General features: G+C 71.3%; 43 protein-coding genes, 3 pseudogenes and 1 riboswitch (1 of these 47 cut by a window edge). Of the genes and pseudogenes, 24 read left to right on the top strand and 22 right to left on the bottom strand.

Annotation, left to right across the window (positions count from 1 at the left end):
* From ABZ622_RS11220 to ABZ622_RS11230, 3 genes are all read right to left on the bottom strand, one after another.
* Positions 1–537: the 5' portion of an ABC transporter ATP-binding protein gene (locus ABZ622_RS11220; RefSeq protein WP_360542094.1), read on the bottom strand. 252 nt of this gene lie to the left of the window's left edge; the window shows 537 of its 789 coding nt (coding positions 1–537); the start codon lies at positions 535–537; its stop codon lies off the left edge, out of view.
* Complete coding sequence (locus tag ABZ622_RS11225; RefSeq protein ID WP_360542146.1) at positions 534–1,502, bottom strand: iron ABC transporter permease; 969 nt, start codon at positions 1,500–1,502, stop codon at positions 534–536. The genes ABZ622_RS11220 and ABZ622_RS11225 overlap by 4 nt, the downstream gene beginning before the upstream one ends.
* 83 nt (positions 1,503–1,585) lie before the next feature.
* Complete coding sequence (locus ABZ622_RS11230) at positions 1,586–2,572, bottom strand: ABC transporter substrate-binding protein (RefSeq protein ID WP_360542095.1); 987 nt, start codon at positions 2,570–2,572, stop codon at positions 1,586–1,588.
* A gap of 38 nt (positions 2,573–2,610) precedes the next feature.
* Positions 2,611–2,736: riboswitch (cobalamin riboswitch) on the bottom strand.
* A 404-nt stretch (positions 2,737–3,140) separates the two neighbouring features.
* Between ABZ622_RS11230 and ABZ622_RS11235 the strand changes: the two genes are divergently transcribed.
* Both ABZ622_RS11235 and ABZ622_RS11240 read left to right on the top strand, forming a co-directional pair.
* Positions 3,141–4,661 (top strand): FUSC family protein, encoded by a 1,521-nt coding sequence (locus tag ABZ622_RS11235; RefSeq protein ID WP_360542096.1) that lies wholly within the window; start codon positions 3,141–3,143, stop codon positions 4,659–4,661.
* A gap of 219 nt (positions 4,662–4,880) precedes the next feature.
* Positions 4,881–5,966, top strand: a complete 1,086-nt coding sequence (locus ABZ622_RS11240) for a lactonase family protein (RefSeq protein WP_360542097.1) — start codon at positions 4,881–4,883, stop codon at positions 5,964–5,966.
* Between the two features lie 72 nt (positions 5,967–6,038).
* Here the strand turns inward: ABZ622_RS11240 and ABZ622_RS11245 are convergent, their stop codons facing one another.
* Positions 6,039–6,962: a hypothetical protein gene (locus ABZ622_RS11245; RefSeq protein ID WP_360542098.1), complete on the bottom strand. Its 924-nt coding sequence runs from the start codon at positions 6,960–6,962 to the stop codon at positions 6,039–6,041.
* A 119-nt stretch (positions 6,963–7,081) separates the two neighbouring features.
* A complete protein-coding gene (locus ABZ622_RS11250) occupies positions 7,082–8,158 on the bottom strand; it encodes a BadF/BadG/BcrA/BcrD ATPase family protein (RefSeq protein ID WP_360542099.1) in 1,077 nt (358 codons plus the stop codon).
* A 143-nt stretch (positions 8,159–8,301) separates the two neighbouring features.
* Between ABZ622_RS11250 and ABZ622_RS11255 the strand changes: the two genes are divergently transcribed.
* Positions 8,302–8,979: a uracil-DNA glycosylase gene (locus ABZ622_RS11255; RefSeq protein WP_360542100.1), complete on the top strand. Its 678-nt coding sequence runs from the start codon at positions 8,302–8,304 to the stop codon at positions 8,977–8,979.
* A gap of 142 nt (positions 8,980–9,121) precedes the next feature.
* Here the strand turns inward: ABZ622_RS11255 and ABZ622_RS11260 are convergent, their stop codons facing one another.
* Entirely contained in the window at positions 9,122–11,929 is a 2,808-nt protein-coding gene (locus tag ABZ622_RS11260; protein WP_360542101.1) for a hypothetical protein, read from the bottom strand.
* 262 nt (positions 11,930–12,191) lie between these two features.
* Positions 12,192–13,280, bottom strand: coding sequence for an exo-alpha-sialidase (locus ABZ622_RS11265; RefSeq protein WP_360542102.1), 1,089 nt, complete (start codon positions 13,278–13,280; stop codon positions 12,192–12,194).
* A 217-nt stretch (positions 13,281–13,497) separates the two neighbouring features.
* On the opposite strand from ABZ622_RS11265, the gene ABZ622_RS11270 reads away from it, so the two are divergent.
* The gene (locus tag ABZ622_RS11270) at positions 13,498–14,214 is read left to right on the top strand and encodes a cupin (protein WP_360542103.1); all 717 of its coding nucleotides are present in this window, start codon (positions 13,498–13,500) and stop codon (positions 14,212–14,214) included.
* Here the strand turns inward: ABZ622_RS11270 and ABZ622_RS11275 are convergent.
* Positions 14,202–14,735 (bottom strand): GNAT family N-acetyltransferase, encoded by a 534-nt coding sequence (locus tag ABZ622_RS11275; protein ID WP_360542104.1) that lies wholly within the window; start codon positions 14,733–14,735, stop codon positions 14,202–14,204. The two genes, ABZ622_RS11270 and ABZ622_RS11275, sit on opposite strands and share 13 nt — an antisense overlap.
* Before the next feature lie 140 nt (positions 14,736–14,875).
* On the opposite strand from ABZ622_RS11275, the gene ABZ622_RS11280 reads away from it, so the two are divergent.
* From ABZ622_RS11280 to ABZ622_RS11290, 3 genes are all read left to right on the top strand, one after another.
* Positions 14,876–15,661 carry a methyltransferase domain-containing protein gene (locus tag ABZ622_RS11280; RefSeq protein ID WP_360542105.1) on the top strand — a complete coding sequence of 262 codons (786 nt, stop codon included), beginning with the start codon at positions 14,876–14,878 and terminating at the stop codon, positions 15,659–15,661.
* 131 nt (positions 15,662–15,792) lie between these two features.
* Entirely contained in the window at positions 15,793–16,182 is a 390-nt protein-coding gene (locus tag ABZ622_RS11285; protein WP_360542106.1) for a hypothetical protein, read from the top strand.
* Positions 16,183–16,253: 71 nt separating this feature from the next.
* Complete coding sequence (locus ABZ622_RS11290; RefSeq protein WP_360542107.1) at positions 16,254–17,351, top strand: NADH:flavin oxidoreductase/NADH oxidase; 1,098 nt, start codon at positions 16,254–16,256, stop codon at positions 17,349–17,351.
* Between the two features lie 47 nt (positions 17,352–17,398).
* On the opposite strand, the gene ABZ622_RS11295 is transcribed toward ABZ622_RS11290, so the two are convergent.
* The gene (locus tag ABZ622_RS11295; RefSeq protein ID WP_360542108.1) at positions 17,399–17,887 is read right to left on the bottom strand and encodes a hypothetical protein; all 489 of its coding nucleotides are present in this window, start codon (positions 17,885–17,887) and stop codon (positions 17,399–17,401) included.
* A gap of 267 nt (positions 17,888–18,154) precedes the next feature.
* Here ABZ622_RS11295 and ABZ622_RS11300 point away from each other — a divergent pair, with 267 nt between their 5' ends.
* Genes ABZ622_RS11300 through ABZ622_RS11320 form a run of 5 tightly spaced genes read left to right on the top strand, consistent with a single transcriptional unit; the run spans position 18,155 to position 24,153 of the window.
* Positions 18,155–19,240 carry an ABC transporter substrate-binding protein gene (locus tag ABZ622_RS11300; RefSeq protein WP_360542109.1) on the top strand — a complete coding sequence of 362 codons (1,086 nt, stop codon included), beginning with the start codon at positions 18,155–18,157 and terminating at the stop codon, positions 19,238–19,240.
* Between the two features lie 47 nt (positions 19,241–19,287).
* Positions 19,288–21,039 carry a sugar ABC transporter ATP-binding protein gene (locus ABZ622_RS11305; protein WP_360542110.1) on the top strand — a complete coding sequence of 584 codons (1,752 nt, stop codon included), beginning with the start codon at positions 19,288–19,290 and terminating at the stop codon, positions 21,037–21,039.
* The gene (locus tag ABZ622_RS11310; RefSeq protein WP_360542111.1) at positions 21,036–22,010 is read left to right on the top strand and encodes an ABC transporter permease; all 975 of its coding nucleotides are present in this window, start codon (positions 21,036–21,038) and stop codon (positions 22,008–22,010) included. The genes ABZ622_RS11305 and ABZ622_RS11310 overlap by 4 nt, the downstream gene beginning before the upstream one ends.
* Positions 22,007–23,068, top strand: coding sequence for an ABC transporter permease (locus ABZ622_RS11315; protein WP_360542112.1), 1,062 nt, complete (start codon positions 22,007–22,009; stop codon positions 23,066–23,068). The genes ABZ622_RS11310 and ABZ622_RS11315 overlap by 4 nt, the downstream gene beginning before the upstream one ends.
* A 53-nt stretch (positions 23,069–23,121) precedes the next feature.
* On the top strand, positions 23,122–24,153 hold the full coding sequence (locus ABZ622_RS11320; RefSeq protein ID WP_360542113.1) for a LacI family DNA-binding transcriptional regulator: 1,032 nt from the start codon (positions 23,122–23,124) through the stop codon (positions 24,151–24,153).
* Here ABZ622_RS11320 and ABZ622_RS11325 read toward each other — a convergent pair.
* A complete protein-coding gene (locus ABZ622_RS11325; RefSeq protein WP_360542114.1) occupies positions 24,146–27,163 on the bottom strand; it encodes a carbohydrate binding domain-containing protein in 3,018 nt (1,005 codons plus the stop codon). The two genes, ABZ622_RS11320 and ABZ622_RS11325, sit on opposite strands and share 8 nt — an antisense overlap.
* A gap of 301 nt (positions 27,164–27,464) precedes the next feature.
* Here ABZ622_RS11325 and ABZ622_RS11330 point away from each other — a divergent pair, with 301 nt between their 5' ends.
* A complete protein-coding gene (locus ABZ622_RS11330; RefSeq protein WP_360542115.1) occupies positions 27,465–27,881 on the top strand; it encodes an acyl-CoA thioesterase in 417 nt (138 codons plus the stop codon).
* Positions 27,882–28,023: 142 nt separating this feature from the next.
* Complete coding sequence (locus ABZ622_RS11335) at positions 28,024–28,404, top strand: helix-turn-helix domain-containing protein (protein WP_360542116.1); 381 nt, start codon at positions 28,024–28,026, stop codon at positions 28,402–28,404.
* Here ABZ622_RS11335 and ABZ622_RS11340 read toward each other — a convergent pair.
* Positions 28,405–28,602 (bottom strand): annotated as a pseudogene (locus tag ABZ622_RS11340) (NADP oxidoreductase); the annotation flags it as partial. It abuts the gene before it with no gap.
* Positions 28,603–28,754: 152 nt separating this feature from the next.
* A complete protein-coding gene (locus ABZ622_RS11345) occupies positions 28,755–29,441 on the bottom strand; it encodes a DUF305 domain-containing protein (protein ID WP_360542117.1) in 687 nt (228 codons plus the stop codon).
* 159 nt (positions 29,442–29,600) lie between these two features.
* On the opposite strand from ABZ622_RS11345, the gene ABZ622_RS11350 reads away from it, so the two are divergent.
* Complete coding sequence (locus ABZ622_RS11350; RefSeq protein ID WP_360542118.1) at positions 29,601–31,091, top strand: hypothetical protein; 1,491 nt, start codon at positions 29,601–29,603, stop codon at positions 31,089–31,091.
* Positions 31,092–31,217: 126 nt separating this feature from the next.
* Here ABZ622_RS11350 and ABZ622_RS11355 read toward each other — a convergent pair whose 3' ends face one another.
* From ABZ622_RS11355 to ABZ622_RS11385, 7 genes are all read right to left on the bottom strand, one after another.
* Positions 31,218–31,397, bottom strand: coding sequence for a hypothetical protein (locus ABZ622_RS11355; protein ID WP_124719283.1), 180 nt, complete (start codon positions 31,395–31,397; stop codon positions 31,218–31,220).
* A gap of 69 nt (positions 31,398–31,466) precedes the next feature.
* Positions 31,467–32,168, bottom strand: coding sequence for an HAD-IA family hydrolase (locus ABZ622_RS11360; protein WP_360542119.1), 702 nt, complete (start codon positions 32,166–32,168; stop codon positions 31,467–31,469).
* Positions 32,169–32,277: 109 nt separating this feature from the next.
* Positions 32,278–32,976: a phosphatase PAP2 family protein gene (locus ABZ622_RS11365; protein WP_360542120.1), complete on the bottom strand. Its 699-nt coding sequence runs from the start codon at positions 32,974–32,976 to the stop codon at positions 32,278–32,280.
* 33 nt (positions 32,977–33,009) lie between these two features.
* Complete coding sequence (locus ABZ622_RS11370) at positions 33,010–33,945, bottom strand: M56 family metallopeptidase (protein WP_360542121.1); 936 nt, start codon at positions 33,943–33,945, stop codon at positions 33,010–33,012.
* Between the two features lie 86 nt (positions 33,946–34,031).
* Complete coding sequence (locus tag ABZ622_RS11375) at positions 34,032–34,622, bottom strand: DUF5134 domain-containing protein (protein ID WP_360542122.1); 591 nt, start codon at positions 34,620–34,622, stop codon at positions 34,032–34,034.
* Between the two features lie 138 nt (positions 34,623–34,760).
* Positions 34,761–35,585 carry a phosphoenolpyruvate hydrolase family protein gene (locus tag ABZ622_RS11380; RefSeq protein ID WP_360542123.1) on the bottom strand — a complete coding sequence of 275 codons (825 nt, stop codon included), beginning with the start codon at positions 35,583–35,585 and terminating at the stop codon, positions 34,761–34,763.
* Positions 35,586–35,669: 84 nt separating this feature from the next.
* Complete coding sequence (locus ABZ622_RS11385) at positions 35,670–36,923, bottom strand: Tm-1-like ATP-binding domain-containing protein (RefSeq protein WP_360542124.1); 1,254 nt, start codon at positions 36,921–36,923, stop codon at positions 35,670–35,672.
* 105 nt (positions 36,924–37,028) lie between these two features.
* On the opposite strand from ABZ622_RS11385, the gene ABZ622_RS11390 reads away from it, so the two are divergent.
* Positions 37,029–38,441, top strand: a complete 1,413-nt coding sequence (locus ABZ622_RS11390; RefSeq protein WP_360542125.1) for a PLP-dependent aminotransferase family protein — start codon at positions 37,029–37,031, stop codon at positions 38,439–38,441.
* Positions 38,442–38,456: 15 nt separating this feature from the next.
* Here the strand turns inward: ABZ622_RS11390 and ABZ622_RS11395 are convergent, their stop codons facing one another.
* On the bottom strand, positions 38,457–38,843 hold the full coding sequence (locus tag ABZ622_RS11395) for a VOC family protein (protein ID WP_360542126.1): 387 nt from the start codon (positions 38,841–38,843) through the stop codon (positions 38,457–38,459).
* 77 nt (positions 38,844–38,920) lie between these two features.
* Here ABZ622_RS11395 and ABZ622_RS11400 point away from each other — a divergent pair, with 77 nt between their 5' ends.
* Positions 38,921–39,472 carry a GNAT family N-acetyltransferase gene (locus ABZ622_RS11400; RefSeq protein ID WP_360542127.1) on the top strand — a complete coding sequence of 184 codons (552 nt, stop codon included), beginning with the start codon at positions 38,921–38,923 and terminating at the stop codon, positions 39,470–39,472.
* A gap of 12 nt (positions 39,473–39,484) precedes the next feature.
* Here ABZ622_RS11400 and ABZ622_RS11405 read toward each other — a convergent pair whose 3' ends face one another.
* Positions 39,485–40,135: a glycerophosphodiester phosphodiesterase family protein gene (locus tag ABZ622_RS11405; protein ID WP_360542128.1), complete on the bottom strand. Its 651-nt coding sequence runs from the start codon at positions 40,133–40,135 to the stop codon at positions 39,485–39,487.
* Between the two features lie 317 nt (positions 40,136–40,452).
* On the opposite strand from ABZ622_RS11405, the gene ABZ622_RS11410 reads away from it, so the two are divergent.
* The 4 genes and pseudogenes from ABZ622_RS11410 to ABZ622_RS11425 all read left to right on the top strand — a co-directional run.
* The gene (locus ABZ622_RS11410) at positions 40,453–41,850 is read left to right on the top strand and encodes a DUF6421 family protein (RefSeq protein ID WP_360542129.1); all 1,398 of its coding nucleotides are present in this window, start codon (positions 40,453–40,455) and stop codon (positions 41,848–41,850) included.
* A gap of 26 nt (positions 41,851–41,876) precedes the next feature.
* On the top strand, positions 41,877–42,644 hold the full coding sequence (locus ABZ622_RS11415; RefSeq protein WP_360542130.1) for an SDR family NAD(P)-dependent oxidoreductase: 768 nt from the start codon (positions 41,877–41,879) through the stop codon (positions 42,642–42,644).
* Positions 42,623–43,702 (top strand): low specificity L-threonine aldolase, encoded by a 1,080-nt coding sequence (locus ABZ622_RS11420; RefSeq protein WP_360542131.1) that lies wholly within the window; start codon positions 42,623–42,625, stop codon positions 43,700–43,702. The genes ABZ622_RS11415 and ABZ622_RS11420 overlap by 22 nt, the downstream gene beginning before the upstream one ends.
* A 75-nt stretch (positions 43,703–43,777) precedes the next feature.
* A pseudogene (locus ABZ622_RS11425) lies at positions 43,778–44,035 on the top strand (transglutaminase); the annotation flags it as partial.
* A gap of 170 nt (positions 44,036–44,205) precedes the next feature.
* On the opposite strand, the gene ABZ622_RS11430 reads toward ABZ622_RS11425, so the two are convergent.
* On the bottom strand, positions 44,206–44,928 hold the full coding sequence (locus tag ABZ622_RS11430) for a lysophospholipid acyltransferase family protein (RefSeq protein WP_360542132.1): 723 nt from the start codon (positions 44,926–44,928) through the stop codon (positions 44,206–44,208).
* A 218-nt stretch (positions 44,929–45,146) separates the two neighbouring features.
* Between ABZ622_RS11430 and ABZ622_RS11435 the strand changes: the two genes are divergently transcribed.
* The 3 genes and pseudogenes from ABZ622_RS11435 to ABZ622_RS11445 all read left to right on the top strand — a co-directional run.
* Positions 45,147–45,473, top strand: a complete 327-nt coding sequence (locus ABZ622_RS11435; RefSeq protein WP_360542133.1) for a thioredoxin family protein — start codon at positions 45,147–45,149, stop codon at positions 45,471–45,473.
* A gap of 196 nt (positions 45,474–45,669) precedes the next feature.
* Positions 45,670–46,176 carry a flavin reductase family protein gene (locus ABZ622_RS11440; protein WP_360542134.1) on the top strand — a complete coding sequence of 169 codons (507 nt, stop codon included), beginning with the start codon at positions 45,670–45,672 and terminating at the stop codon, positions 46,174–46,176.
* A gap of 203 nt (positions 46,177–46,379) precedes the next feature.
* Positions 46,380–46,460: pseudogene (locus ABZ622_RS11445) on the top strand (electron transfer flavoprotein subunit beta); the annotation flags it as partial.

Consider the following 46,460-nt stretch of genomic DNA (forward strand, 5'->3'; position numbering starts at 1 on the left):
GCGGATGTCCAGATGGTTGGTGGGTTCGTCGAGCGCCAGCAGCCCCGGCTCCTGGACCAGGGCGCGGGCGATCAGGGCCCGTTGCCGCTCCCCGCCGGACAGTTCCTCGAACCGCCGGCCGGCCAGGGGCGCCGCGCCGACGCGCCGGAGCGCCTGGTCGATGCGGCGGGCGTCGTCGGCGTAGTCCTGCTCCCAGAACCGTTTGTGCGGGCTTCGGCCCATCGCCACGATCTGACGTACGGTCAGACCGAAGGTGCCGGGGCTGTCCTGCGGTACGACGGCGACGCGGCGCGCCCGTTCCTTCACCCCGAGGGTCGCGGCGTCCGCCCCGTCCAGCAGAACCCGGCCCGACGCGGGGTGCAGCGCGCCGTACACACAGCGCAGGAAGGTGGTCTTGCCGCTGCCGTTCGGTCCGACCAGCCCCACCGTCTCGCCGGGGGCGGCGTCCAGCGTGACCGCGTCGAGCAGCGTGCGGCCGGCCACCTCGTAGCTGATCCCGTCGGCGGCGAGCGCCGTCGGGGACGGTGCCCGGCTCATCCGGTGATCCCTTCGGTACGGGTGGAGCGGCGCAGCAGCCAGAGGAAGAACGGGCCGCCCACCAGGGCGGTGACCACCCCGGCGGGAATCTCTGCCGGGGCTGCCACGGTCCGCGCCAGCAGATCGGCCAGCAGCAGGAAGACGGCCCCGCCGAGCGCGGTCACCGGCAGCAGTCTGCGGTGGGACGCGCCGACGATCAGCCGGGCGGCGTGCGGAATCATCAGGCCGACGAAGCCGATCGCCCCGCTGTAGGCAACCAGCACGCCGATGATCAGTGACACCAGCACGAAGACCCCGCCCCGGAAACGTCCGGGGTCCAGGCCGAGGCTGCGGGCCCCTTCCTCCCCGGTCAGCAGCAGATCCAGCGGCCGGGCCAGGCTGATCAGGAGGACGGCACCGATGCCCAATACCGCGGCGGGCAGGGCAAGTTGGTCCCACCGGGCACCGCCCAGCCCGCCCAGGGTCCAGAACAGGATCGCCCGCACATGCTCGGCCCGGGAGGACAGCACCAGGATCAGGCTGGTGACCGCGGACAGTACGTACTGGATCGCCACCCCGGCCAGAATCAGCCGGCCCGTTGTCATGGTGCCGCCCCGCCGGGCCATCGCGTAGACGGCGACCAGCGCGGCCATGGACCCGGCGAACGCGGCAACGGGCAGCGCGACGTCGGTGGCCACCCCGGCTCCGACTCCCAGCACGACGACCGCGGCGGCGCCCGCCGACGCCCCGGACGAGGCGCCCAGCAGAAACGGATCGGCCAACGGATTGCGCACCAGCGCCTGGAGCACCGTGCCCGACAGGGCCAGCCCGGCGCCGACGACGGCTCCGAGCAGCACCCTGGGCAGTCGTACCTCCCACACGATCGTCGGGTACGCACCGGTGCGTTCACCGCCCAGGACCGTACTCAGCACCTCGCCCGGCGGAATCCGTACCGGGCCCAGCACCAGACCGGCCACCGCCGCCATGAGCAGCAGCACCGTGAGGACGCCGATCACGACGGGGGTCGAGCGCAGGACGGACTTCGGGCCGGAGCGGGCGGACTCCGCGCTCACGGGGTGCCGGGGTGCAGCTGCCCGGCCAGGTCCTGTACGGCGTCGGCGACCCGGACACCGAGCACGGCCGAGGACAGCGGGAGCACCGCGAACTTCTTGTTCCTGATCGCCGGCACGTCCGCGAGCGCCGGATCGTTCAGCAGCCGCTTCTTCTTGGCCGCCACCGTGGTGCCTCCGTAGTCGTAGATCACGACCACCTCGGGCTTGCGCTTGATGACCTGCTCCCAGGCCACGTCGCCGAAGGTGGCGTCGAGGTCCGTGAAGACGTTCCTGCCCCCGGCGAGCCGGACGATCTCGTTGCCGATGCCTTTGCCGCCCGCGGTGAACGCGGAGCTGTCGCCGGAGTCGTACACGAACACCGAGGGACGTGAGGCGCCCTTGAGCTTCTCCTCGACCGCCGTGATCTTCCGCCGCTCCTCGGCGATCAGCTTCCTGCCGCGCTCCGGCACGCCGAAGGTCCTGGCGACCTGGGTGATCTCGGTGGCGAGCTGATCGATACCGACCTTGCCCCTGGTGCAGTTCTCGATGTTCAGCCGGGTGTTGATGCCGTCCTTCTGGAGCCCTGCCCGGTCCTGGCCCCTGGCCTCGTCGAAGGCGCTGCTGTACCCGCCGTAGACGAAGTCGGGGCCGGCGCCGAGCAGCACCTCCTTGGAGGGGTACTCCTTCGCGAGCACCTTGGTCCCGGCGTACGCGGACCGGTACTCCGGCAGGACGCTGTCGTCCAGGTAGGCGGTACCGGCCAGCCGGTCCTGGAGCCCGAGGGCCAGCATGATCTCGGTGACGTGCTGGTTCATGGTGACGACCCGCTCCGGCGGGGCGTCGAAGGTCGTCCTCGTACCGCAGTTGGTGACCGTGTAGGGAAAACCGTCGGCGGCCGGTGCGGCCATTGCCTTGTTCTCGCCGTCCGTGCCGGAGCCGCAGCCGGTGAGCGGCAGCAGGAGCAGTGGTATGAGCGCGAGCGGTACACGGCGGATTCGGGGCATGGCCGAGCCTTTCCCGGGGATGTCCTCGTCCCCTGGGTAGTACGAGAAGGCGGCGCGGCCAGTATCTGGCTTCCGGGCTGCTGTTCAGCCCGGTCACAGTGGCGGGACCGTACCGGATTCACACCGGTTTCCTGACGCGCGTCGCCTGAGTTTGCGGAGCCCATACTGTCAGACCGCGTATTCCGGCAGGTCCCGGCCCATGCGGCGACGGCCTCGGCCGGCCCCGGACACCGACGTCCACGACGACGACCGGCACTGCGGACGGGTTCCGCCCGGGGTCCGGCAGCGGAAGTCGCAGTGAGCGGGTGGAGGGCCAGGGGGCCTGCCGTGCGCGCCGGTGTCACGTGAAGGTGGTCCGTTGGCTCGGATGCGGCCGGGCGAGGTCAAGCCATTGTGGGCCATTGGCCCAGAGGGGCGGGCTTCATTTGAACCACTAGCCCCCCAGATGCTGAGATGGGGCTGTCAATGGCGCTGCGGGTTCCCCCGGGATCTCTGCGGCGCCTTTCTCGTGTCCGCGCTGGTCCAGGTGTGAAATGCGCTGGTCCATGTGTGAAAGGGGCAGGACAACTTGCTGAAGAGGGCGTTCGTCGCACACGATCCGGGGCGGATGCGGCTGCGGTTCGCGTCCCGGGCCGTGCTCGGCATCGGGCTCGCCGTCGCGTTGTGCGGGGCGTCCGGGCACTCGCTGGTGGCGGCCATCACCGGTGGCCTGGCCGCGCTGCTCGCACTGTTCACGGTGACCGACCCGACGGTGCGTGGGCAGGCGGTCACGACCGCGTTTCTCCCCGTCGTCGGTCTCCCGGTGCTCACGCTCGCCGCCGTGCTGCACGATGTGCCCGTCGCACGCGACCTGGCGTTCCTCGCCGTCGTGGGGGCGGGGGTGTACGCGCGGCGGTGGGGACCTCGCGGGCACTCGCTGGGCGTGTTCGGCTTCATGGCCTATTTCTCCGCCCAGTTCCTGCACACCGTGCCCGGCCAACTGCCCGAGCTGTACGCGGCCGTGCTGCTGTCGCTCGTCGCGTCGTCGGTGGTGCGGTTCGGGGTGTGGTGCTACGAGCGGAGGCTCGCGGTACCCGTGGCAGTCGCCCTGCCCTCGGGGGCGAGCGGGCTCGGCCGGATCACCACACGGCAGGCCGTGCAGGCGGCACTGGGGGCGGGCTTCGCGCTCGCGGTGGGGCAACTGCTCTCCGACCAGCGCTGGTACTGGGCGGTCGGCGCCACCTGGTGGGTGTTCGTGGCCACGACCTCGCGGGGCGAGGCCGTCGTGCGCGGGTTCAGACGCTTCTTGGGAACGGTGCTCGGGATCGGGCTGGGCTTCGCCGTGGCCGTGCCGCTGCACCACGAGCCGGTCGTGGCCGCCGTGGTGGTGGCGATGGGGGTGTTCGGAATCTTCTATACCGCCGCTGTCTCCTATACCTGGATGATGCTGGCCGTGACCGTGATGGCGAGCATGCTGTACGGGCTGCTCGGCGTGCTCGACACGGATCTGCTCGTGCTGCGGGTGACCGAGACGGCGGCCGGGGCGCTCGGTGCCGTACTGGCGGTGCTGTTCGTGCTGCCGGTGACCACACATGCGGTGACCGAGGCGTGGGTGGAGCGGGCGCTGCGGTGCGTACACACCTGCACGGCCGAGGCCGCCGCCCGGCTCGCCGGGAGCGAGGCCGCCGACCCGCCCAGGCACGTCGCCGAACTGGAGGCGATCCTCGGCCGGGTGCGCTTGTCGCTCGCGCCGCTGGTGCATCCGCTCAACCCGATGAAGGCCCGCAAGCGACGGGCGCGGCAGGTGCTCGCACTGCTCGACGACTGCGCACGCGAGGTGCGCGGCCTGGCCTCCGTCGCCGCCGATCCGGAGGCCTCGCACGATGTCCGGCTCGCCGCGGCCTGCTGGCGTGTGGAGGCTGCCGTCGAGGCCCTCACCGACGCGCCGACCGTCGGGCGGGACCTGCGACTCGACCGCGCGACGGCCCCGGAGCCCGCGGGCGCCGAACCGGTGCACGCCCACCTCGCCCACCTCCATGCGCTGGAACGGGCCCTGCTCGAACTTGCCGTTCCCCTCCGGAGGTCCGGCCACCTTCCGGCCGGCACCTGAGCCGTCGCGTCCGCACGGCCCGAAACGGGCGCTCGCCGGCCTCACCGCACAGCCACCCGCGGGCGCCGCTGACCGGTGTGAAACGCCCTCGGACGTGTTCCCCGCGCGGCCCCGGCAGCCGAGGCACTGGTCTGGACCTGATAGCCGACTGCTACCGTCGCCCCGGAAGATCACGACGGCACGGGCCGTCGTGATCGGTCGGCCGAGAGGGGCATTGCGGTGACGGACAGTGCGACGGGCAGCGACGACGGCGCGGTACGGGCATTCATCGGGTCGTTCACCTCGGCGGGCGGACGGGGAATCACCGTCGCCGCCGTGGACCGGGAGACCGGGGCGCTGACCGTCCTCGGCACCACGGACACGGTCCCCGATCCTTCATTCCTCGCCCTGGGCCACGGTCCGGGGCCGGGCGGCGGCGCGCTCTACGCGGTCAGTGAGACCGAGCCCGGTGCGGCAGCCGCCCTGGACGTCAGCGGCGACGTACCGCAGCCGCTCGGCGGTATCCGGCTGGTGGACGGCGACGGCCCGACCCATCTCGCGCTCGCGGGCGGCCATCTGCTCACCGCCAACTACAACTCCGGCAGCGTGAGCGTCCTGCCCGTGCTCGCGGACGGTTCCCTCGGCCCGGTCGCCTCCGTGTCCCAGCACGAGGGCAGCGGCCCCGACGCCGACCGGCAGCGGGGCCCGCACGCCCACCAGGTGCTGCCGGACCCGTCGGGGAACTGGGTGCTCGGCGTGGACCTCGGGACCGACTCCGTACGGATCTGCGCGCTCGACACGGCGACCGGGGCGCTGCGGCCGCACGGCGAGACGGCCCTGCGCCCGGGCACCGGCCCGCGCCACCTGGCCTTCCACCCCGCCGGCGGCCACGCCTACGTCCTGAACGAACTCGAACCGACCGTCACCACGTGCCGGTGGAACGCCGCCGCGGGCGTCCTGGAGCCGGTGGGGGAGACCTCCGTGCTGCCCGCGCCGCCGACGGAGGGCGACGAGCCGGCGACGTACCCCTCCGAGGTGGTCGTCTCGCACGACGGGCGGTTCCTCTGGACCGCCAACCGGGGGCACGACAGCATCTCGGTCCTGGCGCTCGACGCGGCCGGCGAGCAGGCGACCCTGGTCACGACCGTGGACTGCGGCGGGCACTGGCCCCGCGACCTGGCGCTCGACCCCGCCGGCCGCCGGCTGTACGCGGCCAATGAGCGGTCCGGCGACGTCAGCTGGTTCGACATCGACCCGGAGACCGGCATCCCGCGCCGCGCGGGATCGCTGGCCGCCCCCGCCGTGTCCTGCGTGATCTTCGGCTGATTCCGCACCGTACCCGGCACGATCGCCGTACGGGCCCGGTTCTCCGGGCCCGTACGGCGATTCGCGGCGGGGTCAGTGCGCCTGGGCGCCCTGCGGCGCGACGGGCGTGATGCCGAGCGTCGTCATGTACATCGACAGCACGAGCTTGCCGATCGCCGGGTAGGCGCCGAGCGGCTCGGCCGTCGCGCAACCGGCCTCCTTCGCGGCGGCGTCCAGCAGCCCCTCGGCCACCTCCGGGCCCACCAGGTACGGGGCCACCGCGAGCTGCACCGAGCCGGAGCCCGTGAGCTGCTCGGCGACCGACGCGACCGAGCCCTCGACGTCGAGCGCCGCGGCCATCACCGGAACCGCGAGCCGGGCGGCCAGCAGCATGCCGGTGATCCCGGCGGCCTGCACGGCCTCGTCGCCACCCACCGTGGCCAGCACGATGCCGTCGGCGGCCGTGGCCACCGTGAAGAGCCTGGCGCGGTCGGCGCGGGCCAGACCGGCCTCGGAGAGCCGCACGTGCAGCGCCTCGGCGAGCAGCGGGTGCGGGCCGAGCACATCGGTCAGCTCTACCTGCGTGCCGCTGTCCATCACGGCCTGTCGTATCCGCCGGATCAGGGCGCTGTCCGGCCCCGCGAGCAGCGGCACCACGACGGCGGACGGCCCCTCGGGCTCGGCGACCTCACGGCCCGCGGCCCGCGCCTGCTCGTAGCGCGCGACGCGCTCGGCGGCGCAGTGGGTCAGTATGGCGGAGAGTGTCGGGTACTCGGCATCGTCGCCGTCGAGGTAGCCGATCCGGGCGTTGAGGCCGGGCAGCTCGGACCGGGCGATGCTGATCACCTCTTCGGCCAGACTGCGCGTGGCCGAGGAGGGGGTACCGGGAACGGCGAGAACGAGCGCGGCAGCGCCCTCGGGTGCGACCACGGGCTCCGGGCGGCGGTGCCGTCCGGACTGGCGAGGTCGCGGCATTCGTACAGGCAGGCCGGAAGCGGGCCCAGTGGGGGTGCTCATGGCGCCGCATGCTACTGGTTTTGGGTGCGGCCCTGTTCGGGGAGGGTCCGGACAGGCGTTATCTGTCCACTTTTATCCGATGAGTGGCTTACTGGTCGACTGTCCTGCTCTGTCGTCCCCTATTCCGGCTGCCGCTCAGGCCCCTCACCAGGCACCCGGAGCAGCGTCGGGTGACGGGGCAGCCGCAGATCCCCGGTCGCCAGCGCTTGCGCGATGGACAGCGCACCGGTCAATGGATCACCCGAACCGGGGACCGCCCGTGCCTGCGGAAGCTGTCGGGCCAGCTCCTCGCGCAGGGGTACGAGCAGCGGATCGCCCATCCGGAACAAGCCGCCCGTCAGCGCCACTTCGCACGGCTCGCCGTCGGCCCCCGCCGCCGGGCACACCGCCGCGGCGGCCTCCGCGACATGTGCCGCGGCCTCGCGCAGAATGCCCGCGGCGACCGGATCGTGCCCGGCGCACGCGGCGACCTCGGGCGCGAACGAGGCCAGCACGGCAGGCCGGTCGGTACGCGGATAGAGCAGTCCGGGCAGCTCCGGCGCCGGTCCGAACACCGCCTCCAGCCTCGACAGCAGAGCCGCGGAGCCGCCGCGGCGCCCGTCATGGGCGCGCATGGCCGCATCGAGCCCGGCCCGGCCGATCCAGGCCCCGCCGCCGCTGTCGCCCAGCAGATGTCCCCAGCCGTCGGCCCGGCGCCAGCTCGTCAGGTCCGTACCCAGCGCGATCATGCCCGTGCCGGCCGCGACGACCGCCCCCGGACGCTGACCGACCGCCCCCGCGTACGCGGTGACCGCATCGGCGGCAAGCGCCAGCCGCCGTACCCCGAGCGCCTTCGCCAGGGCCGACGGCAGCTCCGCGCGCAGCCGATCGCCGAGCGTCGCCATGCCGGCGGCGCCGACCGCCACGGCTTCGATTCCGGCGCCGTCCTCGCCGCCGCACTGATCCAGCAGCCGGCGGGCGGCGGGCAGCAGTTGCTCCAGCAGATGACCCGCGTCGATTCCGGCCGGTCCGGTACGCACCGGAGCGGCGCAGGCCACCATCGCCAAGGGGGCGGATAGGCCGACGGCGCCCAGTGCCACGCGCAGCCCCGAACCGCCCGAGTCCACGCCGAGCACGTACGGCCCCGATGCGGCCGGCGCCCCGCCCGGACGCGCACCGGCGCCGGTGCTTTCCGGCGATCGCCGCGGTGAACTCATGGGCCGACTCCAGGGAGGAAGACGAATGACGGCGGCAGCCTATCCCCCGTACCGCGAGAACGGGCCGGGGGAGTGGGAGTTCGGCGGCCCGGACCGGGTACGGGGCCGGGGGCGGACCGTTTACGCCGGTAGAGTGACGTTCTGTGGCACCACGACCGTTGAATGAAGTAGTCGAGCCCGGCTGGGCCGAGGCACTCGCACCTGTGGCCGGACGCATCGCCGCGATGGGCGATTTCCTGCGCGCGGAGGTGGCGGCAGGACGCACCTATCTGCCGGCCGGAGCGAATGTCCTGCGCGCGTTCCAGCAGCCCTTCGACGACGTACGCGTCCTGATCGTCGGTCAGGACCCCTACCCGACACCCGGAATGGCGATGGGGCTGAGCTTCTCCGTGGCCCCCGAGGTTCCCCAGGTGCCCGGCAGCCTGGAGAACATCTTCCGGGAACTCCACACGGACCTGGGGCTTGCGCGTCCCTCGAACGGCGACCTGACGCCCTGGACGCGACAGGGCGTACTGCTGCTGAACAGGGCACTCACCACGGCGCCCCGCAAGCCGGGCGCGCACCGCGGCAAGGGCTGGGAGGAAGTGACCGAACAGGCCATCCGGGCCCTGGCCGCACGCGGCAAGCCGCTGGTGTCCGTGCTGTGGGGGCGCGACGCCCGTAACCTCCGGCCGTTCCTCGACAACTACCCGGCGATCGAGTCCGCGCACCCCTCGCCCATGTCGGCGGACCGCGGCTTCTTCGGTTCGCGCCCGTTCAGCCGGACCAACGAACTCCTGCTGCGCCAGGGGGCCCAGCCGGTCGACTGGCAGCTGCCCTAGCAGGCAGGACGCGGACCGGGCACACGCTTCGCCGGCCCCCGCGAGGGCACCGGCCCCTTCACGGAGCCGGTGCCTCGTCCCGCCGGGGCCCGTCCGGCGATGAACCGCCGGCCAGGCCCGGGTCATGCGTCGGGCGTCCGGTTCACGGTGCGTCGCGCACCGTGCCGGTGAACACCGGTCCCTCCTGCGGCTCCCAGGAATCGTCGTAGGTCATCAGCTGCATCCGCAGTGATTCCTCGGGCTCCTTCAGCCCGTCTCGGACCGTGGGCACGGCCACCTCGGTACTCAGCTTCCCGGCGGGCACGAAGGCCGGCAGGAACGACGGCTCGGACACCTTGGACAGCGGCCGGGCCGGGTCGGGCGACTCGTCGAACGTCTCCCTCAGCCATGTTCCGTCGACGTCCAGGGTGGACAGCTCTGGCCCTGCGCCGACCGGCTGGATCTCGAAACCGGCGGAGTCGATGTCGACATCGGCGACCGCCGAGAGCGAAATCCTCCAACGCAGGCTCTGCCCCTCGGTGACACGGTCCGCGACCGGCGTCACCTCGACCGTGGGCATCGGATCGTCGTTCTGTACGGTCAGACCGCCCAGGTGGGAGCCGACGACCGCGCCGCGGACCGCCTTGACGAACACGCTGTGCGTGATGTCGTAGCCGAAGCGGGTGTTGCCCCGCACCTCGACCGGCACATCGATGTCATGGCTGCCCGGACGCACCGTCACCGTCCGGTAGCGGGGCCCGTCCTTGTCCGGGTCGGAGACGAACAGCCGGACCCGACCGCTGCCGTGCCCGGAGACCCGCACCGGAACGCGGTAGGTCCGGACCCCCGAATCGCCTTCCTGGACCTTCACCTGGCCGATGTCCACGCGCGGCAGCGAGGCCGCCCGAACAGCGGGTGTTCCGGGCCGCCAGCCCCAGGCGTCGACCAGCCAGGCCTGCCCCGAACCGCTCCGCGGGGTCAGCTCCAGGCTCTTCACATGCTTCAGGTCCACCTTGCTCCGCACGGCGGCGGAGAGCGGCACGCGGATCTCGCGTCCCCAGTAGGAGGCGGTCCGGTCGCTGCCCGGCAGACCGTCGATCCGGGCGCCGCCCAGCGTGGCCCGTCGGCCCGAGGCATCGGTGAGCGCGACGTCCAGCCGGGTGCCGGTGGTGTTGGGCGGCACGATCACCCGGAGCGCCAGCGAATCGGCACCCGCCACGGACACCGGACGTGCGGGACGGATCCTGACCGCTCCGCCCGGCTTCGACCAGCGCATCGCGACCGCGTGACGGCCGGGCTCCCGCGCGGTCTCCCACATGGCGAAGTGCGGGGAGACGGCGTCCCCCTCGGGCGGCAGACAGGAGCGGCCCGGGTCGGGGTCCACCTGCGTGCACACCCGGCCGCCCGTCACGCCCGTCGAGGCGTCCGGCAGGAACGCGGGCGTACGCCTCCCGCCGACCGCGTGGGTCAGCACACGGACCGGACCGGCCGAGGGCGCGCGCCGGTCCGAACCGTCCAGCAGCGGGCGTACGCGGTCGTCACCCGCGACGAACAGCCGGGCGGCGGCGGCGATGTACGTGGCCCCGGCCCGCTGCTGCGAAGTGGCGGTGAGGCGGGCCTTCTTGCCCGGCGAGCACACCGGGTCCGGGGTGTCGTCGTCCCAGAAGTCGTCGTCGGCGGGCGCCTGTGCCTGCCCCGGCGTCCATTCGCTGTTGAAGAAGTTGTGGTTGGCGCCGACCACGTAGACCGCGCTGTGCAGTGCGGCGCCACGGCTGACACCTCGGGTGCCGTCGACGTAGATCTGGCCCTGGAGGTCGGACACATCACCGTCGCAGCCCGGCAGGACGGTCATGGACGGCACGTCGGGAACCGGGTTCTGGCCGAAGACGGTCGGGCCGATCAGGACGGTGCCACGAATGTGCCAGCGCACCGGGCCCCGGTAGCCGTCCTGGTCCGCGGGCGGCCGGGAGAGGCTGTCGAGCGCGGCCCGGTTGACGCCCTCGCCGCCCCGGGAGTGGCCGACGAGCAGCACTCGGGACATGTCGGCCGGCGGTGCGGCACGCACGGCCGCGGGCGCCGCGGACCGGTGGGTGGCCCAGTCCGCCCAGCGGGCGAGGTGCAGCCGCACCAGGGACGAGCGCGCCTGGGCGCCGCCGTCGTCGGCGGCATCGTCCTGCCCGTTGATCCCGTTGGCCGAGATGGACACCGTGACATACCCCTGGGAAGCCAGGAGTTTCTGGTCACGCAGATAGCCCCGATGGCTCGGCACCGGCCGGGTGCCCGCCTCGCAGGGCCAGGACATGCCCTGATCGCCCTTGGCGTTGAAACACGTGTAGTGACGGCCGTGCAGGAACAGCGCGAGCGGCCGCCGTCCCGGTGCGCCGACCGGCGACACCACCGCGGCCCGCATCTCCACCGGGGCGCCGAACCCGGGCAACCGCACCGACTTCAGGGCGTACTCGCCGCTGACGGTCCGGTACTTGCCCGGCACACCGGGGTCGACCGGGTTCGTGGGCAGGGGAGCCGCCGACTCCGCGGCCTCGGCGGTGCGCCGGGCGTCCGGGGCCCGCCGGGCTCCGGACGCGTCGAGACGCCGGCCGCCCGCCAGCGCCTTGAGGCCGGTCACGGGCCCGAGGCGTACGCCGTCGAGCTTCATCCGGAACGTATGCCGGTCCTGCGCGGCGACCGGCCGGCCCAGGAGCCGGTCCCCGGCGTAGAACTCGACTCGGGCATCGCCCATGGGCACCGGGTCGGGCGAGGTCCAGACGAGCTCCTGCCCGGCTCCCGTCCCGGTGACCCGCCAGCCCGCGGGGAGCCGGCCGTCCGGCTCGCCCCGCGATATGGAGGATATGGATTCGGCGGATAGCTGCGGGGGTGCCGGTTGCGGCGACGCGCGCGCCAGTTCCGGCCATCCCACGGTCAAGGTGAGTACCGCCAGCGCGGCGGTAACCGTGCGCGAGACACGGATCAAGGTGGTCCTCCTGGTCATCGGCCTTCTCGAACTCCCCAGAGATCCCTGGGGCCCCCGCTCCCGGAGGACGGAGTGCGAAGCCCGGGGGTTGCCTCGGACCGCGTCACATGGCGCGGAACTGCTGCCCCGGGGAATCGAGTTGGACCGATGACCGGTAGGAACCAGGGGGATGGCGGCACAGGGCCGGCCGGGGCACCGGGCGGTCGGGCGCCGGTGCGCGGAAGGCCGGGGCGCGGACGACCGGGTGCCCCCGCCGCCGTGGTCAGGCGTCGATCACCGCCGCCCGTACGCACAGGACGTCCGGCAGATGCGAGGCGAGCTGCTGCCAGCTGTCACCGTCGTCCGCACTCGCGTACAGCTCGCCGTTGCGGTTGCCGAAATAGACCCCTGCCGGGTCGGCGTCGTCCGTACAGAGCGCGTCACGCAGCACCGTGCCGTAGTGCGTCTCCTCGGGCAGCCCCGTCGACAGCGGCTCCCAGGTGCGGCCCGCGTCGCCGGTACGGAACACCCGGCAGCGGTGCTCGGCGGGCACCCGGTCGGCGTCGGCGTTGATCGGGAAGATGTATACCGTGTCCGCACGGTGCGGGTGCGCGGCCGCGGCGAAACCGAAGTCCGACGGCAGGCCCCGGCCGATGTCGGTCCAGCTGTCCCCGGAGTCGTCGCTCCGGAACACTCCCCAGTGGTTCTGGAGATAGAGCCGGTCGGGATCGACCGCGTCCCTCGCCACCTTGTGGACGCACTGCCCGAACTCGGGATCCGGGTCGGGGAGGAAGACCGCGGACACGCCCTTGTTCGCCGGGGCCCAGCTCGCACCGCCGTCCTTGGTGCGGAACACCCCGGCCGTGGAGACCGCGACGGTCACGGCATGGGCGTCCCTCGGGTCCGTCAGGATGGTGTGCAGCCCCTCACCGCCCCCGCCGGGCACCCATTTCGAACGCGTCGGATGCTCCCACAGCGGGCGGACCAGCTCGAACGACTCCCCGCGGTCCGCGGAGCGGAACAGCGCGGCGGGCTCGGTCCCCGCGTACACGACGTCGGGCGCCTCGGGGCCCGCCGGATGCAGCTGCCAGACCCGCTCCAGCGATGCCTCGGTGAATGGGGGGAATTTCACCGCTGGTTGTCGTGGCTCGACCCAGGTGCTGCCCAGGTCGTCCGAGTGGAAGACCGAGGGGCCCCAGTGCGCGCTGTCGCCGCCGGCCAGGAGCCGTGGAACCTGCCCGCGGGTGTCGATGGCGATCGAAAAGACCGCCTGGGCATTGAAATGCGGGCCGTCGAACTCCCACGTGCCGCCGCGCCTGCGGCCGATGAAGAGTCCCTTGCGGGTGCCCACGGTGAGCAGTACGTCGGTCATGGCCGAACCTCCCGAAACGCCGTTGTGTCGGATATCGGCCAGTCTGCACCCGACCACTGACAGTGGCCCGCAGGGCGGCACCCGACACCCGTGCTCTGGTGCATCCGCGTCCTGCGCGGGTACGGTTCAGCAGACGTGGAAAGCGCTTGCCAAGGCGTATGTGAATTCCGCTCGAACCCCCGATTCCGCCTCGTCGCGGAGAGACCGAGGAGCAGCTGTGCCGACCTTCGAAGGGCTGCCCGGCGCCGTAGCCGTGTCCCACCTGCGGGTCTACGACTGGCCCACCGCGGACGGCCTGCGCGGCGGGACGCCCCATCTCCATCTCACCTGCTCCGAGGGGTACGTGGTGGTCGGCGGCACGGGCTCGGTGCAGACCCTCACCGCCTCGGGATTCCGGCAGACGCCATTGGCGCCGGGCGCGCTGGTGTGGTTCACACCGGGCACCATCCACCGGCTCGTCAACGAGGACGGGCTGCGCATCGTCGTCCTCATGGAGAACAGCGGGCTGCCGGAGGCGGGCGACGCCGTGCTCACCCTGCCGCCGGACCGCCTGGCGGACCCCGAGGTCTACCGGGCGTCGGTCGCGCTGCCCGTGGACGGCTCGGAAGCGGACCAGGAGCGGGCCGCCCGCGCCCGCCGCGATCTCGCCATCGAGGGCTTTCTCGCCCTGCGCCGGGCCACCGAGGCGGGCGACCCCGGGCCGCTCGCCGCATTCCACCGGGCCGCCGCCGCGCTCGTACGCCTGAAGGCCGAGGACTGGCGCGGGCGTTGGGAGCGGGGGGCCGCCGCCGCCTCCGAGGTGACCGGCGCCCAGCTCGACGCCGTGGCACGCGGTGACGGCGACTACCTGGCCGACGCCTGCGTGCACGCCGAACAGCCCTCCGCGCACGGAAGGTTCGGCATGTGCGGCCGCCTGGACGTCTACCGGGGCTGACCGGACCCGGCGGCGGGCGCGGTGGATCGGGTCAGGACCCGGGTCGTGCTGCCGTCGTCCTCGACCCTGTCCCGGACATGCCGGAAACCGATCCGGCCCAGCAGCGCCAGCGACGCGGCGTTGTCGGCGGCCACCGTGGCGTGCACCTCGGCGAGCCCGAGGGTGTCGAATCCGTACCCGGTCAGCGCCTGCGCGATCTCGGTGCCGAACCCCTGCCCCCACGCTCCGGCGGCCAGGGCGTAGACGATCTCGTGGCCGCCCACGTCCGTGGACGGTTTGATCTCCGCGTGGCCGACGAACCGGCCCTCGTGCCGGACCGCCCAGACGTCGAACAGGTCCTGTGCGTACACCTTGCTGAAGATCCGTCCGAACAGGGCGCGGTCCTCGGCCTCGCTCTGCGGTCCTTCCCCCATCCAGCGGGAGACCAGGGTGTCCTGGAAGAGCGCGACGAAGTCCTCCTCGTCGTCCGGCGTGTAGGGCGCCAGGCGCAGACGTGCGGTGTGCAGAGCGGGGGTGGTCATGGCCGGTGACGGTACGCAGGCCCCGGGCGGCCCGCAACGTGATAGTCGTATCCCGTTACGCGCCGAGCGACGATGCCGGCGGGATTCGAGAACCGCCCGAGGGGGCCTCTCCGTTCGGCGGATTTGCTTGACTGGCGGCCATGACCTCATCAATGTTCGAGACCTCCACTCCCGACGCGTTCGGCTACCTCGACCGGGTCGCCGCGACCGACCTCGGCCGTTCGTATAAAAAGCAGATGCTCGACGAGCTCGCCGTCCGTCCGGGCGAGACGGTGGCCGACCTCGGCTGCGGCCCCGGCACCGACCTCGGCACACTCGCCGAGGCCGTCACCGCGACCGGCGAGGTGATCGGCGTCGACCATGACCCGGCCGCGGTCGACGTCGCCGGGGACCGCACCGCCGGGCGGAGCAACGTGACCGTCCGGGTCGGTGACATCCACGAGCTGCCGCTGCCGGACCGCAGCGTCGACCGGGCCCGCACCGACCGGGTTCTCCAGCACGTCGCCGATCCGGTCCGGGCGCTTCGCGAGGTCCGGCGTGTGCTGCGGCCGGGCGGGCGGCTCGTGATGGCCGAGCCGGACTGGGGGACCCTCACGGTCGATCATCCGGACAGTGGTCTGTCGCGTGCCTACACCCGGTACGTCACGGACGAAGCCGTCCGCAACGCCCGGGTCGGCAGCCAGCTCGCCCGGTTGGCGACGGATGCCGGCTTCGCGGTGCCGGGGGTCATTCCGCTCACCCCCGTCTTCCGGGACGCCCGGGCCGCCGACCGGATCCTCGGCCTGGAGCGCACCATGCGCCGTGCCGTGGACGCCGGTTGTGTCACCGGGGAAGCGGCGCGACGCTGGCTGGACCACCTCACCGACGGCCCCTTCCTGGCTGCTGTGACGTTCTACATCGTCGTGGCCGAGCCGCAGGACGCCTGACGCCGCCGGTGCCGCCCGCCCGGAGGGCCTCGGGCCGTATCGGGCCGGCGGCAGGACCGCGCCGGACGGCCGAAGGGGAGAATCGGCCGGGCGAAGGAAACGGCCGGCCCGGTGAAAGGGAGCGTGGAGCGATGACGAGCGGGATCGAGGACGCCGAGGGGCGTGCGGCGGTGCTGGAGGTGAACCCCGTCGGAGCGCGGGTCGGGATCAGGGCCGAGGCGCCCTCGGGCGAGCTGTCGCTGATCTGCGCCCCCGCCCGCGCCCGGGAGCTGGCGGCGGCGCTCGCCCTCGCGGCGGACGAGGCCGACAGCGCGCGGACGGCGGAACCCGTCACCGTCAAGGCGCGCGAACTGCGCCGAGGGGACGTACGGGACGGTGACCGGGCCATGACCGTGGACGACGTCAAGGTCGACGGCGCCACCGTCCATGTCACCTGGAAGTCGGGTGCCGGGCGCAGCTGGACCCAGGGCTATGACGCGGACGCCGACATCACGATCCGGGTTGTACGAGAGGCATCGTAATTTGACGGGTGCCGTACTACGAGATGTATCGTACTAGTGATCCTTCCGTACCCGTCGAAACGGAGTCCGACGTGAGTGCCCTCTTCGAGCCCTACACCCTGCGGTCGCTCGTCATACCCAACCGGGTCTGGATGGCGCCCATGTGCCAGTACTGCGCCGCACCGGACGGGCCGGAGCAGGGCGTGGCGACCGACTGGCACTTCGCCCATCTTGCGGCGCGTGCCATCGGCGGCACCGGGCTCATCCTCACCGAGGCGACGGCCGTCAGCCCCGAGGGCCGGATCAGCCCCGGCGACCTCGGCATCTGGAACGACGCCCAGGTCGCCGCCTTCCGCCGGATCACGGCATTCATCAAGGGGCAGGGGTCCGTGGCCGGTATCCAGCTCGCGCACGCCGGGCGCAAGGCCTCCACGGCCGCCCCCTGGCTGGGCGGCGCCCCGGTCGGACCGGAGGCGCACGGCTGGACACCCGTCGCCCCCAGCCCGCTGCCGTTCGACGACGGCCACCCCGTGCCGCACGAGCTGACCGTGGAAGGTATCCGGGAGATCGTCGACCGGTTCCGCGAGGCCGCGCGCCGCGCCGTCGACGCCGGGTTCCAGGTCGTCGAGGTGCACGGCGCCCACGGATACCTCATCGGAGAGTTCCTCTCCCCGCACAGCAACCGCCGCACCGACGAGTACGGCGGCAGCTTCGAGAACCGCACCCGACTCGCCCTGGAGGTCGTCGACGCGGTACGCGAGGTCTGGCCGGAGGAACTGCCGGTCTTCTTCCGGATCTCCGCGACGGACTGGCTCACCGAGAACGAGGAGGACGACCGAGAGGGCTGGACCGCCGACGAGACCGTGCGGCTGGCCACGCTGCTTCAGGCTCACGGGGTCGACCTGCTGGACGTCTCCAGCGGCGGAAACGCCCCACGCGCCCGCATCGGGACCGGGCCGGGGTACCAGGTTCCCTTCGCCGAGCGGGTCAGGGCCGAGACCACGCTGCCGGTCGCGGCGGTCGGCCTGATCACCGAGCCGCAGCAGGCCGAGAAGATCATCACCGAGGGGCGGGCCGACGCCGTCCTCCTCGGGCGCGAACTGCTGCGCAGCCCGTCATGGGCTCAGGCGGCGGCCCGCGAGCTGGGCGGTGAACTCCGTACGCCCGAGCAGTACCACCGCGCGGTCTAGAGGACCCGCGCCGCCCCGGCCCGGCCGGCCCCGCACGGCGCGAAGCGTCACGGGGCACCGGGCCGGGACTGTCCGCCGCAGCCGCGCCCCACCTCATGGCGGGGGCGGAGTCGGGCGCGGACGAAGGGGCCCGTCGCGAGGGCGAAGAGGGTGAAGGCGGCGAGGCGCCACAGGCCCGGACGCGCGGACACGTCGACGTGCTGGATGCCGTACGCCGCATACCAGTTGGCCGGCAGATCGGTCACCGTCACCGCGCACATGAGGTCCACGCCGGCCCGCCGCCCGCGCAGCAGGAGCAGGGCCGCCGCCGAGTCGAGGACCGTGAGCGAGGGCCAGTACAGGTTCAGCCAGTCGGGGGCCCAGTCGTAGGGGCGCAGACCGCCACGGAGAAGGCCGGCGAGGTGCGAGGCGGTACCCGCGAGGACCAGGACCGCGACGTACAGCATCACGAGCGCGACCACCCACCGGGGCGTGCGTCCCGCCCCTTCCCTCGTGTGTCCGGCCCATCCCTGCGTACGCCCGGTCCATCCCCTCATGTGCTCGATCGTCCCGGGGCGGGATGCCGAGACATCGGTGGGGTGGCCCGGTCGGATGCCCGTCTTCCCTTCCCCGTAAGGGAGTTCAGCTTCTCGTGACGCGATCGTGGCCCTGCACAGAAACAACTCGACGACGTCTTGCCGCTCGCGTCACACCGCCTATATAACGTTGTAAACCGAGCCGCCCGGCGGCTGATGCATCGTCAAGCCATGCCCCGACGGCCCGCCGACGAGCGTGTCGTCCTCCCGCCAAGGAGCGTCCCGCGCATGATGATCCAGCGTCGATCCCGTACCCTCGCCGCCGCCTGTCTCCTCGCCTCCACCGCCATGCTGGCCGCCGCCGGCTGCGCCAAGTCGGAGACCCCGGACAGCGCGGGTGACGACAGCAGCCAGGCCGCACAGGCCGCCAAGTCCCCCGAGAGCAGCTCGGGTCCGGGCTGCTCGCTCCGGACGTACGGTGCGCCGGAGCTGGATCTGAAGAACGCCGTCGTCGGCTTCTCGCAGTCGGAGAAGGAAGCCAACCCGTTCCGCATCGCCGAGACCCGTTCCATCAAGGACGAGGCCAAGAAGATCGGCGTGAAGAAGCTGCTCACCACCAATGCGCAGTCCCAGCTCTCCAAGCAGATCAGCGACATCCAGGACATGCTGTCCCAGGGTGCCCGGTTCCTGATCGTGGCCCCGCTGAACTCCGACGGTCTGGAGCCCGCGTTCAAGGCGGCAGCGGCCAAGAGGGTCCCGGTGCTCACCATCGACCGCAAGGTCAACTCCACTGCCTGCAAGGACTATGTGGCCTTCCTCGGATCCGACTTCGTGGAGCAGGGCAAGCGCGCGGCGGACGCGATGATCAAGGCGACCGGTGGCAAGGGCGAGGTCGCCATTCTCCTCGGCGCGTCCGGCAACAACGTCACCACCGACCGCACCAAGGGCTTTGTCGACCAGGTCGAGGCCCAGGCACCCGGCCTGCGGATCGTCGCCCGGCAGACCGGCGAGTTCGCCCGCGACAAGGGCCAGCAGGTCATGGAGCAGCTCATCCAGTCCAAGCCCGACATCACCGCCGTCTACGCGGAGAACGACGAGATGGGGCTCGGTGCCGTCACCGCTCTGAAGGCCGCGGGCAAGAAGCCCGGCAAGGACGTCAAGATCGTCTCGGTGGACGGCACCCGGAACGCCGTGCAGGCCCTGGTCAACGGCGAGTACAACGCCGTCATCGAGTCGAACCCGCGCTTCGGACCGCTCGCCTTCGCGACCGCCCGGAAGTTCTACGGCGGTGAGGAGATCCCGGAGAACGTCATCATCTCCGACCGGGCGTACGACGAGTCCAACGCCAGGGCGTCGCTCGGCGGGGCGTACTGACCGCACTCCCGCCGCACCCCCGGAACAGCGGAAGGCCGAGACCACTCATGGCACCACCGGAAGCAGTCCCGCAGCCGGAGCGCGAGCGCGAGCAGGAGGAGGAGCAGGAACGGCAGCCGGCGTCGGCCGCCGTCCTCGAAGCCCGCTCGGTGAGCAAGCGCTTCCCGGGCGTCGTGGCCCTCGACGACGTGTCGTTCTCCCTGCGTGCCGGGGAGACCCACGCGCTGGTGGGGGAGAACGGCGCCGGGAAATCCACCTTGATCAAGGTCCTCACCGGTGTCCACCGGCCGGATGCGGGCGAGCTGCGGCTGAGTGGACAACCCGTCCGGTTCGCCCGGCCGTTCGAGGCCCAGCAGGCCGGAATCTCCACGATCTACCAGGAGGTGAACCTCGTCCCGCTGATGAGCGTGGCGCGCAACATCTTCCTCGGCCGAGAGCCCAAGAACCGCATCGGCCTCATCGACTTCGCCCGGATGCACCACGAGGCCACCGAACTGCTCGACGGCTTCGGCATCCGCGTCGACCCCCGAAAGCCCCTGCACACACTCGGCATCGGCACCCAGCAGATGGTCGCCCTGGCCCGCGCCGTCTCGGTCGACGCCCAGGTCGTCGTCATGGACGAACCCACCTCCTCGCTGGAGCCGCGCGAGGTCGAGACCCTCTTCCGGGTCATCGGAAACCTGCGCGGCCGGGGCATCGCCGTCCTCTACGTGAGCCACCGCATGGACGAGCTCTACCGGATCTGCGACCGCGTCACCGTGCTCCGCGACGGCCGCCACATCCACACCGGCGACCTCGCCGGCCTCGACCGCATGCGGCTCGTCTCGATGATGCTCGGCCGCGACCTGTCGGAGGTCCGTCGCACCGGCTCCACCCGCTTCGACGGCGAAGGACGCGGCGAGGGACGCGGCGAAGGGATGGGCGAGGGACGCGGCGAAGAAAACGACGCGGCACGCACGCAGGAACGCACCGCGGTACTCAGCGCGAACGGGCTCAACCGGCGGCACCAACTCCACGACATATCCCTGTCGTTGTACGGCGGTGAGGTCCTCGGCCTGGGGGGCCTCCTGGGCTCCGGCCGCAGCGAGACGGCAAAGGCCCTGGCCGGTGCACTGAGTCTGGATTCCGGTGAAATCACCGTCGGCGGAAGGACGTTGCGCAGACTGGGCTCGGCCGGTGCCATCCGCGCCGGGATCAGTCTGCTGCCCGAGGACCGCAAGGCCGAAGGCATCGTGCCCGGCCTCTCCGTGCGCGAGAACATCGTGCTGGCCGCCATGGACCGGCTCTCCCGCTTCGGTGTGGTCTCCCGCCGCAAGCAGGACCGCGTCGTCGACATCTTCATGCGACGGCTGCGGATCAAGGCGTCGAGCCCCGAGCAACCGGTCGGCGAACTCTCCGGAGGCAACCAGCAGAAGGTCCTTCTCGCCCGCTGGCTCTGCCTGGAGCCCAGGGTGCTGCTGCTGGACGAGCCGACCCGGGGCATCGACGTCGGCGCCAAGGCCGAGGTCCAGAGGCTCATCGACGACCTCGCCCGCGAGGGCATCGCCGTCCTGCTCATCTCCTCCGACATCGAGGAACTCATCGAGGGCGCCGACCGCATCGTCGTCCTGCGCGGCGGGTCGGTGGCGGGCGAACTGGAGGGCGACGCGGTGACCGAGAGCCATCTGCTCGAAGTGCTCGCCGACCATTCACCGCCACCCACCGGAACGGCCCCCGCCGGAGCGGCCCCCACGGGCAAGGCCCCCACCGGAATCGCCCCCACCGGAAACGCCCAGGCCGCCCAGGAGGACCCCCGATGACTGCCCAGGCCGCCCTCCCCGCCCCCGCGGGACCCCTGGCCCGGCTGCGCGACCCCGCCTGGTACCAGGAGTACGGGGTGTACGTCGCCGTGGCAGCGGTGCTCGCCTTCAACGCCCTGTTCACCGAGCACTTCATGACCGCCGACAATCTGCGTACCCAGCTCGTCCAGGTCGCCCCCGTCGTCATCGTCGCCCTGGGCATGGCCCTGGTCATCGGCACCGAGGGCATCGACCTGTCCGTGGGCTCGACGATGGCGCTCGCCACCGCACTTCTGCCGCTCTACCTCGGATACGGGCTGGTGCCCGCGCTCCTCGTCGCGCTGCTCGCCGGCGCGGTCGTGGGGGCGGTCAACGGCACCCTGGTCTCGGTCGTCGGGCTCCAGCCGATCGTCGCGACCCTCGCCCTCTTCGTCGGCGGCCGCGGCCTCGCCCTCGTCATGGCCGACGGACAGCTCAAGCAGATCGTCAACCCGGACCTGCTCGCCCTCGGCACCGGCTCCCTCCTCGGCATCCCGACGGTCGTGCTGATCGCCGCGATCCTCGCCGCCGCCGTCGCCCTCCTCGTCCGGCGCACCACCTTCGGCCGCCGGATCGTCGCCGTCGGCGGCAACCGCTCCGCCGCCGCCCTCGCCGGACTGCCGGTACGGCGCGTGCTCATCGGTGTGTACGTGCTCTGCGGCGTACTGGCCGCCCTGGCCGGCATCCTCGCCACCGCCAGGCTCACCGCCAGCGACCCCTCCTCGCTCGGCACCCTCATGGAACTCTCCGCCATCACGGCGGTCGTGGTCGGCGGCACCCCCCTCGACGGCGGTTCCGTCCGGGTGCTCGGCACCGTCGCGGGCGCCCTGCTGATGCAGCTGCTGCGCGCCACTCTCGTCAAGCACGACCTGCCCGACTCCACCGCACAGATCGCCCAGGCGGCCATCATCGTCGCCGCCGTCTACGTAGCCCGGGAGCGTCGGTCCCGATGAACGAAACCACACCCGTGGCGGTGGCTCAGGTTCCCCCGCCCCGCGAGAGCCCCGCAGCGGACGGAGACGGCGCACCCCGGCGGGGAGCCGGGCCCCGGCCCGCGCCCGCACGGCGGCTCGTCGAACTCCTCAGGAGCCAGGGCGTCCTCGCCGTACTGCTGGCCGTAGTGATCACCGCCTCGTTCGTCTACCCGACGTTCGCCACCCTGGACAACGCCCGCGGTGTGACGGTGCAGGCGTCGTTCCTCGCCGTGGTCGCCCTCGGCATGACCCTCGTCGTCATCACCGGCGGGATCGACCTGTCCGTCGGCTCGGTCTTCGCACTCGGTGGTGTGCTGGCCGCCTGGGCCTCGCAATGGGGCATCCTGCCGGCGCTGCTCGTACCGCTCCTGGTCTGCGGTGCGATCGGTCTGCTCAACGGATTCCTGATCGCCCGTGCCGCGATGGCCCCCTTCATCGTCACCCTCGCGACCCTGCTCGCGGCGCGCGGCCTGCTCCTAGCCGTCACCGACGAGGGCGCCACCACCTACCTCGTCCCCAAGGGTTCCGCCTTCGCCGGGCTCGGACAGGGCAGCGTATGGGGCTTCGGCCATCCGATCCTGATCGCGCTGGTGCTGTTCGGCGCCGCCGGAGTGCTGCTGCAGCGCACCTCGTTCGGACAGACCCTGTTCGCCGTCGGCGGCAGCGGCGACGCGGCCACCCTGATGGGCCTGCCCGTCGCCCGTACGAAACTTCTCGTCTACACGCTCAGCGGGCTGCTCGCCGGACTCGCCGGTGCGCTGAACGCGGCCAGGCTCTCCTCCGGCGTCACCATCGTCGGCGTCGGCATGGAACTCGACGCGATCTCCGCCGTCGTCATCGGCGGCACCCTCCTCGCAGGCGGTGCCGGATCGGTCAGCGGCACCCTCTGGGGCGTCCTGCTGCTGGCCGTCATCCAGAACCTCATCAACCAGATCGGCTCGCTGAACTCCTCGTACCAGTCGGTGGTCAGCGGCGGGTTCCTTATCGTTGTCGTCGTGGCCCAGCGCTGTCTGGCGCGCGGTCGCAGAGCCGGCTGAGCCGAGCCGACCCACCGCGCCCGAGTGCGCATCGAGCAGAGTCAGGGAGTGCCGTGGGCGTCAGCCTCAAGGACGTTGCACAACGGGCGGGCGTGTCCATCAAGACCGTGTCGAACGTGGTGAACAACTATCAGCACGTCACACCGCAGATGCGCGCCAAGGTGCAGCAGGCCATCGACGAACTCGGCTACCGGCCGAACCTCACCGCACGCCATCTGCGCAAGGGCCGCACCGGCATCATCGCGCTCGCCGTGCCAGAGTTCGGCAACCCGTACTTCGCGGAGCTCGCGGGCGCGGTCGTCGACGCGGCCGCCCGGCACGACTACACCGTCCTGGTCGACCACACCGGCGGCCTCCGAGACAAGGAACTCCTGGTCAGCCAGGGCTTCCGGTCCCATGTGATCGACGGACTCATCCTCAGCCCGATCCATCTGGAGACCGAGGACCTGATGGCGCGCACCGAGACCGCGCCCCTGGTCCTGCTCGGCGAGCGGGAGTACGAAGCCCCCTACGACCACATCGCCATCGACAACGTGGCCGCCTCCCGCGACGCCGTACGCCATCTCGTCGACCGCGGTCACCGCCGGATCGCCTTCCTCGGCTCCCGCACCGGGCGCGAACGCCAGCCCGCCCATCTGCGGCTGCGTGGCTGGCGCGAGGAACTCGCCGCGTCCGGCATCGAGCCCGACGAGTCGCTGATCGTGGTCACCGACGGCTACGGACGCGAGGACGGCGCGAGGGCCATGGCCGCTCTCCTGGACCGGGGAGAGCGGCCCGACGCGGTGTTCGCGTACAACGACCTCATCGCCATCGGCGCCATGCGCACCCTCACCTCGCGCGGGCTCCGGATCCCCGAGGACGTCGCCGTGGTCGGCTTCGACAACATCGAGGAGAGCCTGTACGGGGCGACCACGCTCACCACGGTCGCCCCGGACAAGGAGGCCATCGCACGGCTCGCCGTCGACAGCCTCGTCGAACGGCTCTCGGGCAGCCCGGTGTCCGAACCCCGACGGCCCCGCCCCGGCTACCGGCTCGTCGTCCGCGAGTCCACCGGCCCCGACCGGGGTACGGACCCGGCTAGTTGAGGTACGGACCCGGCGCGCCGATCCTGCCGGGTGCCGCGTTCCTCCCTCCCAGGTCGAGGACGTAGACGCGCAGATTGCCCTTGCCGGGTGCGCCGACCGAGAGCCTGCCGTCCGACACGACCCGGGTGTCCCCGGTGACGGCGTCCTTGTACGTGCCGTTGGGAATCCCGGTGTAGTCGGCGGCGCCGGTGACGGTCACCAGCGCGAAGCTGTCGGTCCCGCTCGCGGCGTCGGTGTAGCGGCGCTTGTACGCCATCGAGCCGGTGATGCCCTCGGTGGAGTACTGGCCCATCTGGAGCGCCGGCACGGCCCGCCGGATCTCGTTGAGCCGTTGCAGGTGCTTCACCAGCGGCTCGGCGAGCGTATGGGCGACCTCGCCGGTGGCCGAGGAGACCTTGCCGAAGTCGGACGCCTCGACCGTGCCGGCGAGATGGTCGCCGTAGTAGGCGCGCCCGGTGGACGCCAGCGGGCAGCTGGGCCCGCAGTCGATCTTCCTGCCCGCCTGGAACTCGATCTCGGAGCCGTAGTAGAGCGTCGGGATGCCGCGGAACGTCCACATCAGCGACATGTTCTCGGCCCACGCGTCGGTCCCGCCCGCGTAGCGCTCACTGCTCTTGTTGGGCCCGTAGTCGTGGCTGTCGACGTAGACGACGTTGTAGGTGGCGTCGTTGTAACTGTCGTCGGAATCCTTGCCGTTGCTGTACGCGTTGTCGGCGTCACCGAAGTTCATGTGCATCCGCATGTCGATGACGTTCATGCCGGAGAACCGGCTGTGGTCCGGGGTGTGGTACGTGTTCCCGTCCAGGAACGCGTTGGTGGAGGTGGGCTGCGAACCGGTGCCCTGCTGCTGCTCGTAGTCGTACATCTCCAGGGCGGCCGTCGCGTCGTCGGCGGCGTACTCCTTGCGTTCCTTCCAGGTGAAGAACTGCGCGGAGTGATTGACCGAGCCGCGGTTCCACTTGTCGTTGACGAAGGCTCCGACCTCGCCGAAGACGAAGAAGTTCTTCGCCGCCGCGGCGCCGAACCGCGAGGTGACGCGCTCCTGGATGGCGGGCAGGAAGCGGCGGTTCCAGGTGGTGCGTGGAATGTGGACGGCGGTGTCGATCCGGAAGCCGTCGACGCCCATGTCGATGTACTTGTCGTAGGCGCCGATCAGGTAGTTCTGCACGGGCGCGCTCTCGGTGTCGAAGTCGGCCAGGTCCTCGTGCAGCCAGCAGCTGCGGGAGTCCTCGCCCTCCCAGTTCCCCAGCCAGCAGTTGTGGTAGTACGCCTTGGGGAACATTCCCGAAGTCGGGCTGGGCCACTGGCAGTCGTACAGCTTGTAGCCCTCGGGCGAGGTCTTGCCGGTGGGCCTGCCCCAGTCCAGACAGGTGTTGCCGGACGGCTCCGCGGTGGACCAGAGATCGCCGTTGTAGTACGACTTCCCGGACTTCGGCTCGACGCTGACGCCGTCGTACTCGAAGCCCTCGTTCCGCTCGTCGTAGTACCAGCTCCACTGGTCGTCCCGGACGCCGTACACCGTCGGTGTGAACAGGCCCTTGGCGCCCCAGCGCGAGGAGTGGTTGTAGACGACGTCCTGGTAGATTTTCATGCCCTTGGCGTGCGCCGCGTTGATCAGGTCCTGGTACGAGGCGCCGGCGGACTCCAGCCGGCCGTCGACCTTGTAGAAGTCGTAGCCGTGATAGCCGTGGTAGTCGTAGTCGGACCGGTTCAGGACGACCGGGGTGATCCAGATCGCGGAGAAGCCCAGGCCCTTGATGTAGTCGAGCTTGTTCACCAGGCCCTTGAAGTCGCCGCGGAACATGGGGTCGTTGTTGGCCGCGTTGCCGGACTTCACGTGCTGGCTGCCGCCCCGGTTGTTGGAGCTGTCGCCGTCCTCGAACCGGGCGGTGAGCACGAAGTAGATCGGATCCTTGCGCGGGTCGGTGCCCAGTGGTTTCCCGGCGGCCGGGGTGGCGGGTTTCTCCCCGGTGGTGGCGGTGGCGGCGGCCGACGCCGCGGACACGTTGCCGGCCGCGTCCACGGCCTTCACCGTGTAGCTGTAGGCGGTCCTCTCCTCCAGGTTCGTGTCGGAGTGGACCGTCGAGCCGACGTCGGTGACCACCGTGCCCCTGGTGCCCCCGGTCCGGGTCACCTGGTATCCGGTGACGCCGCGGTCGTCGGTGGACGGCTCCCAGGTCAGCACGATCGACACGCCGTCGGCGTCGGCCTTCACCTCTGCCGGAACGGTCGGTGCCCGGGTGTCGGCCGGTTCGGCGGCGCACGGGTCGTCGGCCCCGGAGGTGACGACCTTGTCCTCGACCGTGGAAACACCGGACCGGATCGTGTAGTTGCTGCCGTTGTTGTTGTCCCAGACCCCGTTGCCGTTGTTGAACGCGGCCTGCATGGAGGTGGCGCCGCCGAGGTCGACGGACCGCTTCATCCAGCCCGTACACGCCGCCGTCATGCCCACGCCCGGCACGGCGGTCCACGATCCGCCCTCCGGCCGGTAGTGGATGTTGGCGAGGGACCACCCGACGGTGGTCGTCGAGTAGTAGACCGAGGCGGTGTTGGTGCCGGTGGGGGAGGGAGAAGGGCCGGTGCCGCCGTCGGCGCACGGGTCGCTGTGGGCCACGACCCCGTCCTTGACGGTGATGTCGCCGGTGCCCAGCGCGTAGTTCTTCCCGGCGTTGTTGTCCCAGGTCCCCGAGCCGTTGTTGAAGGTCGCGGCCAGCCCGGACGCACTGCCCAGGCTCACGGTCCTCTTCACCCAGTCGGTGCAGGCGGCCTCCATCCGTACTCCGGGCACGGTCGTCCATGAGCCGCCGTCGGGTGCGTAATGCAGGTCGTACGCCGACCAGTTCCTGGTCTTCGTGTAGTAGAAGACCGTCGCGGTGTTCTCCGTCGCCGCGGTGGGGGAGGCGGACGGAGCGGCGGTCTCCGGAACGGCGGTGAGGAGTCCCAGAATCCCGGCGGCCGTCACGGCTGCTGCCAGCGGGCGTCTCAGCAGGGAGCGTGCGGTGCGTCTCATTCGTGTCTCCAGGGGAGGGCCACGGCCGGCAGGCCGCGGCAGCCGACAGCGCAGGCGCTCGATGACCACCTGCTCGGTCCCGCCGGAGAACCCTGACGCGCCTCGGGGTTCGGGCGAGCAGTCCATTCCGACCGCCCCAAGAAGCAAGATCTGTCGGAATTTTGCTGCAATCTCTTGCGGTGAGGAAGTTACCTGGGCATGACGGATGCGTAAAGGGGTGCGGCGCGGGCGGTGGTACGAGACGTGGGCGGTGGTGCGGATGGGTGGGAATGGCGGAACGCGCCCCGGGGTTGGGACGTTCATGACCTTCTCTGTTGACGTGACCGTCCGGGGCTACGAGCTCGACACCCAGGGACACCTGAATCAGGCCGTCTATCTCCAGTACGCCGAGCATGCCCGTTGGGAACTCCTGCGCGCCGCCGGTCTGCCGCAGGACAAACTGCTGGCCAGCGGCGTCGGGCCGGTCGCACTGGAAGCGACGGTGAAGTTCCTGCAGGAGCTCCGGGGCGGCGACCGGGTGCGGGTGACCTGCCGGTTCATGTACGGCGCGGGGAAGACGTTCACGGTCGCGCAGCAGATCCTCAAGGAGGACGGCACCGTCGCGGCGGAGGTCACGGGCGTGGCGGGGATGCTCGACCTGACCGCCCGCAGGCTGATCGCCGATCCGGCCGGACACCTCGCGGCACTGGCCGACAATCCGGAGCTGCTCAAGGGGTGACGGGCTGCGGCCGGCCGCCGGCGGGCCGGTCCTGTCCGGTACGTATCGAGCTTCGACGTACAGAGCCAGAACTACGACGTACGGAAATTCGACGAGTCTCGTATTATGGAGGATCCGAGCAAGCCCAGGAACTGGAGCCGACGTGACCCCCGCCAGCGCCCCCGCCGCAAGCACCGCCGAGGCGGGTGGCCGCGTCCTGGATCACCCCGCGCGGGACGAGATCCGCATCGAGGGAGTGCTCCACGCCCTCTCCGACCCGATGCGGCTGCGCATCGTCCGTGAGCTGGCCGCCGCAGAAGCCGAACTCAGCTGCTCCTGCTTCGAACTGCCGGTCTCCAAATCCACCTCCACGCACCACTTCCGGGTGCTGCGCGAGAGCGGGATCGTCCAGCAGATCTACCGGGGCACGGCCAAGATGAACGGGCTGCGGCGGGACGACCTGGAGGCATTGTTCCCCGGGCTCCTCGACAGCGTCCTCGATGCGGCGAACAGGCAGGTCCGACGCGTCGGCGAGGGTCGGTAGCCCGCATGCCCGCAGCGCGGCCACCGGGCCGGACACCGGCCGGCGCCCGGCGAGCGGCGGGGTGTCGTCGAGCAGCGAAGACACCGTCTCCTTCGCGCACGACCGGTTCGAGCCGATCACTCCGGCCGGCCCGCGCTTGATCCGCCCGGCCACGTACTCCCCGGGCGACGGCGCCCCGTCCCGCGGCACCAGACCCGCCGGATCCGGCGCCGTCAGGGCCTGGGCGGTGCAGGCGCTGCTGGGACCGGAGCCGACGACGGCGACGCGGAGCACGGCGCACCGCTCCCCGGAGGATGCCTCCAGCACGGCACCGGCGGGCGGAGCGGGGAGGGGTGCGCCGGGCGCCGCCGTCAGGACGACATCGTGCGCATCCTGTTGATCTCCACCGTCTGCTGCGCGACGACGTCCCCGGCCATCTCCTCGATCTGCACGTTGTTCCCCTCCGCGAGCACCTCGGTGGCCATCGTGATCGCCCCCTGGTGGTGGGTGATCATCAACTTCAGGAAGAGCTTGTCGAAGACGGCGCCGTCCGCCTCGCGCAACTGCTTCAGCTGTGCCTCGGTCGCCATCCCGGGCATGGCGGAGTGGTCGTGGGCGGTTTCACGTTTCGCTCCGCCGTTGTGTGTGAGCCAGCCCTCCATGGCGCCGATCTCCGGCTTCTGGCTCGCGGTGATGCGCTCGGCGAGCCTTTTGACCGGGGAGGAGCCGGAACGCGACGGTACGAGACCCGTCAACTCCAGTGCCTGAGCGTGGTGTTGGATCATCATCTGCGCATAGCGGTAGTCGGCCGTGTTGGGGGTGTCGTCCCCGGCGGCCTTCGCGGCCTCCTCGACGGAGAGAGTCCGTGCGGGCTCGCCCGGCTTTCCGGGAGCCACCACCGAAGGCCCCCCGCCCGCCTGCTCCTTCGTACGGCTTTCACCGTCCCCCGCATCGCACGCGGTGAGGGCGAGAACGGCCGAGACGGCCACCGCGACGAGAACGGATCTGCGTACACGCATGGTCTGACGGTGGATCAACAAGTGGACCTCCACGGCCATATGGGTTGGCTGCCGACAGTCCTGACACGCTTTCGCGCGTCAGCGATCACAAACTTTCATTTACGTCTCTGTTGCCATCTGTTGAGAACACCATGACAAGGACGATACTGCCGAGGTCCGTGAACCGTTCAACTACGTTCGGATGCATGGGAGGACGCAGTGATTTCGTTGCACACGAGCCCGGTACGGCGCAGACGCCTGGGTGTGGCGACGGCAGCCGCCGGCCTGCTGGCCACGTTGCTGATGGCCGGACCCGCGGCCGCGACGCCCGACCCCGGTGACCGGGGAGCGGCCCGGACGGGCGTCTCGGCCGCGCAGGAAGCCGAGGCCGCGGCCGCCATCGGAAGCGGCGAGGTACCCGGCGTGGACGAGATCGTCCACAGCTCCAACATCACTCATCTGGCCAACGTTCCGAAGGACGCGCTCAAGGGCCTCAACACGGACCTGGCCTTCCAGGGGAAGTACGCCTTCGCCGGAAACTACGACGGCTTCCGGATCTTCGACATCAGCAACCCCAGGTCCCCGAGGACGGTCTCGCAGGTCCTGTGCCCCGGCTCGCAGAACGACATCTCGGTCTCGGGCAACCTCCTCTTCCTGTCCACCGACTCATCGCGCAGCGACAACTCCTGCACCAGCACCACCCAGCCCGCCACGGAGAAGTCCTCCTGGGAGGGCATGAAGGTCTTCGACATCAGCGACAAGCGCAACCCGAAGTACGTCGCCGCCGTCGAGACCGCGTGCGGATCGCACACCCACACGCTGGTCCCCGAGCGCAAGAACGTGTACGTGTACGTCTCCTCGTACTCGCCGAGCGCGACGTTCCCCGACTGCCAGCCGCCGCACGACGGGATCTCCGTCATCAAGGTGCCGCGCAACGCGCCCGAGAAGGCCGCGGTCGTGAACTTCCCGGTGCTCTTCCCGGACGGCGGCAACCCGGGGGCTCCGGACAACCCGGGCGTCTCCAGGACCACCGGCTGCCACGACATCACCGTGCTGCCCTCGAAGGACCTGGCCGCCGGCGCCTGCATGGGTGACGGCCTGCTGTTCTCCATCAAGGACCCGGAGAACCCGAAGATCATCGACCGGGTGCAGGACAACGTGAACTTCGCGTTCTGGCACTCCGCGACGTTCAATCAGACCACGGACAAGGTCGTCTTCACCGATGAACTCGGTGGCGGTGGCGCGGCCACCTGCAACGAGGAGATCGGCCCGAAGCGCGGCGCCAACGGCATCTACGACATCGTCGGCAGGGGCGACCACCGCAAGCTGGTCTTCCGCAGCTACTTCAAGATCGACCGACCGCAGGCCGACACCGAGGTCTGCGTCGCGCACAACGGCTCGATCATCCCGGTCAAGGGCCGCGACCTGATGGTCCAGGCCTGGTACCAGGGCGGAGTGTCGGTGTGGGACTTCACCGACTCCTCGAAGCCGAAGGAGATCGGCTACTTCGAGCGCGGCCCGGTCACCACCGACGCGGTCACCACGGCCGGCCCCTGGTCGGCGTACTACTACAACGGCTACATCTACTCCAACGACATCGCCAAGGGCTTCGACGTCCTGAAGCTCGACGACCGGCGGACCGACCCGGCGAAGCGGGTACGGCTGGACGAGCTCAATGTCCAGACCCAGCCGGAGTACTTCGGCCGCTGACGGCCTGACCCTCCAGCCGGCCGGAACCTCCACCCGGCCGGATCCACCGTGAACGCAAGACGTCCCGCAGGGCGGATTCCCGGCCCTGCGGGACGTCCGCGAGCCCGCGGGGCCGGGATCCGCGCGTCAGGCGGCGGACCTGGCGCCGCCGCTCGTCGCCGCGGCCCACTCCACCAGCAGGCGCTGGTACTGCTCCTCGTCCTCCGGGGACAGGCAGCCGCCCGAGCGCTGCCACAGGTCACGGATCTCTTTGTTCACCACGGCGGCGGTGCGCGTGGAATCGGAGGAGCACGGAGAACGGGACATACATACAGGCTAAGGCCCCGATGTGACAATCAGACCCATTGGGCGTCAGGGACATCTCTCACATGTCTGTCAGGCAACGCCCGGCACCAGTCCGAGCGTCCGCAGTCCGTCGGGCCGCTCGGACACCGGCAGATGGTGCACGAACCGCACGTCACAGCCCAGTGCGGCGGCCCCGCCGTCCGCTTTCCGGTCGTCCCCGACCATCACCACATCCGCCGGATCCAGCCCCAGATTTGTGCAGGCCGTGTGGAAGATCCGTGTGTCCGGCTTCTGGACGCCGTGCTCGTACGACAGCACATAGTCATGGATCAGGGGGTCCAGGCCGTGCGCCCGGAAGACCGGCCGCAGGTCCCAGCCGATGTTGCTGACCACGCCGATCCGGATGCCGCTGTCGCACAGCGCGCCGAGCACCTGCGCCGCGTCCGGGTACGGCTGCCAGGCGGCCGGTGTGCGATGCCGCTCGTACAGCGCGTCGTACAGCCCGGGATCCGGCAGTGCCACCTGCCGGGCCAGCCCGGTGTACGCCTCCCGGTGCAGTTCCGCGCTCTCGTCACGGGTGGCCCACGCGGCGGAGAGCCGGGCGGGAACCTGCCGGGGGAGCGGGCCGCCCGGCAGCGCCCCGGCTGCCTCCAGCTCGCCCGCGTACCGCTCGAAGTCGGCCCCGCCCACCGTCACCCCCTGCTCGGCGAGGACCGCGCGCAGCCAGGACCGGACGGACTCGATACGGAAGAGAGTCCCGGAGAAGTCGAAGAGCACACCCTTGATCTGCATGGCTGCGATCCTCCCCGGTACGGGGACGGCGCGACAAGGGCGGCCCGGGGCGGGGACGGCGCGACAAGGCCGGCCGCCCCGGGGCTGGGGCGGGTGGGACTCGGCCGGCTCAGGAGCGGCCGGGCGCGCGAAGCCCGCCACGCCGCTCGTACCGGGCGAATCCGGCGATCGCGAAGCCGACCAGGGCCGCCCCCAGCAGCCAGCCGGCCAGTACGTCGCTCAGCCAGTGCACGCCCAGGTAGAGCCGGGTCACGCCCACCCCGACGACCGAGACGCACGCCACCACCAGCGCCGTCCGCCACGGCCGGGGCCCGGCCCCGTGCCGGTGCAGCAGCCAGAGCAGCAGGCCGCAGCTCACCATCGCCGTCATCGCGTGACCGGACGGGAACGCCGCGTAATGGGCGGAGTCCACCGGGTCGGGCCACTGCGGCCGCGCCCGGCCGACGGCGGCCTTCAGTCCCTGCTGCACCACGGTGCCCAGCACGCTCGTCGCCGCCACCCACACCGCGAGCGGCCGCTCCCCGCGCCACCACAGCGCCACCACCGCCACCGTGATCAGGGCGCGCATGGTCCACGGATCCCAGGCCCAGTCGGTGAGGATCCGGTTGGCATGGACCAGGCCGGGTTCGGTCACCGCCCTGTGGTGCAGGGCATCGGCGACGGAGCGGTCCAGCGTCATCAGCGGTGACCAGCGCACGGCGACGAGGACCAGCACGACCAGTGCGAGTAGCGCGCAGACCGTACCCGTCCCGAACGGGGTGACACGGGAAGGCGTACGGACCGGCGGGGAGAGCTGCGTGGACGGCATGGGGCGATCTTCGCGGAAGGCCGGCGGCCCTGGCTATCGCAGCGCGCTGAGCCCCGGAATGAAGGCCACCAGAAGCGGAACCACCGGCACCATCGCGGCCGCCGCGGTCAGCCGGAGCCGACGGCCGGCGGTGAGCCGGTCCGCCGGGGTCAGCAACCGGTTCACCCGCAGCGGCAGCTGTGCGTCCGGCGCCGGGCAGGGGCCGAACACGCCCCGGTCCTCGTTGAGTTCCACCAGGGCCAGGGCGATCGTCAGCCGTCCGAAACGCTTCGACGCCACATCGTCCGCGGCCAGTTCGACCAGCCGGTGCATCTCGTCGCGGAACGCCGCGAACACCGGCACCTGCGGAAAGCCGGTCGCCAGGGCGCCGGAACAGTGCAGCAGCCAGTCGTGCCGTGCGTTCGCGTGCCCCTGCTCATGGGCCAGCACCGCATCGAGCTGACGGCCTTTCAGGCGCCTGAGTGCCGTGGTGGTGATGACCAGTTGAGGCGCGGCGCCCGGCAGCCACCAGGCATCCGGACGCTCTCCCTCCAGCACGACGAGACGGCCGCTGCCGGGCTTCTCGCCGGGCATCAGCGGGGCCCGCACCAGCAGTTCGGCGCGCCGCTGCCTGCGACGCACCTGGGCCCGGTGGATCTCCCGGGTCAGCATCATCGCCGACCACACCCCGCCCAGCGCCAGCAGCACGGCCATGGCGGCGGACCACCGGCCGTGCCCGCCCAGCGCGTACGCCTCCACCACCGCGTGCGGTGCGGGGGCGAACACATGCCCGCGCACCGCTTGCCAGGCGGCGGCCGCGCTGAACGTCATGGAGAGCGCGAAGGAGAGCAGCACCCCGGCCACCACGCACTGCCACACCCACAGCGCCACGACGGGCTCGCGCTCCGGCCACCGGGCCCTGGCCATCAGCCGCGGGGTCAGGACGGCAGCCAGTGCACCGAGCAGCAGCAGTGCGAGGGAGACCAACATGACGCCAGCCTATGAGGGCCGCGGTATCCACGGGTATGGCTGTGCACGGCAAGTGACGCAGACCACGGTTTGACCGGCCGGCCGGATCACAGGGTGAGCAGCATCGCGAACATGGCCATCCCCATCGTCAGCCGACAGGCGAGCGCCAGCTCGGGGCGCGTACCCCAGGCGGACCCGGCAGGGCCACCGCCACCGCCCGCCGGGACGGGAGCGGCAGCCACCGGTATCAGCCGGGCCCCCGACCGCAGCACGTACACCGCGTAGTAGGCCAGCAGCAGTCCGGTCAGCAGGGGGATGCCCCCGGCCGTCGCCGCGACCCCGTGCCCCGTGTGCCCGCCGTGTGCCGCCCCGCCGCCCGGCGCCATCGTCAGGGCCATGTAGAACATCGCCGAGGACCCCACCCAATGGTGCAGATGGTGACTGCCGCGCCGGGCGGACCACAACGCGCGCAACGAGGCCGCCCCGAACAGCGCCGTGTACACCGCCCATCCCCAGGCGGGAGGTGTCACGACGGCCGCCGGCACCGCCATGGCGGCCATGCCGAAGCCCATCAGCGCCTCCGCGCGTGCCGCCCTGCGCCCCTCCCCGGTCTCGCTGCGGGAGCGCAGCAGGCAGTACGCACCCGTCATCGCGCACAAAGCCATCAGCAGCCAGCCCGACATCGCCGATCCGTGCACAGCGCACCTCCCCCTGGCCGTACGACGCGGTCCCCCTGGTCGATGCCCGGGGGAGGACCGCCGTACGCGGCGCATTGAAGTACAAGGGGAGCGCGCGGAGGGAGTGTTCCCGCCGCGCGCTGTGCTTCCGTGCCCTTGTCAGCCGAGCGTGAGGGACTTGAAAGCGCGTGCCTGCTCGGTGATGGCGCGCTCCGTGGGCAGCCGTTCCATGGACGAGGCGCCGAAGAAGCCGGCGATCCCGGAGGTGTGCTCCAGGACGTAGCGGGCGTCCTCCGGTTCGGCGATCGGGCCGCCGTGGCAGAGCACGATGATGTCGGGATTGACGCGCTTTGCGGCGTCGTGCATCTCCTGAACGGCGGTGGCGGCCTGATCGAGGGTGAGCGCGGTCGAGGCGCCGATGGAACCCTTGGTGGTCAGCCCGACGTGCGGCACGAGGACATCGGCGCCCGCCCGCGCCATTCCGGTGGCCTGCTCGGGGTCGAACACGTAGGGCGCGGTGAGCAGATCGCGCTCGTGGGCCTGGCGGATCATGTCGATCTCCAGACCGAAGCCCATGCCGGTCTCTTCGAGGTTCTCGCGGAACCTGCCGTCGTACAGCCCGACGGTGGGGAAGTTCTGTACGCCGGCGAAGCCGATGGTCTTCAACTGGTCGAGGAAGTTGCCCATGATCCGGAACGGATCGGTGCCGCACACCCCGGCGAGCACGGGGACGTCCCGCACCACGGGCAGCACCTCGCCCGCCATGTCGAGCACGATGGCGTTGGCGTCGCCGTACGGCAGCAGACCCGCCAGCGAGCCCCGGCCGGCCATCCGGTACCGGCCGGAGTTGTAGATGATCAGCAGATCGACGCCGCCGGCCTCCGCGCACTTGGCGGACAGGCCGGTGCCTGCGCCCGCGCCTATGACGGCCTTGCCTGCTGCGACCTGCTCGGTCAGGCGCGACAGGGCTTGATTGCGGTTCACGGATGGACTCCTGTTTCCGTTGGTGGGTTTCTCGCCGCTCGGGCGCGCGGATGCGGGGCCTCCGGCGCGCGCGGAGGCGCGGGCTCAGACGTTCGGGTGCGAACGTTTCCGGGTGCTGATCAGCTGGTGGAGGTGGTCGGCGGCGGCGACGGCGAACGACGCGTCGTTGAGATGGGCGCCGATCTCGCGCAGATCGACGGCGCTGCCCCGCAGCGCGGCGCGCAGGGACGCCAGCCCGGCGGCGTCGGCCTCCGGATCGTGGAACGGACCGCCCGGCGCGTCCACCGCGGAGACGCCGCCCAGCGGCCAGAGGACCGCCGTCGGGCCGTGTGCCGAAGCCAGCTTCCGCCCCATGGAGGCACCGAGTTCGGCCATCTCGCCGGCCGTGGTGCGCATCAGGGTGACGGTCGGATTGTGCTCCAGGAACCGGCGTCCGGCGAAGCGCTCCGGGACGGTGTCGACGGCGCCGAAGTTGACCATGTCCAGTGCGCCGGGCGCGACCACCTGCGGCAGCCCCGCCCGGCCCGCCGCGGTGAGCCGGTCCGGGCCGGCGCTCAGCACGCCGCCGACCAGATCGTCCGCGAGCTCGGTCGTGGTCAGGTCGAGGACACCGGCGAGGAACCCGCCCGCGGCGAGCTTCTCCAGCGCCCGGCCGCCCGCGCCGGTGGCGTGGAAGACCAGCACCTCGTAGCCCAGCTCGTCCAGCCGCTGCCGTGCGGCGTCCACTGCCCGGGTGGTGACGCCGAACATGCTGGCGCCGATCAGCGGACGCCCCTGGGGCTGCGGCTCGTTCAGCCGCCGCTCGTGGTGGATGGCCATGCCCGCCGCGGCGGCCACCGCGTTGCCCATGATCTGCGTCGAGACGGAGTTGATGCCCGCCACGTCGACCACGCTGTACATCATGGTGATGTCGCTGCTGCCGACGTACGGCGACACGTCCCCGCTGGCCATGGTGGACACCAGCACCTTCGGGACGCCGATGGGCAGCGCCTGCATGGCACGCGCGGCGATGAACGAGCCACCGCTCCCGGCCACCGCCAGCACCGCGTTCAGCTGCCCCTCGCGGTACAGATCACCGACGATCTGCTCGACCCCGTCGGCCATGGCGGACACCGCCGCACCACGGTCCCCGTTGGCGCGCAGCGCCTCCAGACCGTGCCCGGCGCGGCGCGCGACGGCCGCCGCGTCGATGTCGCCCGTGACCGTGCCCACGGGCGACGGCATCACCCCGGCATCGACGAGCACCACGTCGCAGCCCGACTCGCGAAGCCGGGCCGAGAGCCACTCGTACTCCGGCCCTTTGGTGTCCAGTGTTCCGACGAGCACCACGGTCGCCATGTCTTTGCTCCTTTGCAACGGCGTTCTCCCGATCATGTGCGAGCCACCGGAGGGCGGCAAAGACCACTTGAGGGCAATTGGCCTGCGGCGGGCGATGATGAGTGCATGGACCGGATTCCTCCCACCCGGCTGTCCCGTCTGCTGACGGGGTGGTCCAAGGACGGCACGGGCGCGATGCCGCAACTGCTGGCCGAGGCGCTGCGCGAACTGGCGCAGCGCGGAGACGTGGCACCGGGCACGGTGCTGCCCTCCCAGCGCGCCCTGGCGACGGCGCTGGGCGTCAGCCGTTCCACGGTGACGGCGGCGTACGGACTGCTGGAGGCCGAGGGGTGGCTGGAGAGCCGGCAGGGCAGCGGCTCCCGGCTGCGGGGCTCCGGCGCGGTGGGCGAGCCGGCCACCGAGGGCCGGCTCGCCAGCTTCGGGACCAGGGGCGGCGGCATCGACCTGTCCAGCGGAGCGCTGGACGGCCTGCCCGCGGTCGCGGCGGCGGTCGGCGGGCTGTCCGCCGCCGACCTCACCGTCGCGCTGGCCGGCGACGGATACCTCCCGTACGGGCTGCCGGAGCTCCGCGAGGGGATCGCCGAATACCACCGGTCGGCGGGCCTGCCGACCTCCCCGGAACAGATCCTGGTGACCGCCGGATCCCAGCAGGCCGTCTGGCTGATCACCCAGGGCCTGGTCGAGCCCGGTGACACGGTGATCGTGGAGGATCCGACTTACCGGGGCGCGCTCGAAGCGCTGCGCGGCCGCGGCGCCCGGCTGGTGCCGCTGCCCGCGGACGGGGCGCCCGGTGCCCGGGCGCTGGCCCGGCTGGCCGGTCATGTCCGGCCCCGTCTCGTCTACCTCCAGCCGGCCGTCCACAACCCCACCGGACGCGGCATGGACGAGCCCACCCGCCTCGCCTGGGCCGCCGTCCTGGCCGAACAGGGCCTGTACGTGGTCGAGGACAACGCCTACGCCGAACTGTCCCTGCTCGACGACGCCGCGCCCCGCTCCCTCGCCGGCCTGCTGCCGCCCGCCGCCACGGCCACCGTGGGTACCCTGTCCAAGCTGTTCTGGGGCGGGCTCAGACTGGGCTGGATCCGGTCCTCCACCACCGTGATCCGACGGCTGGCCGACATCAAGAAGTCCGTCGACCTGTCCTGCCCGGTGGTGGAACAGATGCTGGCCGTGGAGCTGCTGCGGCAACTGCCCCGGGCGCGGGCCCGCCGCCGCTCCCGGCTGCGCGAACGTCTCGCGGAGACCGAACGGCTCCTGCGCGAGCAGCGGACCGGCTGGCGGTGGGAGCGCCCCGACGGCGGCTCCGCCCTCTGGGTGGAGATCCCGGGCGCGGACGCCGAGGCCACCGCCCAGCTGGCCCGCCGCGCGGGCGTGCTGATCGTGCCCGGCCCGGCCTTCTCCGCCGTGGACGGCTTCCGCCACCATGTGCGGCTCCCGTTCGCCGACGACGACGGCAGCCTGGCGAAGGCCCTGCCCGTGCTCGTCGACTGCGCGGAACGGAGCCGCACCGCTCACTGACGGCATCCGGGGCCGTCAGGGGCGATACCGCAGCGGATGGTCCGCGGGGACCTCCACCATGACGATCCGGTGCCCGTCGGGGTCGCGGAGCCACATCTCGACCAGCCCCCACGGCTCGCGCACCGGCTCCCGCAGCACCTCCACGCCGCAGGCCGACAACTCCTCGTGGGCCGCCCGCACGTCCGCGACCTGCATCCACAGTTCGAGACCGGGCACCGGCGGCCCGGCGGCGCGCCCGGACACCTCCAGGAAGCCCCCGCCCAGGAAGTAGACCGTGCCCCGCTCGGGGCCGGTACCGAACTCCCGGTAGACGGGCAGCCCGAGGGACTGCCCGTAGAAGATCCGCGACCGCTCGGGATCCACCGGACGCAACAGGATCCGGCTGCTCAGCACATGAACCATGCGCCGACTCTAGATCCGGGACACCCGCGTTACGCTGCTCCGGCACGGCCACAGCACAGAAACGGAGAGCCACCGCAATGGACACCGCCCCCGCGCAGGACCCGGGACAGCTGACCTTCCGCGACGCGGCCGACGCCGATGTGCCGGCCCTGGTGACGCTCATCGAGTCGGCGTACCGCGGGGACTCCAGCCGGGCCGGCTGGACCACCGAGGCGGACATCCTCCAGGGCCGGCGGACGGACCCGGACGGTGTGCGGCGGGTCGTCGAAGCGCCCGGCAGCCGACTGCTCGTGGTGGAGCGCGACGGCGGGCTCGTCGCCTGCTGCCAGCTCGAACACCGCGGCGAGGCCGCCTACTTCGGAATGTTCGCGGTCCGTCCCGGACTCCAGGGCGCGGGCCTCGGCAAGGTGATCATCGCCGAGGCCGAGCGCACCGTCCGGGAGAGCTGGGGCGTGCGCGAGATGCACATGACCGTGATCTCGGTGCGCGAGGAGCTGATCGCCTGGTACGAGCGGCGCGGCTACCGCCGTACGGGAGAGCTCAGCCCGTTCCCGTACGGCGACGAGCGCTGCGGCATTCCGCAGCGTGACGACCTCGTCTTCGAGCTGCTGGTCAAGGACCTCGGCTGACCGGGCCCGCGGTCAGGCGGTGAAGCGGCCGGCGCGGCGGATCTCCGGGTAGTCGGTGGTCGCGCCGTCCAGCCGCAGGGCGCGCGCCAGGCGCAGATGGTCCTGGGTGTTCACCACCCAGCCGATGACCTTCAGCCCCTCGGTGTGCGCCTGTTCGGCGACCTCCAGGGTGAGCCGGCGGATGTTCAGCGCCAGGGTCGCCGCCCCCACCGCCTTCGCCCGGTCCACCACATCGCCCCGCCAGCGGCTCGCGATGAGCACGGTCCGTACGCCCGGCACCAGCCTGGCGATCTCGGCCACCGCCTCGTCATGGAACGAGGACACCTCGACCCGGTCGACGAGATCGCGCCGCACTATCACCTCGGCCAGCGCGCGGGCCGCCGCCGCGTCCTTGATCTCGGCCTGCACGGGGGACCGTACGGCGTCGAGCACCTCCTCGAAGACCGGCACCCGCTCGCCCTGCCCGGCATCGAGCTCGCGCAGCTCGGACAGGGTCTTCTCGCTGATCGGCCCCTTGCCGTCCGTCGTGCGGTCCACATCGGCGTCGTGCATCACGGCCAGTGCGCCGTCCTTGCTCAGATGTAGGTCCAGCTCGATCGCGTCCATTCCGGCCCGTTCCGCGTGGACGAACGAGCGCAGGGTGTTCTCCGGCTCGACACCCATCACTCCGCGATGTCCGATGGTGAGAAAAGACAAGGCAACCCGCTTCCGTCGACGTCGTCTTTCGCGTGCGGCTCCTACCCACGAAGCACTACGGCATTACGGCAATTGGGCAGCCTAACGGCCTCTGGGCGGATGGGAAGGGCGGACACCCGCTCCGCGCGTCCGGTCGACGGAAGTAGTCGCTTCAAACGTTCTGCACAGGAAGAATCGCGGTGACCGTGGGGGTCGGCAGGATAATTTTCTGGGCCCCACTTGTCTCAAGGAACCGCACATGGATACGGTTGCTTGACGCGAGGTTCTCCCGTGGAGGAAGTGTTATGACGGAAATTCTTGTGCAGGACGCCGCCGAAGGCGGCATAGCTACGGACCGGCGGGTGGTCGATCATCCCGCCTGGCCCGCGCTCAAGAATGCCGTGGAGGAGATCCGCCCCTGGCAGTCGAAGGACGGTTCCATCGACTTCGAGACCGAGGGGGCCCCGTCCCCCGAGGCCGCGCGGTCGACGCTGGACCGTGTGATCGGCGCGGTCGTGGAGCTCTCCCCGCTGCTGCCGCACGACGCCGCGTACCACCGTGCCCTCGCCGCAGACCTGCGCCGCTGGGCCGCGGACGGCTTCGGCGTGCCGGACTTCCTGGACTCGCTGCTCGCCTTCCAGCCGGCCAAGGACCGCGCGGACGGGCTGCAGCACCTGGTCGTCTTCGCGATGTACACGCAGAACGGCAACCCGGACCGCAATCTCGAAGCGGTCGTGCTGCGGATGGTCTGGCCCGATTGGCTGGCCGAGCTGGAAGCCACCCGCTACGACAACCCGCTGTTCTGCGGCATCACCTTCGAGGACTTCACCTCCGGTTACGACACCAATTCCGCGGTGCTCTTCCCGGAGACCATCGCCGTGCGCGAGGCCCCCGAGCGCTTCAGCTGGGGCGGCATCTTCTGCGACCGCGAGGCCGCCCGCTTCCGCCGGGTCACCGAGGCCTCCGTCGAGCTGCTCGGCGTCGAGCTGCCCGAGGACATCCGGGAGATGGTCGCCGACCAGCAGCGCTGCGAGCAGGCCTTCGTGCTCTGGGACATGGTCCACGACCGCACCCACAGCCACGGCGACCTGCCCTTCGACCCCTTCATGATCAAGCAGCGCCAGCCGTTCTGGATGTACGGCCTGGAGGAGCTGCGCTGCGACCTCACCGCCTTCAAGGAGGCCGTGAAGCTGGAGGCCGACGGCGTCGCCCAGGGCCGTGACGTGCAGTACGCCGTGCTGTTCGACCGGATGTTCCGCTTCCCCGTCACCGGCGAGCGCGTCCGCAACTACGACGGCCTCGGCGGCCAGCTGCTCTTCGCGTACCTGCACAAGCACGACGTGATCCGCTGGACCGACAACACGCTGAAGATCGACTGGGACCTCGCCCCGCAGATCACCAACCAGCTCTGCGCCGAGATCGAGAAGCTCTACCGCGACGGCATCGACCGCCCCAAGCTGGTCCACTGGTTCGCCGCCTACGACCTGGTCGCGGCCTACCTCGCCCCGCACCCGGGCTCCCGCTGGGCCAAGGGCCCGGACGCGCTGGACCTGTCGCAGCCGCCGCGTAAGCTCGTCGACGATGTGCTTCCGGACGAGTTTCCCCTGAGCATGTTCTATGAGGCGCTCTCCAAGAAGCTGAAGAATGTGATCGCCTCGACCAAGGGGATCACCGCCGCGGATGCCGAGCGGGCAGCCGCGTGAGCGCCGGGTCTGAGGAGGCGGTGGCCATGAACGGAAACGGCAAGGGCAACGGGAGCGGCGCTCTTGAGGGTGCGGTCGTCGCGGTCGCCGGTGCCGCCGGCCCGGCCGGGCGGGCCGCCCTGCTGCGGCTCGCCGAGGCCGGCGCGACCGTCGTGGCCTCCGACGCGGACGCCACCCGGCTGGCCGAGGCGGTCGACGCCGCGCGCTACGCCCACGGCGGCGCCACCGTCACCGGCGACACGGTCGATCTGCTGGACCTCGGCGCCGCCCGCGAATGGGCGGCCAAGACCGAGAAGGAATTCGGCCGGATCGACGGCCTGGTCCACCTCGTCGGCGGCTGGCGCGGCAGTTCGAGCTTCGCCGAGACCGACCTCGCCGACTGGAACCTGCTGGAGAAGCTGCTGATCCGTACGGTCCAGCACACCTCGCTGGCCTTCCAGGAGGGTCTCCAGCGCAGCGATCGGGGCCGCTACGTGCTGATCAGTGCGGCCGGGGCGAGCAAGCCCACCGCGGGAAACGCGGCCTACGCCGCGGCGAAGGCGGCGGCCGAGGCCTGGACGCTCGCACTCGCGGACGCGTTCCGCAAGGCGGGGGGCGACGAAGGGCCCAGGACCGCGGCTGCGATCCTGATCATCAAGGCACTGGTGCACGACGCGATGCGCGCCGAGCGCCCCAATGCGAAATTCGCGGGCTTCACCGACGTCAAGGAGCTGGCCGATGCCATCGCCGGCGTCTGGGACCGGCCCGCCCCGGAAGTGAACGGAAAGCGCCTGTGGCTGACCCCACAACCGTAAGGACCGACGCGCGGCGCCATCACGACCCGCAGATCCGAGGCTTCGCCAGCGACAACTACGCGGGCACCCATCCGGAGATCCTCGCTGCCCTCGCCCTCGCCAACGGCGGTCACCAGATCGCCTACGGCGAGGACGAGTACACCGGGCACCTCCAGCGCGTCATGCACAGTCACTTCGGCCCCACCGCCGAAGCCTTCCCGGTCTTCAACGGCACCGGTGCCAACGTCGTCTCCCTCCAGGCGATGACCGACCGCTGGGGCGCGGTGATCTGCGCCGAGTCCGCCCACATCAACGTGGACGAGGGCGGCGCCCCGGAGCGGGTGGGCGGCCTCAAGCTGCTCACCGTGCCCACCCCGGACGGCAAGCTCACCCCCGAGCTCATCGACCGGCAGGCATACGGGTGGGACGACGAGCACCGCGCCATGCCCCAGGTCGTCTCGATCACCCAGAACACCGAGCTGGGCACGGTCTACACACCCGACGAGATCCGCGCCATCTGCGACCACGCCCACGGACACGGCATGAAGGTCCATCTGGACGGGGCCCGGATAGCCAACGCCGCGGCGTCGCTGGACGTGCCGATGCGCACGTTCACCAACACCGTCGGCGTCGACGTGCTGTCCTTCGGCGGTACGAAGAACGGGGCGATCTTCGGCGAGGCCGTGGTCGTCCTGAACCCGGACGCCGTCCGTGCCATGAAGCACCTGCGCAAGCTGTCGATGCAGCTCGCGTCGAAGATGCGCTTCGTCTCCGTGCAACTGGAGGCGCTGCTCGCCGGCGACCTCTGGCTACGCAACGCCCGGCATGCCAACGCGATGGCCCAGCGCCTCGCCGAGGGCGTGCGCACGGTGGACGGCGTGGAGATCCTCCACTCCGTCCAGGCCAACGCCGTCTTCGCCCGGCTGCCCCACGAGGTCAGCGAACGGCTGCAGAAGCGCTTCCGCTTCTACTTCTGGGACGAGGCGGCCGGCGATGTCCGCTGGATGTGCGCCTTCGACACCAGGGAGGACGACGTCGACGCGTTCGTCCTCGCTCTGAAGGAAGAGATGGCGAAGTAGCCAGAACTGAATAGATATGCGGTCGACCGGAAAGATATTGCTCTCCGGTCGACCGCACATCTGCGCTCGGCGGCCGTGGAGCTGATCCAGCAAGTCCCGGAACTGTCCGCCTGCCTCGCCGCCTACGAGGCCATCGACCACGGGCATTCGCTGGTGCGGGAGACGGTCGCCGAACTCCGTGGCGGCAGCACCGACGCACATGCGTACGCGGCCGCCGCCCATGCCTTTGCCCGCGACACCACCGCGCACTCCGCCGATTCCGGCGACCCGCGCGTCACCCGGCGCGCCTCCGACGTCCTTGCGACGCGCAACGGCATCTGCCATTCCGAGTCCCAGGTCCGCCGAGGACCGCCGGCAGCTGTGGCGCACGCTGCCCACGGCGCTCTGAGGCCACGCCGAGCGGCCGGCCCGAACCGCCGGCCCGCCGGATTCACCGATCGCCGCAACGGTCGCGCTCCGGGGCGCGGGGCACCGCCGGCTCCACGGAGTGACGTTTCGGCCCGTCAGCTCTTCTCCCGCACCTCGGCGGGGGTCGGGGCCGTACCGCCGAGGTGGGCGGGCACCCACCAGGTGTCGCTCGCGTCCTTCGGGCGCACGGGATAGGCGCGCTGGGCCGCCTCCAGGAGCTCCTGGACCCGTTCCCGCAGCCGCCGGGTGATCGCGCCCGCGTACTGGTCGGTGGGCGCCTCCAGCGGCTCGCCGACCCGGATCGTCACCGGCACGTGATTGCGCTTGAAATTGCGCGGCCGCCCCTTGGTCCACAGCCGCTGCGTGCCCCACAGCGCCATCGGGATCAGCGGCACGCCGGCCTCCTGAGCCAGCCGGGCGGCGCCCGACTTGAAGCTCTTCAGCGTGAACGACTCCGAGATGGTGGCCTCGGGGAACACGCCGACGATCTCGCCGGAGCGCAGCGAGGCGAGCGCGTGCGCATACGCGTCCTCGCCCTGCTTGCGGTCGACGGGGATGTGCTTCATCCCGCGCATCAGCGGCCCTGAGACCTTGTGCCGGAAGACCGATTCCTTCGCCATGAAGCGGACCAGCCGCTTCTGCGGCAGGGCCGCGAGCCCGGTGAAGATGAAGTCCAGATAGCTGATGTGATTGCTCACCAGTACCGCGCCACCGGTCTTCGGGATGTGCTCGGAACCCTGAGTGTCGATCTTCAGGTCAAGCGCCTTGAAAAACGTGCGAGCGGCGCCGATGACCGGCCGATAGACGAGTTCTGCCATCTGGGGAAGACCCTTCTTCAGCGCCTGAGGAGGGTTCTCCCGGCGGAAGTTACGCAGCCGTAGGTTTGCGGCATTGCGCCGATCGTGCCCCATGCGCGACGCGGTGGCCAGTCTCGGAGGGCTCGGGGCGCGAGATTCTCGTCACGTGGAACCTCCGGGAATGTCTCGCGGGCCGGCGGTGCTGACCTCTTGCGATGAGCTCTGACAGGAGGCCGAAGGTGGACGGGCAGACGTGTGGCGGGTCGCTGGACGCGGCCCGGATCGGCGCCGAACTGGGCGAGCGGGCCACCCTGATGCAGTTCTCCAGCGCGTTCTGTCAGCCCTGCCGGGCCACTCGCCGCACCCTTGCCGAGGTGGCCCGCATGGTGGACGGCGTGGCCCATGTCGAGATCGACGCCGAGGCGCATCTCCCCCTCGTGCGGGAGCTGGAGATCAGCCGGACGCCGACCGTGCTGGTCCTCGACGCGGCCGGCCGGATCGTTCGCCGGGCCGTCGGGCAGCCGCGCACCGTCGACGTGGTCGCCGCGCTGGGACAGGCGATGTGACGGACCGTGACGCATCTCCCACATCGCGGAACGCTCTTGACTGCACCCACCATGCATCGTCAGTCTGACGCTATGCCGCCGGAAGTCCTTCTCTACGGCCGGGTCCACGTCGATCTCGCCCGCAACGCGAGCGCGCGCTGTCCGGGTGCCTGAGCAACCACGGCCCCGTAAGCCACTTCCGCAGAAGGACATGTCCATGACGGCATCGCCCGAGCTCGACGCCCCCCGCCAGGCTTCCCCCGAGCTGCTCCGCTCGGTCTTCCGGCAGCACGCCGCCGGTGTGGCGGTGATCACCGCCGCCGGTGACCGGCCGGTCGGCTTCACCGCCACCTCCCTCAACTCCGTCGCCGCCGAACCGCCGCTGATCTCCTTCGGGGTCGGCACCTCGTCCTCCAGCTGGCCGGTCCTGGCCGAGGCCGAGCACGTCGGCGTCCACATACTCGGCGAGCACCAGCAGGAGCTGGCCGCCACCTTCGCCCGCAGCGGCGCCGACCGGTTCGGTCCGTCCACCTATTGGCGCAGTGGGCCCGAAGGAGTCCCGGTACTCGGCGGCGTACTGGCGTGGCTGGTCTGCCGCGTGGTCGCCCGCGTCCCGGCCGGGGACCACCGGATCGTGATCGCGCAGGCCGTGGCCGGCGATCCGGCCGGAGTCGGCCGTCCGCTGATCTATCACCAGGGCCGTTTCAGCGCGCTGCGGGACTGATCCGGCCCAGGCGGCACATGGGGTGTCGTACGTTGGGCATATCACAGTTCCAAGCGCTTGCTCATGAGTGGGCCGCTGGGTGTACTGGCTAGTAATATTTCCGGTCGAGGCGTCGGTCGCCCCGACCGGAAACCGCCCCATCAGGCGCCTATGCTGCGTGCAACAAGGCAGCCCGGAAATGACGATGCAGTAGGAGAGCCGGCGTGAGCTTGAGGATCGTTGTCTGTGTGAAGTACGTGCCCGACGCCACGGGTGACCGGCATTTCGCCGATGATCTGACGGTG

Origin of the sequence: Streptomyces sp. NPDC007164 (assembly GCF_040634135.1) — a bacterium.
GTDB lineage: Bacteria > Actinomycetota > Actinomycetes > Streptomycetales > Streptomycetaceae > Streptomyces > Streptomyces sanglieri.

Coding starts and splice junctions, on each gene's coding strand:
- ABZ622_RS11325 (WP_360542114.1), bottom strand. CDS start 27,163: ATGAGACGCACCGCACGCTCCCTGCTGAGACGCCCGCTGGCAGCAGCC.
- ABZ622_RS11280 (WP_360542105.1), top strand. CDS start 14,876: ATGACCTCATCAATGTTCGAGACCTCCACTCCCGACGCGTTCGGCTAC.
- ABZ622_RS11225 (WP_360542146.1), bottom strand. CDS start 1,502: ATGGCGGCGGTGGCCGGTCTGGTGCTGGGCCCGGTACGGATTCCGCCG.
- ABZ622_RS11415 (WP_360542130.1), top strand. CDS start 41,877: ATGAACGGAAACGGCAAGGGCAACGGGAGCGGCGCTCTTGAGGGTGCG.
- ABZ622_RS11330 (WP_360542115.1), top strand. CDS start 27,465: ATGACCTTCTCTGTTGACGTGACCGTCCGGGGCTACGAGCTCGACACC.
- ABZ622_RS11300 (WP_360542109.1), top strand. CDS start 18,155: ATGATGATCCAGCGTCGATCCCGTACCCTCGCCGCCGCCTGTCTCCTC.
- ABZ622_RS11310 (WP_360542111.1), top strand. CDS start 21,036: ATGACTGCCCAGGCCGCCCTCCCCGCCCCCGCGGGACCCCTGGCCCGG.
- ABZ622_RS11345 (WP_360542117.1), bottom strand. CDS start 29,441: ATGGCCGTGGAGGTCCACTTGTTGATCCACCGTCAGACCATGCGTGTA.
- ABZ622_RS11395 (WP_360542126.1), bottom strand. CDS start 38,843: ATGGTTCATGTGCTGAGCAGCCGGATCCTGTTGCGTCCGGTGGATCCC.
- ABZ622_RS11275 (WP_360542104.1), bottom strand. CDS start 14,735: ATGACCACCCCCGCTCTGCACACCGCACGTCTGCGCCTGGCGCCCTAC.
- ABZ622_RS11265 (WP_360542102.1), bottom strand. CDS start 13,280: ATGACCGACGTACTGCTCACCGTGGGCACCCGCAAGGGACTCTTCATC.
- ABZ622_RS11410 (WP_360542129.1), top strand. CDS start 40,453: ATGACGGAAATTCTTGTGCAGGACGCCGCCGAAGGCGGCATAGCTACG.
- ABZ622_RS11365 (WP_360542120.1), bottom strand. CDS start 32,976: ATGCCGTCCACGCAGCTCTCCCCGCCGGTCCGTACGCCTTCCCGTGTC.
- ABZ622_RS11370 (WP_360542121.1), bottom strand. CDS start 33,945: ATGTTGGTCTCCCTCGCACTGCTGCTGCTCGGTGCACTGGCTGCCGTC.
- ABZ622_RS11230 (WP_360542095.1), bottom strand. CDS start 2,572: ATGCCCCGAATCCGCCGTGTACCGCTCGCGCTCATACCACTGCTCCTG.
- ABZ622_RS11440 (WP_360542134.1), top strand. CDS start 45,670: ATGACGGCATCGCCCGAGCTCGACGCCCCCCGCCAGGCTTCCCCCGAG.
- ABZ622_RS11315 (WP_360542112.1), top strand. CDS start 22,007: ATGAACGAAACCACACCCGTGGCGGTGGCTCAGGTTCCCCCGCCCCGC.
- ABZ622_RS11355 (WP_124719283.1), bottom strand. CDS start 31,397: ATGTCCCGTTCTCCGTGCTCCTCCGATTCCACGCGCACCGCCGCCGTG.
- ABZ622_RS11405 (WP_360542128.1), bottom strand. CDS start 40,135: ATGGGTGTCGAGCCGGAGAACACCCTGCGCTCGTTCGTCCACGCGGAA.
- ABZ622_RS11385 (WP_360542124.1), bottom strand. CDS start 36,923: ATGGCGACCGTGGTGCTCGTCGGAACACTGGACACCAAAGGGCCGGAG.
- ABZ622_RS11305 (WP_360542110.1), top strand. CDS start 19,288: ATGGCACCACCGGAAGCAGTCCCGCAGCCGGAGCGCGAGCGCGAGCAG.
- ABZ622_RS11285 (WP_360542106.1), top strand. CDS start 15,793: ATGACGAGCGGGATCGAGGACGCCGAGGGGCGTGCGGCGGTGCTGGAG.
- ABZ622_RS11245 (WP_360542098.1), bottom strand. CDS start 6,962: ATGAGCACCCCCACTGGGCCCGCTTCCGGCCTGCCTGTACGAATGCCG.
- ABZ622_RS11360 (WP_360542119.1), bottom strand. CDS start 32,168: ATGCAGATCAAGGGTGTGCTCTTCGACTTCTCCGGGACTCTCTTCCGT.
- ABZ622_RS11250 (WP_360542099.1), bottom strand. CDS start 8,158: ATGAGTTCACCGCGGCGATCGCCGGAAAGCACCGGCGCCGGTGCGCGT.
- ABZ622_RS11295 (WP_360542108.1), bottom strand. CDS start 17,887: ATGAGGGGATGGACCGGGCGTACGCAGGGATGGGCCGGACACACGAGG.
- ABZ622_RS11400 (WP_360542127.1), top strand. CDS start 38,921: ATGGACACCGCCCCCGCGCAGGACCCGGGACAGCTGACCTTCCGCGAC.
- ABZ622_RS11390 (WP_360542125.1), top strand. CDS start 37,029: ATGGACCGGATTCCTCCCACCCGGCTGTCCCGTCTGCTGACGGGGTGG.
- ABZ622_RS11430 (WP_360542132.1), bottom strand. CDS start 44,928: ATGGCAGAACTCGTCTATCGGCCGGTCATCGGCGCCGCTCGCACGTTT.